This is a genomic window from Novosphingobium sp. BAM6, from assembly GCF_057784955.1.
Genome location: NZ_JBYNTR010000006.1, coordinates 115,344 through 173,014, shown reverse-complemented (window position 1 = coordinate 173,014; position 57,671 = coordinate 115,344). Strand labels below are relative to the sequence as shown.

46 protein-coding genes and 1 pseudogene (2 of these 47 cut by a window edge) are annotated in these 57,671 nt (G+C 64.3%); 17 read left to right on the top strand and 30 right to left on the bottom strand.

Features of this window, described 5'->3' with window-relative positions; all coding sequences use genetic code 11:
* On the top strand, positions 1 to 1,004 hold the 3' portion of the coding sequence (locus tag AC3EC3_RS15815; RefSeq protein WP_488490556.1) for a glycerophosphodiester phosphodiesterase. Its footprint begins 169 nt before the window's first position; only the last 1,004 of its 1,173 coding nucleotides appear in the window; the start codon falls outside the window, past its left edge; its stop codon occupies positions 1,002 to 1,004.
* Positions 1,005 to 1,055: 51 nt separating this feature from the next.
* On the opposite strand, the gene AC3EC3_RS15810 is transcribed toward AC3EC3_RS15815, so the two are convergent.
* Positions 1,056 to 3,218, bottom strand: a complete 2,163-nt coding sequence (locus AC3EC3_RS15810; protein ID WP_488490566.1) for a TonB-dependent receptor — start codon at positions 3,216 to 3,218, stop codon at positions 1,056 to 1,058.
* A gap of 124 nt (positions 3,219 to 3,342) precedes the next feature.
* Here AC3EC3_RS15810 and AC3EC3_RS15805 point away from each other — a divergent pair, with 124 nt between their 5' ends.
* The 3 genes from AC3EC3_RS15805 (at position 3,343) to AC3EC3_RS15795 (ending at position 7,140) form a co-directional block, all read left to right on the top strand.
* Positions 3,343 to 3,795: a hypothetical protein gene (locus AC3EC3_RS15805; RefSeq protein WP_488490555.1), complete on the top strand. Its 453-nt coding sequence runs from the start codon at positions 3,343 to 3,345 to the stop codon at positions 3,793 to 3,795.
* 93 nt (positions 3,796 to 3,888) lie between these two features.
* The gene (locus AC3EC3_RS15800; RefSeq protein WP_488490554.1) at positions 3,889 to 5,931 is read left to right on the top strand and encodes a TonB-dependent receptor; all 2,043 of its coding nucleotides are present in this window, start codon (positions 3,889 to 3,891) and stop codon (positions 5,929 to 5,931) included.
* A gap of 192 nt (positions 5,932 to 6,123) precedes the next feature.
* A complete protein-coding gene (locus AC3EC3_RS15795) occupies positions 6,124 to 7,140 on the top strand; it encodes a polysaccharide lyase family 7 protein (RefSeq protein ID WP_488490553.1) in 1,017 nt (338 codons plus the stop codon).
* A 139-nt stretch (positions 7,141 to 7,279) separates the two neighbouring features.
* Here AC3EC3_RS15795 and AC3EC3_RS15790 read toward each other — a convergent pair whose 3' ends face one another.
* The gene (locus AC3EC3_RS15790) at positions 7,280 to 8,611 is read right to left on the bottom strand and encodes an MFS transporter (RefSeq protein WP_488490552.1); all 1,332 of its coding nucleotides are present in this window, start codon (positions 8,609 to 8,611) and stop codon (positions 7,280 to 7,282) included.
* Positions 8,612 to 8,781: 170 nt separating this feature from the next.
* Between AC3EC3_RS15790 and AC3EC3_RS15785 the strand changes: the two genes are divergently transcribed.
* On the top strand, positions 8,782 to 9,231 hold the full coding sequence (locus AC3EC3_RS15785; RefSeq protein WP_488490551.1) for a GNAT family N-acetyltransferase: 450 nt from the start codon (positions 8,782 to 8,784) through the stop codon (positions 9,229 to 9,231).
* Positions 9,232 to 9,248: 17 nt separating this feature from the next.
* On the opposite strand, the gene AC3EC3_RS15780 is transcribed toward AC3EC3_RS15785, so the two are convergent.
* The 6 genes from AC3EC3_RS15780 to AC3EC3_RS15755 all read right to left on the bottom strand — a co-directional run bounded on the left by AC3EC3_RS15780 (position 9,249) and on the right by AC3EC3_RS15755 (position 17,429).
* Positions 9,249 to 10,655, bottom strand: coding sequence for a UdgX family uracil-DNA binding protein (locus tag AC3EC3_RS15780; protein ID WP_488490550.1), 1,407 nt, complete (start codon positions 10,653 to 10,655; stop codon positions 9,249 to 9,251).
* Entirely contained in the window at positions 10,652 to 11,890 is a 1,239-nt protein-coding gene (locus tag AC3EC3_RS15775; RefSeq protein WP_488490549.1) for a putative DNA modification/repair radical SAM protein, read from the bottom strand. The genes AC3EC3_RS15780 and AC3EC3_RS15775 overlap by 4 nt, the downstream gene beginning before the upstream one ends.
* A 132-nt stretch (positions 11,891 to 12,022) precedes the next feature.
* Positions 12,023 to 12,940, bottom strand: a complete 918-nt coding sequence (locus tag AC3EC3_RS15770; protein ID WP_488490548.1) for a LysR family transcriptional regulator — start codon at positions 12,938 to 12,940, stop codon at positions 12,023 to 12,025.
* 148 nt (positions 12,941 to 13,088) lie between these two features.
* Positions 13,089 to 14,036, bottom strand: coding sequence for an alpha/beta hydrolase (locus AC3EC3_RS15765; protein WP_488490547.1), 948 nt, complete (start codon positions 14,034 to 14,036; stop codon positions 13,089 to 13,091).
* Positions 14,023 to 16,113 carry a TonB-dependent receptor domain-containing protein gene (locus AC3EC3_RS15760; RefSeq protein ID WP_488490546.1) on the bottom strand — a complete coding sequence of 697 codons (2,091 nt, stop codon included), beginning with the start codon at positions 16,111 to 16,113 and terminating at the stop codon, positions 14,023 to 14,025. The genes AC3EC3_RS15765 and AC3EC3_RS15760 overlap by 14 nt, the downstream gene beginning before the upstream one ends.
* 248 nt (positions 16,114 to 16,361) lie before the next feature.
* Positions 16,362 to 17,429 carry an acyltransferase family protein gene (locus AC3EC3_RS15755; protein ID WP_488490545.1) on the bottom strand — a complete coding sequence of 356 codons (1,068 nt, stop codon included), beginning with the start codon at positions 17,427 to 17,429 and terminating at the stop codon, positions 16,362 to 16,364.
* A gap of 140 nt (positions 17,430 to 17,569) precedes the next feature.
* Between AC3EC3_RS15755 and AC3EC3_RS15750 the strand changes: the two genes are divergently transcribed.
* The gene (locus tag AC3EC3_RS15750) at positions 17,570 to 18,391 is read left to right on the top strand and encodes a phytanoyl-CoA dioxygenase family protein (RefSeq protein ID WP_488490544.1); all 822 of its coding nucleotides are present in this window, start codon (positions 17,570 to 17,572) and stop codon (positions 18,389 to 18,391) included.
* The gene (locus tag AC3EC3_RS15745) at positions 18,391 to 19,407 is read left to right on the top strand and encodes a polysaccharide pyruvyl transferase family protein (RefSeq protein WP_488490543.1); all 1,017 of its coding nucleotides are present in this window, start codon (positions 18,391 to 18,393) and stop codon (positions 19,405 to 19,407) included. The genes AC3EC3_RS15750 and AC3EC3_RS15745 overlap by 1 nt, the downstream gene beginning before the upstream one ends.
* A 58-nt stretch (positions 19,408 to 19,465) precedes the next feature.
* Here the strand turns inward: AC3EC3_RS15745 and AC3EC3_RS15740 are convergent, their stop codons facing one another.
* Together AC3EC3_RS15740 and AC3EC3_RS15735 are read right to left on the bottom strand one after the other, a co-directional pair.
* Complete coding sequence (locus AC3EC3_RS15740) at positions 19,466 to 21,043, bottom strand: lipopolysaccharide biosynthesis protein (RefSeq protein ID WP_488490542.1); 1,578 nt, start codon at positions 21,041 to 21,043, stop codon at positions 19,466 to 19,468.
* Positions 21,043 to 22,020, bottom strand: a complete 978-nt coding sequence (locus tag AC3EC3_RS15735) for a glycosyltransferase family 2 protein (protein ID WP_488490541.1) — start codon at positions 22,018 to 22,020, stop codon at positions 21,043 to 21,045. Before AC3EC3_RS15735 ends, AC3EC3_RS15740 begins: the two co-directional genes overlap by 1 nt.
* 53 nt (positions 22,021 to 22,073) lie before the next feature.
* On the opposite strand from AC3EC3_RS15735, the gene AC3EC3_RS15730 reads away from it, so the two are divergent.
* The gene (locus AC3EC3_RS15730) at positions 22,074 to 23,054 is read left to right on the top strand and encodes a glycosyltransferase family 2 protein (protein WP_488490540.1); all 981 of its coding nucleotides are present in this window, start codon (positions 22,074 to 22,076) and stop codon (positions 23,052 to 23,054) included.
* A gap of 362 nt (positions 23,055 to 23,416) precedes the next feature.
* On the opposite strand, the gene AC3EC3_RS15725 is transcribed toward AC3EC3_RS15730, so the two are convergent.
* Positions 23,417 to 24,694, bottom strand: coding sequence for a hypothetical protein (locus AC3EC3_RS15725; protein ID WP_488490539.1), 1,278 nt, complete (start codon positions 24,692 to 24,694; stop codon positions 23,417 to 23,419).
* A gap of 185 nt (positions 24,695 to 24,879) precedes the next feature.
* On the opposite strand from AC3EC3_RS15725, the gene AC3EC3_RS15720 reads away from it, so the two are divergent.
* Positions 24,880 to 25,827 (top strand): glycoside hydrolase family 26 protein, encoded by a 948-nt coding sequence (locus AC3EC3_RS15720; RefSeq protein WP_488490538.1) that lies wholly within the window; start codon positions 24,880 to 24,882, stop codon positions 25,825 to 25,827.
* A 25-nt stretch (positions 25,828 to 25,852) separates the two neighbouring features.
* On the opposite strand, the gene AC3EC3_RS15715 is transcribed toward AC3EC3_RS15720, so the two are convergent.
* Genes AC3EC3_RS15715 through AC3EC3_RS15685 form a run of 7 tightly spaced genes read right to left on the bottom strand, consistent with a single transcriptional unit; the run spans position 25,853 to position 33,963 of the window.
* Complete coding sequence (locus AC3EC3_RS15715) at positions 25,853 to 28,048, bottom strand: GumC family protein (protein ID WP_488490537.1); 2,196 nt, start codon at positions 28,046 to 28,048, stop codon at positions 25,853 to 25,855.
* 5 nt (positions 28,049 to 28,053) lie between these two features.
* Positions 28,054 to 29,358 carry an outer membrane beta-barrel protein gene (locus AC3EC3_RS15710; protein ID WP_488490536.1) on the bottom strand — a complete coding sequence of 435 codons (1,305 nt, stop codon included), beginning with the start codon at positions 29,356 to 29,358 and terminating at the stop codon, positions 28,054 to 28,056.
* A gap of 7 nt (positions 29,359 to 29,365) precedes the next feature.
* A complete protein-coding gene (locus AC3EC3_RS15705) occupies positions 29,366 to 29,929 on the bottom strand; it encodes a polysaccharide biosynthesis/export family protein (RefSeq protein WP_488490535.1) in 564 nt (187 codons plus the stop codon).
* On the bottom strand, positions 29,926 to 30,960 hold the full coding sequence (locus tag AC3EC3_RS15700; protein WP_488490534.1) for a glycosyltransferase family 2 protein: 1,035 nt from the start codon (positions 30,958 to 30,960) through the stop codon (positions 29,926 to 29,928). The genes AC3EC3_RS15705 and AC3EC3_RS15700 overlap by 4 nt, the downstream gene beginning before the upstream one ends.
* Positions 30,957 to 32,030, bottom strand: coding sequence for a glycosyltransferase family 4 protein (locus AC3EC3_RS15695; protein ID WP_488490533.1), 1,074 nt, complete (start codon positions 32,028 to 32,030; stop codon positions 30,957 to 30,959). Before AC3EC3_RS15695 ends, AC3EC3_RS15700 begins: the two co-directional genes overlap by 4 nt.
* A gap of 53 nt (positions 32,031 to 32,083) precedes the next feature.
* Complete coding sequence (locus AC3EC3_RS15690; RefSeq protein ID WP_488490532.1) at positions 32,084 to 33,244, bottom strand: glycosyltransferase family 4 protein; 1,161 nt, start codon at positions 33,242 to 33,244, stop codon at positions 32,084 to 32,086.
* Positions 33,245 to 33,252: 8 nt separating this feature from the next.
* Positions 33,253 to 33,963, bottom strand: a complete 711-nt coding sequence (locus AC3EC3_RS15685) for a sugar transferase (RefSeq protein ID WP_488490531.1) — start codon at positions 33,961 to 33,963, stop codon at positions 33,253 to 33,255.
* A 449-nt stretch (positions 33,964 to 34,412) separates the two neighbouring features.
* Between AC3EC3_RS15685 and galE the strand changes: the two genes are divergently transcribed.
* On the top strand, positions 34,413 to 35,435 hold the full coding sequence (galE, locus tag AC3EC3_RS15680; RefSeq protein WP_488490530.1) for a UDP-glucose 4-epimerase GalE: 1,023 nt from the start codon (positions 34,413 to 34,415) through the stop codon (positions 35,433 to 35,435).
* 390 nt (positions 35,436 to 35,825) lie between these two features.
* Here galE and AC3EC3_RS15675 read toward each other — a convergent pair whose 3' ends face one another.
* Positions 35,826 to 36,917 (bottom strand): Gfo/Idh/MocA family protein, encoded by a 1,092-nt coding sequence (locus tag AC3EC3_RS15675; RefSeq protein WP_488490529.1) that lies wholly within the window; start codon positions 36,915 to 36,917, stop codon positions 35,826 to 35,828.
* A gap of 30 nt (positions 36,918 to 36,947) precedes the next feature.
* Here AC3EC3_RS15675 and AC3EC3_RS15670 point away from each other — a divergent pair, with 30 nt between their 5' ends.
* The 5 genes from AC3EC3_RS15670 to AC3EC3_RS15650 all read left to right on the top strand — a co-directional run bounded on the left by AC3EC3_RS15670 (position 36,948) and on the right by AC3EC3_RS15650 (position 44,283).
* Entirely contained in the window at positions 36,948 to 37,883 is a 936-nt protein-coding gene (locus tag AC3EC3_RS15670) for an aldo/keto reductase (RefSeq protein ID WP_488490528.1), read from the top strand.
* Positions 37,880 to 38,971 carry an LLM class flavin-dependent oxidoreductase gene (locus AC3EC3_RS15665; RefSeq protein WP_488490527.1) on the top strand — a complete coding sequence of 364 codons (1,092 nt, stop codon included), beginning with the start codon at positions 37,880 to 37,882 and terminating at the stop codon, positions 38,969 to 38,971. The genes AC3EC3_RS15670 and AC3EC3_RS15665 overlap by 4 nt, the downstream gene beginning before the upstream one ends.
* A gap of 121 nt (positions 38,972 to 39,092) precedes the next feature.
* Positions 39,093 to 40,364 carry an MFS transporter gene (locus tag AC3EC3_RS15660; protein ID WP_488490526.1) on the top strand — a complete coding sequence of 424 codons (1,272 nt, stop codon included), beginning with the start codon at positions 39,093 to 39,095 and terminating at the stop codon, positions 40,362 to 40,364.
* A gap of 117 nt (positions 40,365 to 40,481) precedes the next feature.
* Positions 40,482 to 42,806 (top strand): TonB-dependent receptor, encoded by a 2,325-nt coding sequence (locus AC3EC3_RS15655; protein WP_488490525.1) that lies wholly within the window; start codon positions 40,482 to 40,484, stop codon positions 42,804 to 42,806.
* A gap of 97 nt (positions 42,807 to 42,903) precedes the next feature.
* Positions 42,904 to 44,283: an FAD/NAD(P)-binding protein gene (locus tag AC3EC3_RS15650; RefSeq protein WP_488490524.1), complete on the top strand. Its 1,380-nt coding sequence runs from the start codon at positions 42,904 to 42,906 to the stop codon at positions 44,281 to 44,283.
* A gap of 150 nt (positions 44,284 to 44,433) precedes the next feature.
* Here the strand turns inward: AC3EC3_RS15650 and AC3EC3_RS15645 are convergent.
* The 9 genes and pseudogenes from AC3EC3_RS15645 to AC3EC3_RS15605 all read right to left on the bottom strand — a co-directional run.
* Positions 44,434 to 44,874 (bottom strand): annotated as a pseudogene (locus tag AC3EC3_RS15645) (TorF family putative porin); the annotation flags it as partial.
* A 109-nt stretch (positions 44,875 to 44,983) separates the two neighbouring features.
* Positions 44,984 to 45,331, bottom strand: coding sequence for a hypothetical protein (locus AC3EC3_RS15640; RefSeq protein ID WP_488490523.1), 348 nt, complete (start codon positions 45,329 to 45,331; stop codon positions 44,984 to 44,986).
* 139 nt (positions 45,332 to 45,470) lie between these two features.
* On the bottom strand, positions 45,471 to 46,178 hold the full coding sequence (locus AC3EC3_RS15635; protein WP_488490522.1) for a response regulator: 708 nt from the start codon (positions 46,176 to 46,178) through the stop codon (positions 45,471 to 45,473).
* The gene (locus AC3EC3_RS15630) at positions 46,175 to 48,916 is read right to left on the bottom strand and encodes a DUF4118 domain-containing protein (RefSeq protein ID WP_488490521.1); all 2,742 of its coding nucleotides are present in this window, start codon (positions 48,914 to 48,916) and stop codon (positions 46,175 to 46,177) included. The genes AC3EC3_RS15635 and AC3EC3_RS15630 overlap by 4 nt, the downstream gene beginning before the upstream one ends.
* Positions 48,913 to 49,515 (bottom strand): potassium-transporting ATPase subunit KdpC, encoded by a 603-nt coding sequence (gene kdpC, locus AC3EC3_RS15625; RefSeq protein ID WP_488490520.1) that lies wholly within the window; start codon positions 49,513 to 49,515, stop codon positions 48,913 to 48,915. Before kdpC ends, AC3EC3_RS15630 begins: the two co-directional genes overlap by 4 nt.
* Positions 49,516 to 49,527: 12 nt before the next feature.
* Complete coding sequence (gene kdpB / locus AC3EC3_RS15620; RefSeq protein ID WP_488490519.1) at positions 49,528 to 51,564, bottom strand: potassium-transporting ATPase subunit KdpB; 2,037 nt, start codon at positions 51,562 to 51,564, stop codon at positions 49,528 to 49,530.
* Positions 51,565 to 51,577: 13 nt separating this feature from the next.
* Positions 51,578 to 53,281 (bottom strand): potassium-transporting ATPase subunit KdpA, encoded by a 1,704-nt coding sequence (gene kdpA, locus AC3EC3_RS15615; RefSeq protein WP_488490565.1) that lies wholly within the window; start codon positions 53,279 to 53,281, stop codon positions 51,578 to 51,580.
* Positions 53,282 to 53,309: 28 nt separating this feature from the next.
* On the bottom strand, positions 53,310 to 53,399 hold the full coding sequence (gene kdpF, locus AC3EC3_RS15610) for a K(+)-transporting ATPase subunit F (protein WP_095386356.1): 90 nt from the start codon (positions 53,397 to 53,399) through the stop codon (positions 53,310 to 53,312).
* 368 nt (positions 53,400 to 53,767) lie between these two features.
* Positions 53,768 to 54,520: an SDR family NAD(P)-dependent oxidoreductase gene (locus AC3EC3_RS15605; protein ID WP_488490518.1), complete on the bottom strand. Its 753-nt coding sequence runs from the start codon at positions 54,518 to 54,520 to the stop codon at positions 53,768 to 53,770.
* Positions 54,521 to 54,646: 126 nt separating this feature from the next.
* Here AC3EC3_RS15605 and AC3EC3_RS15600 point away from each other — a divergent pair, with 126 nt between their 5' ends.
* Positions 54,647 to 54,802, top strand: coding sequence for a hypothetical protein (locus AC3EC3_RS15600; RefSeq protein WP_488490517.1), 156 nt, complete (start codon positions 54,647 to 54,649; stop codon positions 54,800 to 54,802).
* Between the two features lie 22 nt (positions 54,803 to 54,824).
* Here AC3EC3_RS15600 and AC3EC3_RS15595 read toward each other — a convergent pair whose 3' ends face one another.
* Together AC3EC3_RS15595 and AC3EC3_RS15590 are read right to left on the bottom strand one after the other, a co-directional pair.
* Positions 54,825 to 55,244, bottom strand: coding sequence for a recombinase family protein (locus AC3EC3_RS15595; protein ID WP_488490516.1), 420 nt, complete (start codon positions 55,242 to 55,244; stop codon positions 54,825 to 54,827).
* A 118-nt stretch (positions 55,245 to 55,362) separates the two neighbouring features.
* Positions 55,363 to 57,057: an amidohydrolase gene (locus AC3EC3_RS15590; protein ID WP_488490515.1), complete on the bottom strand. Its 1,695-nt coding sequence runs from the start codon at positions 57,055 to 57,057 to the stop codon at positions 55,363 to 55,365.
* A 164-nt stretch (positions 57,058 to 57,221) separates the two neighbouring features.
* Between AC3EC3_RS15590 and AC3EC3_RS15585 the strand changes: the two genes are divergently transcribed.
* On the top strand, positions 57,222 to 57,671 hold the 5' portion of the coding sequence (locus tag AC3EC3_RS15585) for an FMN-binding negative transcriptional regulator (RefSeq protein WP_488490514.1). 180 nt of this gene lie beyond the right edge of the window; only the first 450 of its 630 coding nucleotides appear in the window; the start codon lies at positions 57,222 to 57,224; the stop codon falls past the right edge of the window.

Sequence of the window (57,671 nt, the reverse complement as noted above, 5' to 3'; positions counted from 1 at the left end):
GCGGCTGCTCGGCGCTGCGGCCCGAGCATACGCTCGGCTCCTATGCCAAGGCGATCCAGCAGGGTGCGGATTTCGTCGAGCCCGATCTGGTCTCGACGAAGGACGGCGCGCTGATCGCCCGGCATGAGAACAACATCGCCGAGACCACCAACGTCGCCGATCATCCCGAGTTCGCCGACCGTCGCACCACCAAGGTTGTCGACGGACAGAAGATCACCGGCTGGTTCACCGAGGACTTCACGCTCGCCGAGATCAAGACGTTGCGCGCCATCGAGCGGCTTGGCGCCTTCCGTCCGGAAAGCAACAGCTACTCGGGCCAGTTCCAGTTGCTGACACTGGAAGAGATCGCCGATTTCGTGGCAGCGGAAAGCGCGGCGCGCGGCCGCACGATCGGCCTGATCCCCGAGATCAAGCACTCGACCTACTTCGCCAGGATCGGCCTGCCGCAGGAACAGCGCTTTCTCGACCGGGTGGCGGCCAGCCACTACCTGTCGACCGCACCAGTGATCGTACAGAGCTTCGAGGTGGGCAACCTCAAGTGGCTGCGTCCGCGTATCGGTGCCTACAGCAAGCTGCAGCTGCTCCAGCTGACGGTGCCGCTGGACATGCGTCCGGCAGACGTGGTGGCCGCCGGTGGCACGCTGACGTTCAACCAGATGCAGACGCCTGCGGGTCTTGCCGAGATGAAGACCTATGCCGACTGGGTTGCCCCGGTCCTGCAGGGGATCATCCCGTTCGGCGATATCACAGGCAAGATGGGGCCGCTCGGCAAGCCCACCTCGCTGGTGCGCGATGCCCATGCGGCGGGTCTGCTCGTCTCGACCTGGACGGTGCGCCCGGAGAACAAGTTCCTGCCCACCGACTTCCAGGGCCCCGGCGGCGAGGCCGCACGGCAGGACAAGGCAACCGTCGCGTTCATGCGCCGCCTGATCGCGACCGGCATCGACTCGTTCTTCACCGACGATCCGGGGCTTGGCCGTCAGGCCGTGGACGGGATGGCGTAAGGATATGGGAAACCCCAGCCGAGCGCACTGCCCGGCCGGGGTTCTCAGTATTTAGAAGTCCAGCTTTGCGGTCACGCGGATGTCGCGGCCCGACAGCGGGGCGTAGTCCTTGAGGAACGAGGCGGCGCGGCGGGCGACGACATCGAAGATGTTGTTCGCCGAGACCACGAAGCTGAGCGGACGCTCCTTGCCCCATGGCCGGATCGTCGCCGAGGCGTTGACCATCGTGTAGCTGGGCGTCGTCGTCTCGAACTCGGAGGTGCGGTCCTGCTTCCAGGCATGCTCCACCTCGCCGCGCACATCGACCATCGGGGTCTGCACGGTGAGGCCACCCAGCACGCGCAAGGGCGGAATGCGCGGCGCGGGACCGACACCGACCACTTCGGCATGAACCCAGTCCCCCAGCGCATCGCCGACGATCTTCGCCTGCCCGATGCTCGCCAGCGTCAGCGAACCCTGCGCCTCGAAACCATAATAGCGCGCATCGGCCTGATGGAAGGCATAGACGGGCAGGCCGTCCTCGATTTCGCCGGTCAGATCCTCGTAAATGAAGTTCGAGAACCAGGTGTGATAGGCCGAGGCCTCGAAGGTGTAGCCCTCGCCCTGCCCGCGCAGCGTCGCCTCGACGCTGACCGCGCGCTCCAGCTTGAAGTCGGGATCGCCGACTTCGTAGGCTTCGGTCCCGGCATGCGGGCCATTGGCGAACAGCTCTTCCGCCGCCGGGGCACGCTCGGTGCGCGAAACGTTGAGACCCACGCGCCAGTTGTCCGAAAGACCGTAGGACGCGCCGAGCGATCCCGAGAAGGCATCGAAGCTGCGCGAGCCGGAGAGGAACTGCTCGGACTGCTCCGCACTGGGGTTAGCCGACAGGAACGTATGCTCGATCCGGGCACCCGCCTCGATCTTCAGCGCGCCGTAGTCCAGCTCCTGCAAGGTGAACAGGCCGTACTGTTCGGTCGCGTTTCTGGGCAGGAAGGCTTCCTCACCCACCACGTTGAAATCGCGGGTGAACATCTGGATGCCGGTCACGCCGCGCCATGCGCCGTGTTTCGTCTGCGCCAGTTCGAGGCGACCTTCCATGCCCTTGCTGTAGAACGCGGTGCCGACCTCACCGCTCTCTTCGAGTTCGAAGTGGTGGTAATCGGCATAGCCAAGGCGCAGCGTCACCTTGTCGATCACGCTGCCGCCCGCATTGATCTCGGCGCGGGCGTCGATGCGATCCTGCACGAGGCTGAGGCGCGGCGCTTCCTGTTCGGCGCCCGGTTCGGTCGCAAAGCGGATCGGCACGCCATAAAGACTGTCGTAGTGGCCATAGGACACGCCGAACGAGCCGCTGTCACCGATATAGGCAACACCCGCGCCAGCGGTCCAGGTCTTCGCCTGCGAATTGGGCAGCTTGCCCTTTACCGCGGCATTGGCCGCGAAATCGATCGGCTCCTCGCCCTCATCCGCGTCTTCTGTGGGAAGCTGGGCCGAGGCCAGCGCTGCGCTGCGCAGCGCCGGGGTCAGCGCATGACCGCCGATGCGCATGTCATCGCTCTTGAGGTAGCTGCCGTCGGCGTGAAGCACCCAGTGCCTGTCCAGCGGCACATCGACCGAACCCGCGACCGAGCGCTCCTTCGCCGCCGAGCCGTAGCCCGCCAGCGCCGAGACGTGATAGGGCTCGTCCGGCACATCGCGCGGAATGCGGCGGTCGATCACGTTGACCACGCCGCCAATCGCGGACGAACCATAGAGCAGCGACTGTGGCCCGCGCAGCACCTCGATCCGCTCGGCCAGCAGCGGGTTCACCACCGTCGCATGATCGACCGAGGTGTTCGAGACGTCGATCGAGCCGATCCCGTCGCTCAGCACCCGCACGCGCTCGCCCTGAAGGCCGCGCAGCACCGGACGCGAGGCGCTGGGGCCGAACGAGGTGGCCGAAACGCCTGCCTCATGCGCCAGCGTCTCGCCGATGGAGGGGCGCACCGCGCGGGCCAGCGCCTCGCCCTGCAACACCGCAACGCCCGAAAGCGTATCCTGCCGCCGCATCGGCAGCACGCCCGTCACGATGATGTCGTCACCCGGACGCCGGTGATAGCTGTCCTGACCCTCTGCCTGAACTGCCGTCGCAGCCGTATCGCCCCCTGCTGCATCCTCGGCATGGCTTACCGTGGGCAGCCATGCCGCCAGCGTACATCCGGCCAGCGCCGCCGCCCTGACCGAAACTCTCATCTGTCGCACCCGACTATTCCTCCTGCTGAGTTGTAATGATACAACGTATCGTTGTCGCGAACCCCCTCTAGCGCGCCAAAACGATTGACGCAATGCTATGTGATAACGTAACAATACAGCAACGATGAGCCTCGCCCGATTCACCATGCCCTCTGCCGCAACGGCAGCGCATCGCCCTGCGGGCGGACGCGCAGTGTCGTCTCTGCGTCTGGTATGGCTGCTGGCGCTGCTGATCGTGGTGCAGAGCCTGATGGTGCAGGCCCACGCCATCGCCCATCTGCCGCCGCCGCGACTACCGGCTCCTGCCTCGGGCTCGGCGCTGGAGGGACACAAAGTCTCCCACGCCGCTCCGATCCTCACGCAGCACCACCAGAACGACAGCGACGATCCCGCACAATGCCCGCTTTGCCGCGAGGAGGCCCTGTCGGGCCATTACCTCGCGCCCGAGCCCTTCGAGTTCGCACCTCTTCAGCCGGATCACGTCGCCCCCTCCCCGCTATTGCGCCCAGTCGGTCACGCCCAGACCGCCCCTGCGCGCTCGCGCATCCGGGGGCCGCCTGCCTTTTCCCGGACCTGACCTTTCTACAGATACCGGCCCTGTGAGATTCTCGGGGCCGACCCGGCGTTGCGGCACACAGGAATACGCAGCGCCCAAGGTTCACGGAGTTATATGATGCGTACCGTTCTTCTCTCCGGCGTGGCGCTGGCCGCTGCCCTTACCCCTGCGCTGGCCCTCGCCCAGCAGACGACTGCAACGCCCGCTGCCGGCAGCACCGCCCCCACTGCGGACAGCACCGCAAAGTCTGCCGGCACGACCAATACCATCGTCGTCACCGCCTCGCCGTTCAATGCCGACATCAACGATACACCCGCGATCGCGACCAAGATCGACCGCGACACCGTGCTGATGGCAGGCGGCGCCAGCATCGCGGATTCGCTCGCCAACGTGCCGGGCATCTCGGCCACCGGCTTTGCCAGCGGCGCCAGCCGCCCGATCATCCGCGGCATGGATTCGACCCGCGTGCGTATCCTGGAGGACGGTTCGAGCAGCTCCGACGTTTCCGACATCGGCCCCGATCACGGCGTGCCGATCGACCCGCTGGCAGCGCAGGATATCGAGGTCGTGCGCGGTGCTGGCACGCTGCGTTACGGCAGCCAGGCCATCGGCGGCGTCGTCAACGTGCTCAACAACCGCGTACCGATGAAGCTGCCCGCAGAGACGATCTCGGGCGAACTCAACGGCAGCTACGGCACCAATGCCGATACCGCAGAGACCTCAGGGCTGGTCGATGCCAAGGTGGGCGACTTTGCGCTCCACGCCGATGCCTTCTATCGCCACGCAGGCGACTACGACACGCCGGACGGCACGCAGGACAACTCGTGGGATCACGCGCACGGCGGCTCGCTGGGCGGCTCCTACTTCTTCGGCGACAGCCACATCGGCGCCGCAGTGGTCCAGTACAATGCCGACTACGGCATCCCCAGCGACACCACGCATATCGTGATGAAGCAGACCAAGTACATCAGCCGCGACAGCATCGATCTCGGCTCGGGCCTGCTCCAGACGCTGACGTTCGACGGTTCCTATGCGAACTACCAGCACAAGGAAGTCGAGCCGGACGGCACCGTCGATACCACCTTCCACAACAAGGAGTTCGACGGCCACGCGGAACTGAAGCTGGGCGCCATCGGCCCGCTTTCGAACACCGCGATCGGCGGCGAGTACACCCACCGCGACTTCTCCGCCGTGGGCGAGGACGCTTCGTATCTCTATCCCACCACCACCGAGAGCGAGGCGGGCTACATCTTCACCGAGATGCCGCTGACCGACAGCCTCAAGCTGCAGGGCAGCGGCCGCATCGAGCATGTGACGGTGGACGGCACGCCTGCCGACAACGTCTATACGAAGACCGGATTCACCCCCATCAGCGGCGCGATCGGCGCGCTGTGGACGGCGAGCAACGCCGTCAAGCTGGGCCTGACCTTCTCCAGCACCGGGCGCGCGCCTGCGCAGACCGAGTTGTTCGCACGCGGCGGCCATGACGGCCCGAACACGTACGAGACCGGCGATCCCACGCTCAAGATCGAGCGCGCGAACTCGCTCGAAGCCAGCCTGCGCATCAATTCGGGAGCCTTCCACTTCGAGGGCAGCGTCTACTCCACCTGGTTCCACAACTTCATCTACGGCGACCTGACGGGCCGCATGTGCGACGATGACGGTGCGTGCTCGGTCGATGGCGACGGCGATCTCAAGGAGCTGTTCTACCGCCAGCAGGATGCGCACTTCCGCGGTGTCGAGGGGCAGGCCAGCTACGATCTGGTGTCCACCGATCAGGGCACCTTCACGCTCAAGGCCATGGGCGACTATGTGCGCGCCACGCTGGACGACGGCAGCAACGTGCCGCGCATCCCCCCGTTCCGCGTGGGCGGCGGCGTCGACTTCAAAAGCAAGAAGTTCGATATGGGCATGATGCTGAAGTACGTCGGCCGTCAGGACGACTTCGGCGATTATGATACGGCCACCGGCAGCTACTACGATCTGGGCATGCAGGTTGCCTGGCGCCCGTTCACCCAGCACCCGAACGTCGAGTTCGCGATCGTCGGCCAGAACCTGACCGACGACGTGCAGCGCGATGCCGCTGCGCTCAACAAGGACGTGGTCGAGGCCCCCGGCCGCAACGTGCGCTTCGTGACGCGTATCGCACTGCCGTAAGACACTATCATCCCCTATCGGCACCGCGACGGCTTTTTGGTCCGTCGCGGTGCCATTCTCTTCTTGCAAGGCTCCGTTCCGGGGGCATCGGCGATACCCTGCCCCCGGAACCGCCCCTATGCTGCCCCAATGTTGCATCGCAACGGGGCCATCACTGGCGTCGTTGCTGGCGTCTGAAGGGGGCTCTCTCGAATGCTGCGCGGTCGTCTTCCGCTTCGATCCTCGCTTCTCGCCGCGCTGTTCGGCCTGATCGCCACGGTCGCCTGCGCGCAGGGCCGGATGGAAAGCACCGCCGGAGAAGCGGCATCGCAGGACGAGAAACCGCCCATCGAAGAACGGTTGCCGGGCGTGCGGCATGGGCCGCCCTCAAAGATCGACCTCTCGATGTGGAAGATCACGCTGCCCGTCAACGAAGCGGGCGAGGTCAGCGGTGAGCATGACGCGGTCGAGCTTTACCCCCTGACCGGACTTTCCGTGCCGCCATGGTTCGAGGCGGCGCGCAACTCCATTACATTCGCCGTTCCCGTCGAAGGCGCGATGAGCAAGGGCACCAAATATCCCCGCTCCGAACTGCGCGAAATGGACGGCGCCGGACACGAATACGCATGGACGGTGGCGGAGGCAGGCCGCTTTTCCGCGCGCGTGCAGGTAGACGAACTGCCCGATACGTCGCTCGACGCCTCCGATACCACCTCGGACGATGCCGATGCCGATGCCGATGGCGCCGATAAAAACGAGACGGACAAGCCGGAGGATGCCCGCCCCGCCCGCGTGGTGATCGGCCAGATCCACGGCCCGAAGGACGAGCTTTGCCGCCTGTATTACTCGCAGGACGGATCGCTGTTCTTCGTCGACGACAAGGCGGGGAAGGATCGCGAGGAGACGGTGTTCAAGCTTGCGGCAAAGGATGGTTCGGAGCCGGATATTCCGCTCGGCAAGCCCTTTACCTATACCATCGATGCCAATGCCGAGCGGCTGCAGGTGCGGGTGCGATACAAGGGCATCGAATATGTCGGCACCGATCCGATCGGGCCGTTCTGGCCGGGCAAGGCGCTCTACTTCAAGGCTGGCGCCTACCTTCAGGTGACACGGCCGGGCGCGAAAGCGGGCACCATCGGCACCGGCCGCGCCCGCGTGACGTTTATGACCCTGTCACGCCCCGCCCACGATGTCGTGCATCCCTACCGGAACGATCGCGATCAGGACTGAGCTTCACTGCGCTTCGCCAGGCCTGCTGGAGGCAGGCTTGGTGGGTGAGAGCGCGCCCTCACCCAAGCGCGCCGGTTTCGCAAACGCCCTGGAGCTATTTCAATCTGGTGTGAAACCACCCGATGACCCGAAAACAGCCCTAAGCAGCTGCGCTGAAGCGCGCCTCGGTGTGACGCGAGACGCTGATCAGGCCGATCAGGCTGAGTACGGCGGCAAGGCAAATGTACATGCCGACATAGAGCACGCCGCCCCGCGAAACGAGGCTCTGCGCAATCGCGGGCGCAAAGCCGCCGCCGAGAATGCCTCCCACGTTGAACGCGATCGACGAGCCGGTGTAGCGCACCCGCGCCCCGAACAGCTGCGGCAGCAACGAGGCCAGCGGTCCGTAGACAAAGCCCATCACGAACAGTCCCAGCGACAGGAACACCGCGATCACGGTCAGCGAACCGGTCGCGAACATCGGGCCCATCAGCAGGCCGACGATCACCGATCCGGCGCTACCGCCGATCAGCACGGCGCGCGAACTCCAGCGATCGGCGGCATAACCGGCCAATACTATGCCGACCGCCATGAACAGAATCGCGAAAAGCTGCACGCCAAGGAACGCCTGCTGGCCGATCCCCAGCGTCTTGGTGCCATAGCCCAGCGCGAAAGCCGTGGTGAGGTAGTAGATCGCAAAGCACACGATCACGGCGCAAGTGCCGGCCAGCGTCTCGCGCAGGTGCGTGCGGAACAGCTCGAAGATCGGGATGCCGCGCGGACGCTCTTCGGCTTCGATCCGGGCAAGGCCCGGCGTGTCGGCCAGACGGAAGCGGATCCACAAACCAAGTCCCACCAGCACCGAACTGAGCAGGAAGGGAATGCGCCAGCCCCAGGCCACGAACTGGTCCTTGCCCAGCACGCCGCCCAGCACGAGGAACAGACCATTGGCGGCGAGGAAACCGACCGGCGCGCCAAGCTGTGGGAACATCCCGAAGCGCGCGCGCCAGCCCGGCGGCGCGCTTTCGACCGCCAGCAGCGCCGCGCCGCCCCACTCACCGCCAAGGCCCAACCCTTGCGAGAAGCGCATCAGGCACAGCAGGAACGGGGCCAGCCACCCGGCGGAGGCATACGTCGGCAGTACACCGATGAGAACGGTCGCGCCGCCCATCAGCAACAGCGAGGCAACCAGCGTGGACTTGCGCCCCACGCGGTCGCCGAAGTGCCCGAACAGCGTGGCGCCAAGCGGCCGTGCAAGGAATGCGACACCGAAGCTGGCATAGGCCGCAAGCTGCTGGGCAGACGGCGAATCCACCGGAAAGAACAGCGGCCCGAACACGAGCGCTGCCGCCGTGGCATAGACGTAGAAGTCGTAGAACTCGACCGCCGTGCCCACCAGACTGGCGGTCAGGATCTTTGCGTTGCGGCGATATTCGCCGCTGCCCCGGTTCGCCGGTTCTGCTCCCGCCGAACCTGCGCTGATTGCCGTCACTTCACCATGTCCTTATCGAAAATTACGAATCGCAGCCCTTTAGAGCAATTTGCCCGCCCCCACATCCGTCTTTAAGGTGCAGTTGCAATCTTTGCATTCAATGCTCCTGGCAGGCTCCCTGGATCGAAGCGATTGAACTCTCGCCGCTTCACCCGCTAAGCCCTGCTCCGATGACGATCAGCCTGACAATTCCCGACAACCCCGGTGATGCCGACCGCGACGCCGTGCTCGCGCCTTTGCGCTCCTATAATCTCGCACATGGCGGCGACCCCCGACTTCGCCCGGTTGCCATTTTGTTGACCGACGAACATGGCAATCATGTCGGCGGATTGTGGGGCAAGTGCTCCTACGACTGGCTCTTCGTGGAACTGCTGGCCGTGCCCGAAGCCCTGCGTGGCGGCGGTCATGGCTCGAAGCTGATCGCCGAGGCCGAGCGGATCGCTCGCGAGCACGGCTGCATCGGGCTTTGGCTCGATACGTATGAATTTCAGGCGCGCGCTTTTTACGAAAAACTGGGTTTCGACGTGTTCGGCACGCTGGAGGATCATCCCGTCGGCCAGCGCCGCTACTTTCTGCGCAAGCGCTTCACGGCGGCCCAGGACGATACCTCTGCAGCCTGACAAAAGTCACCAGCGCATCAGGCAATCTGTTCCAGCAGCCCTGCCAGCCCCGCCAGATCGTTGGCGAATTTCGCCTCCTCACGCCGACCTGCCTCGCCATCGAGACGCAACAGATAGCTGGGATGGATCGTCTGCCACAGCACGCTGCCATCCGGCAGGGTCGAAGCCTCGCCCCGTTCCCGTGCAACGCTGGGCGTTCGCCCCGTAAGGGCGCGTCCAGCGGAAGCTCCGAGCGCCAGGATCACGCGGGGGCGCACCAGCGTGCGCTCCGCATCGAGCCACCAGCGACATGTATCGATCTCCCCCGCCGTCGGGTTCTGGTGCAGGCGTCGCTTGCCGTGGGGCTGCGGCGTGAACTTGAAGTGCTTGACCGCATTGGTGACATAGGCCCGCGAGCGAACGATCCCGGCCGCCGCAAGCATCTGGTCCAGCACCTGTCCGGCTGGCCCCACGAAAACGTGGCCTGACGCTTCTTCGGTATCGCCGGGTTGCTCGCCCACGATCATCAGCGGTGCCTCGGGCGGTCCTTCGCCCATCACCGCGCTCGTCCCGTTGCAGCCGATGGCACAGCGCCGGCAGGCCGCAATACCCGTTGCCACGGCATCGAGACTGCCGGGCCGGCCCAGAGTATCGAACCGGCTGCTCCCGGCATCGATCATCGCCGCCTCACGCGCCTGCGCACCAGCGATCATCTGCCCGATCTCGCGCGCTTCGGGCATGTTTTTCCAGTACCGGCGCGGCATCTCGCGGAGCATCGTGCCGATCTTGAGCCGCGCCGGATTGAAGATCGAGCGGTAGTAGCCGAGCCACAGATCCTCGGTAGCGTCTTGCGACGGGGCATCGTTGCGGGTCGCGCCGGGCCCTTCATGAAGCGCGCGGCCATCCCAGTGCAATGACAGGCGCGGGGTCAGGATCGACCAGCGCTGGCTGGCAAAGCGCCCCGCGAAAAAGGCAAGGTTGGCACGCTCAACATAGTGCTCCGGCTCGAACCAGGCCACGTAACGGTCTTCGCCATCCGCTTCGCGAAGCGCCCTGAACCGGACGAATGCGCGCATCTTGTGGATTTCCCGGCGGACCAGCCGTGCCAGTCCGAGCGCTCTTGCGACCTGTGGATCGGCAGCATCGTCGATCACTCGTGGCTCGTCCTGCAAACGCCAGAGCAGGCGATAGAGCAGATCGAAGCGCGCAGGGTCGGCATGGAGGATTGCGCTCTGTGCCATCTCGATAAACAGGCGGCTTGCCCGCACCGAGCGAAGGGCGCGGACATCGGGCAGTCCTTCCTGCGTCTGCGCGAACAGATCCCCGTTCGTCCCCGACAAACGCCAGGCGATCCGGTCCGGCGCGATACGCGCTTCGGCCAATCTCCGGGCCGTGTCTCGCCAGGTCTCGAAATCGTCCGGCGCTGCCAGTTCGATCGCGATCATCCGAACAGTTCCATCTGCCGGGGCGGCGCGAGGCGTGCGCGCAAATCGTCGCGATCCGTCAACGTCACCGGTCGCCAGTCCAGCGTGACGACGAAGGGGCGCAGCTTGCGCCAGCCGCCCGCCAGTCGCTGCACGTCCTCCAGCCGTATCTGCCGCTGGCGTCGCAGGACGATCAGCGCATCCGTTGCCCTCGTCCCGAGCCCCGGAACGCGCAGCATATCCTCGCGCGGGGCACGGTTGAGATCGACCGGGAAGCGTTCGCGAAACCGCAGCGCCCATGCCAGCTTGGGGTCGATATCGAGGGGCAGCATCCCGCCGGGATCGGTGGCGCTGCTCACCTCTTCGGACGTAAAACCGTAGAAGCGGATCAGCCAGTCGGACTGGTACAGCCGGTGCTCGCGCAACAGGGGCGGGCGCTGGAGTGGCAATACGGCGCTGGCATCGGGGATCGGGCTGAACGGCGAATAATAGACGCGGCGCAGACCGAAGCGATCATAGAGCGAGGAAGCACGCGACACGATCTGCGCATCGCTGGCGCCGTCGGCTCCGACGATCATCTGCGTGGACTGCCCTGCCGGCGCGAAGGAGGGCGCATGGCGGAACCGACGCAGGCTGTCCTTTGCCTCGACGATGGCCTGCGAGACCCCCTTCATCGCGCCTTCGATCTGCGGTGCCTTCTTGTCAGGCGCCAGACGTGCAAGCCCGGCTTCCGTCGGCAGTTCGACATTGATCGAAACCCGGTCGGCCCAGCGCCCGGCTTCGGCGATCAGGTCCGGATCGGCCTCCGGTATGGTCTTGAGATGGATGTATCCGCGAAAGTCATGCACGGTACGAAGGGTCCGGGCGACCTCGACAATCTGTTCCATCGTGTGATTGGACGATTTGACGATACCCGAGGACAGAAACAGGCCCTCTATGTAATTCCGCCGATAGAACCGCAGCGTCAGATCCACCACTTCTGCCGGCGTGAAGCGTGCGCGCTTCACGTTCGAACTCTTGCGGTTGATGCAGTAATGGCAGTCGAACACGCAATGGTTCGTCAACAGAACCTTCAGCAGCGAAATGCAACGGCCATCGGGCGCATAGGCATGGCAGATACCCATCCCTTCCGTGGAGCCCAGTCCCTTGCCATCGCGACTGTCACGGCGAGCGGTGCCCGAAGAAGCGCAGGAGGCATCGTACTTGGCGGCGTCCGCCAGGATTGCGAGTCGGTCAAGCAGATCGTCACGGGACATATGTTCTTCATATGTTCTTATTCGTAAAACTGCAAGCGGCAGCCGTACCGGGATGCGCCTCTGCCTGTCGCATAGTCCAGCGGTGGCGTCAGGCTCCCACGCAACCCCGACAACAGTCCAGCTCGGCGGCGGTCATGCAGCGATCGGGATCGGCGGGGCGGCACATTGCGCGGCCAGAAGTTCGCGCAGCCAGCGCGAGCCTGAATCGCGCAGACTGCGCTCGTGCCACAGCACCCGGTAAGCAAGCTCTCCCATCGCGTCGGGCGCCGGTCTTGTCACAAGGTCATCGGCCATCACGCTTTCGATCAACAGACGCGAGGGAACAACCATCACCAGGTCTGCGGCACGGAGAAGCGCCGCCGCCTGACCGAAATAGGGAATACTCGCCGCAACGCGACGCAGTTCGACCATGCCCGCAAATCGCCGTTCCACCCGATCGAATGCCGCTTCGCTGACGGTCAGCGCGAGATGGGGATACGCGAAAAGCTCCTCCAGTGATACCGCGTCCGCCTGCGGGCCTGCCAGTGGATGGTCCTTTCGCGTTACGCAGACGAAATGGTCCTGGAACAACGGCAGGGCATGCAATTGGGCCGGGTCGTGGTCCAGGCCCGAAATCGCCAGATCGATCTCACCGCTCGCCAGCCCCCGATGCGCGGCATGACTGAGCGGGACGACATCGATGGCGATGCCCGGCGCTTCATGCCGCAACCTTGCGATGGCAGGGATCAGGACCGCCATAACCCCGAAGTCAGTCGAGGCGATACGGAAACGGCGCTGCGCCTGCGTGGGATCGAAAGTCGGTTCGGCAAGCAGCGTCGATGTGCTGACCATCCATTCGGACAGTCGCTCGACCAGTTCATCGCCCCGTCGGGTGCGCGCCATGCCGGTGCCCGAACGAACCAGCAGCGGATCGCCCAGCGCCTCGCGCAACCGTGACAAGGCCCGGCTGACACTGGGCTGGCTCATACCCAGCTTCAGGGCCGCCGTCCCGACATTGCGGGTCTGCAGCACAACGGCCAGCACAAGCAGCAGGTTGGGCGGTAAATGCATAACACCGTCGCATTATCGATACTGAGAGGTATTCGCGATAATATTTATGCAACAAATCATTGCTGGAACTGCCTGAATGCACGCTCCTGCCGTTTCCGCAAACCGGTCTGCCAAAGCGGAACCGGCAGGAGCATCATGACGTGGCAGTTCAATCCACGTCGCAGGATAGCGCGGCCTCATGTGCAGCGACATTCCGCAGCGTTCTTACAAGCGAAATGCGGAACATGTCGCCATGCCCGGCACCTGCACATTGCTCGAAGCCGACGTGGTTTCCCGAAGCGCGGAGGCGCTCGGCCAGATCTCGGGCCGCATTGGGCGGGACCGAGGTTCGCATCGGATTGACGCGCGGGGGGCGGCCCGGTCTTGGTCCCATCTCGTTGGTGCCGACCATGATCGAGATATCCCGGGGCGGCTCTGGGCGATGCGCGGCAAAGGCTTGCGCCGCGCGCAGGCCGGAGCCGTAGTTCCACCAGAGCGCCGGGTCTGCCGCCGCGAATGACTGGAAGCCGGAATGGCGCAAGGTCGCGGCATAGACCACGAACAGCCCGCCATAGGAATGGCCCCAGAGCGTCTGGCGATGACGGTCGACCCGCACCAGACGCGCCACCTGCGGCCTGATGCTCTTGTTGAGCAGGTGCAGGAAGTCCGCCGCGCCGCCGCCCGGCCTGTCCTGATCGTCGGTAACGTCAGGCTTGCTTGGATCGGGCGGCGTATAGTCATAGGCGCGCGCCTTCACGTCGAAGCGCGGCTGGCCGACATAGCCGATGGTGACGAGCACAGGCGGATCGCCGCCCGCATCGAGGCGCTTGAGCAGATCCTCGCTCAAGGCCTCGATCGCTGCGCCGCCGTCGAGCATATAGACGGCAGGATACCCGCGAAGGGGCGGCGGGCGCTTGGGAATGCCCACCTCGATATCGTACTGCCGCTTGCCGTCCTGCGATGGCACGGTGAAGTGCTCGAAGCGATAGACGGCAGAGCCCGCCTCCACCACCGTCGGCCCGGTTTGCGCGGTCAGGCGCGGCTGCGCCCCGGCGGCGCAGGCGGCAAGGGCCGCTGCGACGCCGAGGCCGGCGATCAGATATTTAGAAGTCCGCATTGATGCCCATCCAGATCCGGCGACCGTCGCCCTGCATGTTGTAGTCCGCCACATCGAGGCGCTTGTCGGTGATGTTGTAGAGGCCCAGCTTCAACGTCACGTCCTGCCGCAGGCGGTAGCTGCCGCCGATATCCGCCTGGAAGTACGAAGGGTACAGACGGCCCACCAGCGTCGTGCCGCTGTAGATCGGCTTGCCGTTGGTGCCCACGCGCGATCCCGCGTTCACCTCGTCACCGCGATAGGTCAGCGAGGTCCACAGCGATACGCGGCTCGACAGGTCGTAGTCTGCCCGCGCATTGGCCATGTGCTTGGGCGTCTGGGTCAGCGGGAAGCCTGCATAAGTGCCGGTCTTCTGCTTGGAATCGGTGTAGGTATACCCCGCCTTGAACGAGAGGTTCGCCAGCGGCTTCCAGCGCGCCGTGAACTCGAAGCCCTGCATCCGCGCCTTGCCGACGTTGTAATTGTAATAGAGCGCGTAATTGGTGTCCTCGCTCCAGCGCGCAACGTTCCCATCATCATCGTAGACCACCGCACTCTCGATCTTGTTGCGGAAGTTGGTGCGGAACACCGTGCCGCCGACCGACAGCGCCGGCGAGGGATGATAGAGCACGTTCAACTCGTAGTTGGTGCTCGTCTCGGGCTTGATGTTGGGATCGCTGATGATGACGCCGCAGGTGCCGGTCGGGCCATAGGTACAGCCCGATCCGCCGGTGGTATAGGCATAGCCCGGCGCGATCACACGGACTTCCGGAGCCCGGAAGCCGTTCGAAACGCCGCCCTTGACGGTCAGCGCCGGGAGCACGTCCCACACCGCATAGAGGCGCGGGGTCCAGTGGCCGCCGTAGATCTGGTGATCGTCGAAACGAAGCCCGCCGGTCAGCGCGAAGGTCTTTACCAGCTGCCACTCGTCCTCGACGAACAGCGCGCGCTGCCACACCGCGAAGTGGTGCTCCACGTTGTCGCGCAGGCCGGGGTTGATGTCGGTAAGGCGGTTCCAGATGTACTGGCCGCCGAAGGCCAGGTGATGGTCGCCCAGCGGCGTTCCCAGCAGCGGCACGTTGAACAGCGCGTTGGCGACCGTGTTGGTGATGCGCGGGTTGCGCACGGCTTCAGTAAACCCGCCGTCGCCATCGGCGGTATAGCTGCGGTAATGGCTGCTCTCGCGCATCACCGAAAGCGCGCTGGTGCCCCAGTCCCAATCGCCGTTCCAGCGGATCGAGCCTTCGTTGCGACGGGTCACGTTGTAGTTGCTGGTGCCGGTCGCGGCGAGCGTATCCCCGGCGCTGGCGATGCGCTTGACGCGGGTGGTGTTGCCCTCGATCACGATATCCTGCCCCGGCGCGGGCTTCCAGCCCAGCCGCGCAGTCAGGTTATAGTCGCGCCCGCCATAGTTACCGCCGACGATATCGTCCTGGCTGCGATGATAGATCCGGCCCCAGGTCTGCAGGCCCAGCGTATCGCCGACGATCGGCCCGGCGAGGTAATACTGCCCCTGCCACCAGTCGCCGCTCGATCCGTGCTGCTGGAGCACATAGTCCGCGCCGATCGAGCCGCCCCAGTGATCGGGTACGGTGCGGGTGATGATGTTGATGACGCCGCCGATCGCGTCGGAACCGTAGAGCGTGGACATCGGCCCGCGCACCACCTCGATCCGCTCGATCGCCGCAGCGGGCGGAGTGAAGCTCTGCTCGTAACCACCGGTGCCGTTGGTGCGCGTGTCGCGGGTGGACTGGCGAATGCCATCGACCATCAGCAGCGTGTACTCGCCCGGCATACCGCGAATGTAGATATCGCGCGTGTTCGAGTTGCCGGTGATGTTGATCCCTTCCACGTCGCGAAGGGCGTCGGTGAGATCGGCCATCGGACGCTTGGCCAACAGGTCTGCGGTGATGACCGAGATCGAGGCAGGCGCCTCGATGACGCTCTGTTCGCGGGTCGATGCGGTCACAACGATGTCGCTGGTCGTGGATTTGTCCTGCGTTTCCGAAGCGCTCTGAGCGGCGGCCGGTGTAGCCAGCGCAAGAGTAATCGCCAGCGACGATAGGCTTGCAGAAATCAGGATAGGTCGCTTGTGCATATGGGCCCCCAATGCAGTCTGTTGACGAGAGGCGGCCACCTAACAGCGCACTTTCAGTATTGCAAGCGCGTCGCAATATCATTCTTCGGTCTATCAATGCACCGAAACGCAAGTTGATCGGCATCGCCCTTTCAACGATGCGGAGCGCTGAAAGACACGAAAGAAGAATGCTTTACCGGCGGCTTGATCAGCACCTGCCCCGTAGAGATGGCTGCGCAGTGACGACTTCAGCAACGCACGGCCAGCGCCTACACCCCGCCCGGCACAGGGGCCCCGTGACGGTATTTGGGGCGACGGAAGAACAGCAGAACCGGCTTCTCGATAGCATGGTAGGCAACAAGCCCCAGCGTCACGCCCGCCGCGACATGCAGCACAAGGGCAAAGCCCGAGTGCAGATGCAGCCGATCCGCGACCTTGAGCGTCACGGAAAGTGCCAGTGTATGCCACAGGTAAATCGAATAGCTGGCATCCCCCAGCATTCGCCCCGCCGGTACATCCCCGACCAGAAGGCCACCGCGCTCCATGGCCAGCACGGCTGCGACCAGCAGCCATGCCGAGGGTCCATACACGGCCACATCGCTGGCCTGCGGCCACACTTCGGGAATGGCCACGGCAAACACGACCGCCAGCACGATCAACCCAGTCGCCACCCTGCCATCCTTCAGCCAGCCCCGGCTCCAGCCTTCCGACAGCCAAAGCCCCGCCACGAACTCCAGCATGTGCGCATTGGTCAGGAAGCGCATCATCACATCGTCTTGCGGCACCCACACATGGAGACTTGCCAGGCCGCAGAGCAACACGGTCAGGCTTGCCAGTTGCCATTTGCGCGGCAGGAAGAGCGTGGCGGCGAACAGCAAATAGAACGCCATTTCGTATTCCAGCGTCCATCCCGGCACCAGCAGGGGCCATACTTGTCCGTTGCTCGGCGAAATCGCCGGTATCAACAGATAGGACGCGGCGACATGCCACACCGTCAGGCGCATCGCCGGGAACAGCCCCAGCAACGCCCCTGCCAGCATCACGCTGGTCACGATCCAGTAACATGGCAGGATACGCTGGAGCCGGTCGCGGATGAAGGCGCCCGGCCGACTGGATTCGTCGGTGATCGCCCACATCAGAAAGCCGCTGAGCACGAAGAACAGGTCGACACCCGCTTTCCCGACCCTGAAATCCCCGCCCGAGCGCTCAACGGCGTGGTAGACAACCACTCCCAGAGCAGCGACGCCTCGCAGATACTGCAGGCCGACAAGTCGTGATTGCGCCATGGCCCGAGCATAGGTGCGTTGCAGCAAAAGGACGATGCCCTGCGCTTCCATACATCGCGGCTCAGCCCTAGTTCATCGAAAAGCAGGGTTTATCCTCATCGCCAGAGGATCACCGCGAATGCTGCACGGCACAACGTTACGCGCCGGATGGACGCTTGCCTGTTTCATGCGGTTACTATGAAGTTCTCCTTATGGATGCCCCCCGCCTTTCAGTTCGCCCTTCCGCGCAAGCCGCAGCCAGCGCTTCCATATCACTCGCCAGGGACGGTTTCGCGGTCGTCCGCGATGTTCTGACGGTTGAGGATATCCGCGAAGCCGAAACGCTGCTGGACACGCTGCTGTCGCGCTTCGACACGCTTGTCGAACGCCGCCCCGGCCAGCGGCGACTCGCTCGCGATATGATCGCGAGCGAGAGTTCGAGCGGGTCGGACCAGCCTGAAATACTCTATGCCGCTTCGCTCAGCCCGGAACTGGCGGATACGGCGCTGTTTCGCAAATGTGCTGCCTTTGCGTCCGCGATCAGCGGGAACGTCACCCGCTCCTTCGATCACATGATCGTCAAGCAGGCGTGGAACCGGTCCGAAACCCCGTGGCATCAGGATGCCGTGCTGGCGGGGCTCGGCGGACTGTCGCGCGTGTTCCAGAAGGAGCGGCTCCACTTCTGGGTGCCGCTGCAGGATGTGGACGAGCGCAACGGGTGCATGGAGTTCATTCCCGGCAGCCACAAGGTGCCGCTGCAACCCCATGAGCGGTTTCTGCGTGCCGACGGCGACTACGGCCTCGCAACGCGTCCATCCGGCGAAGCGAACCCTGTCGCCTGCCCGATACCGACGGGCGGGTTCACGATCCATACCCCGCGCACGCTGCATTACACCGGTCGCAACGCCACGAGCCAGCCTCGCAAGGCATGGATCATCCATTTCAGCCGCTTCGGCCAGTTCGAGATCGCCCTGAAGCGACTGTTCGGCCGGGCACCGGCGCCGCTAGGCGCGCCATCTTTGGGAACTTCCTGATGCGCATTGTCTATTACAAGGATGAGGTCGGCAATTTCGGCGACGACCTCAATGAACTGATCTGGCCGCGCCTGCTGCCGCAAGATGTCCGCGATGCACCGGATACGGTGATGGTCGGGATTGGCAGCCTGCTCGATCAGGCCCGTTTCCGCGATGTCGAGACTGCGGGCAAGCGTGTCTTCGTGATGGGATCGGGCGCGGCCTACGGTGCCTTGCCGCAGGGCCATGAGGACTGGACCTACCATGCCTTGCGCGGCGCCCTTACCGCCGAACTCGTCGGTCGTCCGCAAGCGGCCGTGACCGACGGCGCCATTCTTCTGGCAAAGCTGCCGGACCTTGTGCCCGAGGCGCCGAAACGCGACGAGATCCTGTTCATGCCGCACCATCGCACGTGCGTGAACAGCCGCTGGCCAGAGGCCGCGGCGCGTGCGGGCATGACATTCGTCGATCCGCAATGGGCCCCCGATCGCATCCTCGCCGCTTATGGTCGCGCCAGACTGGTCGTGACCGAGGCCATGCATGGCGCAATCGTCGCCGACACGCTGCGCATTCCATGGATACCGGTGATGATCTCGCCCGAGGTAAGCGTGTTCAAGTGGCGCGACTGGGCATCGTCGCTGAATCTCGATTACCACCCCGTCGCCTTGCCGCCGACCGCGCGGCTTGAGGCGTTCCGCTACGATCGCATAACCCGCCTAACCAAGGCCAGCGGCAGGACGGTCGCGCATACCGGCGCAGCGGCTCTCGACGATGCCGCGCTTATCGCCGATTTCCGCCAGCGCTTCCACGAGGAGCCCGAGGTAATCGACGCGGTCGCCGCACCGAATGGCGTCAAGGCACTGCTCAAGGCCGCTGCCACCCGCTTCGACGGTCGCCGTCTGGCTCAGGCGGCGCAGGAACTGCGCAAGGTCGCGACGGGTCGCACCTATCTCAGCGAAGATGCGCTGTTCCAGGATCGCCTTGGTGGCATGGAGCGCGCCGTCGAGCGCCTGATCTCGGACGTGCGCGCAGGCTGAAACGCCGACGACCGGCTGTCAGTCAACAGCCGGTCGTCCAGCAGCCAGCCCGGACATCTCATCCCCGGCGGACGGCCTTGCGCGCGATCTCGACGATCCGGCGCAACTGCGCGCGTCCGGTTGGGAACAGCGTCAGCGCGACACCGAACACCACGTAAGCGAGTACGCCCGCCAGCGCCAGCATCGGCAGGCTCGCCCAGTCTATCCGCTGCGCCAGCACTGCCAGGACACCGCCGCAGATGACCGTCGCTGCGATCAGCGGTGTCATCAAGCGTACGGCATCCCGGCGATTGACCGGGCCGCAGCGTGTGACCGCCCACCACATGACCGGGATCTGCACCAGTCCGCTCGATATTGCCGCAGACATCGCCACACCCTTGGGGCCCCAGAAGATGCCGATCAGATAGCCGATCACGATCACCACGGAACCCAGCCCACCCCATTTCAGCTGCTCGGCAGCACGGCCCTGGCTGATAAACAGCCACGATGCCGCCTGCCGCAGTTGCAGCGTCAGTGCCGCAACCCCGAGCCAGGCAAAGATCGGCGCGGAAGCCGCCCAGCGCGCCCCCAGCAGGACCTTGATGATCGGCCCGGCAAACACGATCGCACAAAGGATGCCCGGCGTCGTGAGACTGAGAATCCCGCCCAGCAGGGCAAGGTAGGCGCCGCGATATTCGCGCTCGTCCTCGTTCAGACGCGAGAGCAGCGGCACGGCGACGCGCGCGGCAGGTGCGGTCATCTGCCAGAGCGGCTGGAACATCAGCTTGTAGGCACGGTCGTATATACCGAGCGGCCCGGCGCCAAAACGCGCGCCGATCAGGATATTGTCGAGATTGGTGATCAGGTAGCCCAGCAGGTTGTAGCCGGTCACGGTCCCGCCAAAGCGCAGCAGATGCATCGCCTCGCGCGCGATACCGGGACGCGAGGGCCACCAGCGCGAAAAACCCCAGGCCATCGCCAGCGTCGCGACGCCGTTGACGATCTGCATCACCACCAGCGACCAGTAGCCCAGGCCGAGCAGTGCGCCTGTCAGCCCCGCAACGACACCTGCAGTCAGCGCCCCCACCTCGATCATCGCGATCGCGCCAAAGCGCATCCGGCGATTGAGAATGGCCAGATGCTGGGCTGCGAGGCTGGACAGCAGCAACGCCACCGCCATCGTCGCCATGATCGGCTGCACCGCAGGCGTATGATAGAATAACGCAGCCAGTGGCGAGAGAACAACCGTCAGCACAGCAAGACCGGTGCCGATCAGCACATTGAGCCAGAACAGGCTGGACAGTTCGGTCTGGTTGATGGTGGGGCGCTGCACCGTTGCCGCAGAAAGTCCGAGGTCGGTCAGCAACAGCGCCGCCGTCACCAACGGACCGACCATGGCCAGCAGACCAAAGTCGGTCGGCAGCAGCAGCCGGGCGAGCGCCACCTGCGATCCGAACTGGAGCACGAACTTGGTGCCCTGACCGGCCAGCGTCCACGCCGCGCCCATCGCCGAGCGGCGCTTGAGTTGCCCCGCATCGGCTTCCGGCGTGAAACCGCCGCCAAGTTCGTCCGGCGGCGCCACTCCTGTCGCGCCTGTTCCGCCCGCTGCCGGGCCGTTTGTCATTGCGCCGTCCGTCATTGCAGAAGCCTCTGCCATTACGAGACTGCCCCCTTGTAACCGCCGCGCAAGGCCTTACGCAGAATGATCGGCAGTTGCCGCGCGCTTTCCTGTGCCACCAGCGATACGCTGTCGGCACTGGCGAAAAGATAGCCGAGCGCAGCTCCGGGCCTTCGCGCTTTCAACTCGTCGGTAAAGCCGCGATAGTAGTAACAGCGCTCGACATTGCGCAGATGCCGCCGCAGCAGCGAGGCGAACTGCGCATCGCCCGACGCGCGCGCATCGGCAAGCAAACGCCGCTGGCGCTGGCGCAACCGGTCTAGATCGCCGGTGGTCTGAACACTGGTCAGCGAATTGGTCCGGACGAGATAGCGATACATCGGCTCTGGATGCAGCCACCAGACAGCACCGGCGCGCAACATCTCCACATAGAGCGCAAAGTCCTCGGCAAACCGGACCTGCTCGTCGTAGCGCAACCCGTGCTGGAGCAGAAAGTCACGCCGCATCAGCGGCTTGAGAAAGCCGTAATTGGTGCGCGGAGCCTCGGGCGAGGAAATGTTGCGGGCGATGAACTCGGGCAGGTCGATCGCGCGCGGGGCTGGCAGGAAGCCGGGCGGAAGCATCGTCGCCTCTTCGCCGCTGACCTCGTCCGCCAGCACGAGATTGTCCGCAACCATGTCCGCATGCTGCGCGTCGCCCAGTGCGACCAGCGTGGCAAGTCGCGCCGGCAGGAATGTATCGTCCGCGTCCAGCAAGGCGATCCATCGCCCGCCGGCGGCAGCGATACCGGCATTGCGCGCCACCGACGGGCCACCGTTGCGCGGAAGGGCGATCAGCCGAACGCGGGTGTCGCCTGCGGCGATTCGCTCGACGATGGCGACGGTGTCGTCGGTAGAACGATCATCCACCACGATGACTTCCATCGTACAGCCGTTTTGCTGCGTTGCGGAAGCGATGGTAGCCTCGATATACTGTGCGGCGTTATAGGCCGGAACGATGACGCTGACCTCGATCATGCGGCTCCTCGGTCATAATCGGAAAACCGGACCGCAGCCACGAAGGGAGCCGCATGCCCAAGCCCGAAATTACCGTTATTGTACCCGCTTACAATGCCGCCGGGCTCATCCTGCCTTGCCTGCAGTCCATCGTGGCCCAGACCCGAAAGGACTGGCAGGCGATCGTGATCGACGACGGCTCGACCGACGCCACCGCTGCCGAAGCGGCATCGCTTAGCGACCCCCGCATTACGCTGGTGCAGCAAGCCAACGCAGGGGTCTCCAGCGCCCGCAACAAGGGGCTGGAAATGGCGTCCGGCCAATATGTGATGTTCCTCGACGGTGATGACCTGCTGCATCCCGCAGCTCTGGAAAGACTGCTGACCGGACTGGAGAAGCGCCCGCAGGCGGTGGCCGCCTTCGGCACTTTCCGCAAGATCCTGCCCAGCGGCGCGCCTTATCCGGGCGAGAAGCCGCTTGCCCGCCACAGCTATCCGGACGGCGACGTGCTGGAGCCGATGCTGCGAGGCAACTTTCTCGCCAACGGCGGTCACGTGCTGATCCGCACAGATGTCGCGCGCCGCATCGGCGGTTTCGATGGCAGCATCCGCCTCAGCGAGGACTGGGAGTTCTGGTGCCGCCTTGCAGCAGAGGGCGAATTCACCTTCATCGGCCGCGAGCCCGAAGTGTTCTCCCTGCGAGTGCGTCCCGGCAGTTCGTCCGGAGGACTGTCCGTCGACTGGGCCAATCACGAGCCCTGCCTTGCTGCCATTACCGGCAACGAGACGATCCGCGCGCGCTTCGATCCCGCCACGTGGCAACGCATAACGCGTGCCATGCGCGCGGCGAGCCTGTGGGAATGCGGCCGCGTCAATTTCACCATGCGCCGCTTCGCCCCCGCGAACCGGATGATGCTGGCTGCCTTGCGCCTTGAACCCACACCCAAGCGACTGGTGATGTTTGCCGCAGCGATGGTCCAGCGCAGCACCGGCCGCGCGCTGTTGTCGCGCCTGCGCTTTCGCGACAGCGATCTGGTGGCAGACGCAGTAGCCTGACCGGCTGCACCCTTATCAATCGATTAACCAGTAACGCGTATGGCCCGCCTCACCCCATCTGGACCAAAGAGACGATCTGTGGCATTTTTGTGGTGGGAGATCATGCCTGAAACGCTGACGGAATACTGGTGACATGAATAGAGAACCTCCGGACCTGAACGACGGACCGTCGATTTCAGGCAATCCGTCGACTGGGCATGTCGAGCCTCAGCCGTCATCGTCCCGCGCCCAGGGCATGCATCCGCTTGGCACAGCCCCGCCGCCTTCCACGGTTACGCCTCAACCCATCGAAGGGCGACGGATCAACCTGTTCGCGTGGGGTGCGGTGTGCGTGATCGGTGCCGCGATGTGGGCGCTGCTCTTCAAACTTCTGTAAGCGGCGGATCGCCCGGACGGGCGGACCAGATACACAGCAGGAAGAGCAGTACCAGCATCGGCGTGAACAGCAGATATCCGCCGCCGACAATGAATGTCACTACCGCCAGAACCGACAGGATCGCCAGTTCGCGACGCCACAGCGTGCCCGCCAGCATCGTCATGAACAGGGTAATTCCGACAAGCCCATAGTCGATCATCAGCTTGGCGATCGAGTTGCCGGTCCCCTCCATGTGATAGATATAGCGCTCGGTGGCGCCCGGCCCCCAGCCGATCAGGAACCGGGCCTCCTGCCCGAGGTCCGCCAGAGGCAGGAACGGCCCGATGAACCGGGCATAGCCGCTGGAGCCGGAATAGCTCAGTTCGTCGGTTCGGCTGAGCAGCGAGCCTACCGCGTCAGGAAAGGCAATCGCCGCCAGCACCAGCCCGATCGCCGCAGCGATGATCAGCCCGGCGACCCTGCCGAAATTACGGGCCGACATGCAGGCATAGAAGGGGATCGCCAGCAGCAGCGTCAGCGCGCCCGTCCCCGAGAACGTCAGCAGGTAGGCGAGAAGATAGAGCGGCAGCCACTTCGCCCGGCCCAGCACGAAATAGTCCAGCACCACCGCAATCGCCAGCGTCTGCGAGAAGATGCTCGGCTCCAGCAGGAAGAAGCCGTTGGAGCGCAGAATGGTGGAGCCGTAGTGCAGGATCGGATTGAAGTTGAACTGCGATTCCACCAGCACCGGCTTGAGCGGCGGGATCGCCAGCATGAAGGAAAAGATGCGCAGGCCCGCAAACTGCAGCACCCATTGCACGATCCCCGCCACCGACAGGAAACGGACGTAAGCCAGGAACAGCGGCAAGACCGTTTCCCGATCGAAACGCGCACTGGGACCGATGACGGTGAAGCCGTATGTCACCAGAATGGCGACGAGGGACGGCAAACTGACGCCGAAACGCGCGTCCGGCACGGTAATCGCGATCAGCGTGGTGATCAGTGTCCATGCCGTGAACAGCAGGAACAGCGCCGTGCCGCGTGCGCGCAGTTCGGCCTGCCCGGTCGCCAGCGCCCAGCCCAGAAGCCCGGCGAACAGTGGCAGACTGACGAACAGGGCGGCACTGCCCGCAATGACACCGAAACGCTGCAGGATAAGGCAGGCGATCAGCGCGCCATGCACGAACAGCCGGCTTCGCCGCGCGTCGTCCGGCAGAATTGACGTGACCGGGGATACGGCCAAAGACCCTGTCGGATACGCCGGAATGGCCACAGCTTCGCTCATTTGCTCACTCCGCCGCGCGTACCGCGCGCAGCATGGCGCAACGGATTGCAAGCGACCGGAAAATTTCTATCCCCGATAGACGAAAGGCGCCGGTCGTGCGCCGAGCGGGAGAGGAACCTTGCGCGCGACGGCTTTCCGGTCACGTCGCGATGCCTCGATCCTGCTCGACCGGAACGGAGAGCCTGATGCGCCGTATCGCTTTGACATTCGCTTGTGCCGCCGCCTGTACCGCCATTGCCCTGACCGCCAGCGCACCTGCGTTCGCCAACCCGCTGATGTTCGTCTACAAGGGCGCCGGATGTGACGGCAAAGGCCGCCTGCCCCGCTATCAGGGCGTGATGGGTCGTCATCTGGACGGTGTGAACGACTTTCTCTCGGCCGAAAGCTGGCAGCAGATGCGTTCCGGTGCCCAGTGGGCGGTGGGCTGCTGGCAGAACAGCGGCTATCGGCTTTCGCTTGGCGTGCCGCTGATCGTCAAGGGCGGATCGCTGAGCGCTGCCGCCGCCGGTGAATATGACGACGAGTTCCGCAACATCGGCACTCTGCTGGTCGCGAAAGGACAGGCTGATGCCGTGATCCGGCTGGGCTGGGAATTCAACGGCAACTGGTATCCCTGGTCCGCCAACAAGGATCCCGTCAGCTTCGTCGGTGCGTTCCGTCATGTCGTCGGGGTCTTGCGCGCCACGCCCGGCCAGAAGTTCCGCATCGTATGGAACCCGGCCTCGGGCGTGGGCGATGTCGCTGCTGACAAGCTGTGGCCGGGCGATGCCTATGTCGATATGATCGGCTTGGACGTCTACAATCAGAGCTGGCGCCCGCAGGACATCGTGCCCTCGATCCGCTGGCAGGGACATCTCACCGCAAACTATGGGCTGAACTGGGCGACCAAGTTCGCCGCTGCCCATCGCAAGCCCCTGGTCGTGCCCGAATGGGCCACGGGCACCCGCCCCGACGGCCATGGCTGGGGCGATGATCCCCTCTTCATTCACAATATGGCCGCCTGGATGCGCGCCCACAATGTCGCCTACGAAGGCTACTGGGACTTCACCGCCTCCGACTATGACGGCACCATGTCTGCAGGCAAGTTCCCCAAGACGCTGGCCGCCTACAAGGCCGAATTCGGCGGCAAGTGACGCCGCCTGCGGAGTATCCCGCAGATCAGGCATAGTAATCGCCGTAGCTCATGTGATCGCGATCGACATCGCCGTGCCCGAAGGCTGACAGGCTCGGCATGTCGACGCGAGTGGCCACCACGCCCAGCGGCTCGATATCGAGCAGACGCATCCGCTTCAGAGCCGCCTCCACGCTCTGACGCGGTGTGCTGTTCCAGCGCAGCGTCAACAGCACATCGTCGACCTGACGCAGCAGCAGCCGGGTGTCGGAAACGGCAAGCACCGGTGCGCAGTCGAACACCACGAGGTCGTACTGCTCGGCCTGTGCCGCCGCGATCAGTGCAGAGATATGGGCAGGCGTGAAAAGATCCTGGCGCTGCGCTTCGCCGTCGGCGTGAACGCCCAGCACCATCATCCCCGTAGCCTCGTCCCGGATCACGGCATCCGCCAGCCCGATTTCACCGCGAAGCACCTGTGCCGTGCCAACGGTGGGCGTGAAGCCGAGCGCGCCCGCAACCGCCGGCTTTCGCATATCGGCATCCACCAGCAGGGTCCGGCTGCCACCCAGCGCAGCGGTGCGCGCCAGGGATGTCGCGAAGGTGGTCTTGCCTTCAGCCGGACGTGCCGAGGTGATGCCGACAGTGGTCATACTGCGTCCGTCCTTGTGGATCAGCAGATGGCGCACCGAGCGCAGTTGCTCGGCATAGAGCGAATTGGGTCGCTCGATCGGGAAATTGACCGGCGCAATCAGCTTGTCCGCACCCTGCGCGATCGAACCGGTCTCGGGCATATTGGCGATATGCGGCAGACCGAACTCACGCTCGATATCGGCCGAGGAGACCAGCTTGCGATCGAACGCCTCGGCGATCCACACCGCCGCACTCGCCATGATAGCGCCGAGTGCAAGGCCGATCAGCAGGATCAGCGGCTTGTTCGGCGAACTGGGGCGCAGCGGCAGAACCGCAGGCGAGAAGATGCGGGCGTCCTCGTCCGCGACCAGTGCCTGGCTGCTGATCGAGTTCTTGCGCTGGAGCAGCGTATTGTAGGTATCGCGCAGGCCATCGGCCTTGCGCTGTAACTGGCCCAGTTCGACAGAGGCCTTGGTATCGCCCTCCAGCGTCGCCGTGGCGCGTGCGACCGTGCCATTGGCTTCCGCAGCATTGGCGTCGGCGATGCGGGCATTGGCGCGCAGGTTCTGCATCTGGCGGCTCGTCTCGGCCGAAATCGCCTTGTCGAGCGCGTCGAGCTGCTCCTTCGTGCGGATCATGTCCGGGTGATCGGGCTGATAGCGGCTGGCCATGTCGTTGTACGTGGCGGCGAGCTGCGCACGCTGGTCGCGAAGCTGCTGGATGACGGGCGACTGGAGCACGGCGCCGACACCACCTGCCCCGCCCCGCGCGGACTGTCCGCTGGCGGTCGCGAGTTTGGCGCGAGCGTCAGCCGCCGTGGCAGACGCAGCGGCTGCCTGCTGCTTGTAGAGCGACAGCTCCTGCTGGGTGAACGTGGTGTTCTGTCCCGCGCCTTGACCGCCCGTACCACTGCTGTCGAACAGGTTGTGCTGGGCACGGTAGTCCGCAACGGTGGCATCGGCCTGCTCAAGCTGGACGCGCAAGTTGTCCAGTTCGTTACCCAGACCGCGATCGACCTGTTCCACCGCTTCGCGCCGCGAGTCCCGCTTTACTGCCAGATACTGATGGCCGACCTGATCGGCGATCGCCTTGGACAGTGCCGGATCGGGCGAGGTGTACGAGATGACGACGACGTTCGACTGCCCCGGACGCACGATCTTGAGATTGCCGACGACCATCGCCGTGGCGGCAGCCTCGCGCGAAGAAGGCGTCAACTTCGATAGCGGGCCTGCAAAGGCTGGATTATCCACCAGATCCAGTGCCCGCACCGTTCCTTGCGCTACGGCAGTCGAACGCATGATCTCGATTTCGGTATCGGCTGCGTTGTCCGAGGTCGACAGGCCCGGCAGGACTTCCTTGTCCTTCTCCGACACGTTCAACTCGCGCGAGTTGACGACCATGTTGGCACTGGCGGTATAGAGCTTGGGGCGAGTGAAGCCATAAGCGGCGACCAGCAGCACCACGACCACGAAATAGATCAGCGCAAGCCAGCGCCGGCGGCGCAGCGCCGCCATGGCACGGCGCACGCCATCCATCGGGTCGCGCAGCAGCGCGCCTCGCATCGGCTTGGCGTCCTGCGGGACAGTGGCGCGGTGTCGGGTGGCGTCGTTCATGGCGTTCACCTTCTCAATGTCAGGCTGATGGTCACGCGATCGTCCTGATACGCGCGATAACGGTCGGCACCGTCGGAGGTCTGGTCGAGCCGCGCATAGCCGAGTTGCAGCGTGGCATAACGATTGATGCGATACAGGGCGTTGGCCTGCGCGATGAAGCGGCCGTCGCGCCGGTCGAGGTTGCTGTAGTCGTTCACCTGGTATCCCGCCGAGAGCGAGAAGATCAGCTGACGCAGCCACTCGTGATCGACGCGCAGGGTCGCCTGACTGGACAGATAGCCGCCCGAGGTCGGGATGCCGGAATCGAGCACCGCGCGATTGGCCTTGAGCGTGATCGTGGTCAGCTGCGTCGGGAAGTATTGCAGGCTGACGTTGAAGTCTGCGCCCTTGATGTTCTTGTAATAGGGCAGACGGAAGTTCTGGTAGATGTACCCTGCGCTGATGCTGCCGCGCACGAGGGCCGTCGGCTCGAACGTCACACCGGCGAGCGCCTCGTAGCCCTGTGAATCGCGCGAGGGCGTCTCCTCGGTCGAGACCGGAAAACGACGCGTATTGTAGTCCAGGCTTGCGAACCAGGCGAGCGAAGGCGTCTGCGCGTAGGATACGCGCATGCCGACCCTGTAACTGGTGTTGTCGCTGGTCCGCTGATCGACCACCTCGCCATCCGCAAGCGTCCCGTTGTTCCAGCCAAAGTGCGCAAATTTGCCCGTGGCCGAAACGCGCAACTGATCGAAATCGTGGCTGATGCCGATCGCGGCGGACTGCTCGGCATAGGACAACGGCTTCACCGTCTGGGTATAGAGGTCTTCCGCCAGTCGCGACTGATGGTCGCTTTCGGCCCGTACTGCCGCGCGCACCTGCGTCGCGTGATCGAGCTGGAACAGGCCAGAAGCCGTTACCGAGTAATCGTCGGTGTTTTCGGTCGAATGATCGAGATAACGGTCGAACGTGCCCGCAGCCTTCAGCGAGAAATTGTTCAGCAGGTTCTGGTTGTGCAGTTCCAGCGAGGGCGTGAGTTCCAGAATTGCGTCACCTTCGGCGCCCTGTTCGGTGCCGTAGATGTTATCGTCATACGCCGTCGAAATACCGACCGAGGGCGCAAGGCGCAGCGATCCGACCGGAATATCTGCCGGTTCGTATCCAGGCTGCACCCGCTCGAACACGGCGGTATAGCGCTTGTCGATCTGCGGTGTTTCATCCGGGAGCAACGGGGTCTGGTCGGCCCGCGCAAGCGCAGGCCAGCAGACCGCGCCGCCGATCAGCCCGCAATGGGCAAGGACCGTCAGCCGGTTCAGGAAGTTGCGTGACACCGGCGACCTAGAAATTCCGTTCCCGCACCCGGATCGTGTCGCCCGGCTGGACGGGCAGATCGGCGGTCAAGGGCTCCCGTTCCTCGGCGGCCTCACCGGGATGGCGGATCATCACGACCTTCTCGTTCGCGCGATATGTGAACCCGCCTGCCGTCGCGATCGCGCCCAGCGCGGTCATACCCGACTGATAGGGGAACTGGCCCGCCTTCATGACCTCGCCCAGCACGTAGACCGGGCGTGGTGCAACCAGATCGACGGCAAGATGCACGCTCTTGTAGTAGTGCGTGGTCAGTGCCTGCGTGAGCTGCGTGGCAACGTCGTTCACGGTCATGCCCTGAACGTGGAATGCGCCGACCATCGGGAACGAGATGTCGCCGTTGGTGTTGACGATATATTCGGCGCTGAGATTGGGCTCACCATAGACGTTGATCCGCAGGTGATCGTCAGGCGCCAGCTTGTAGACGTAAGGCGCCGCCGCCTGTGCGCCGGGCGGTGTTCTGGCTATGTCGGCTGCGCATCCACCCAACAGCGCAAACGCGCTGAAAGCGAGGATCCCTCTGGCAAGCTTCATTCCGGCTCCTCGTAGTTTCGCGTAGATCGGGCCACGGAAACGGTCCGCGATGCGGCAGGTTGCATCGCGAATACTCGTTCTGTGAAAATTCGACGTAAAAATCCGGCGCCCCACGCCAGATGCATGGTTGCCGCAGCAGGGGCGGCAAGCAGCGTGGAGAAGGAGCGCGTCTGCAGGGCCATTGTTATCGCCACGCCAAGCAACAACAGCGCGTAGGCCAGCGCCACACTGAGCAGCGGCGCCCAGATCAGCGCGCCTGCCACACTGGCGCAGATCGCCAGCAGAACGACGGGCGGCAACATCTGGCGCAGTTTCAGCTTTTCACCGTGCTTGAGCACGGTTCGCGCCCGGCCGGAGCCATAGCGAAAATACTGACGCGCAAGCGCTCGCACGGTCTTTCTGGGATAATAGATGACGGGAATCGTCGTATCGAGCCAGATACGCCCGCCGCGCTGGCGGATCCGGGCATCAAGTTCGGCATCCTCGTTTGCCTCGAAACTCGTATCGTAGCCGCCAACCTGCTCGAAGATCGCGCGACGGAACGCGGCATGGTGACCGTGATCGACGAAGCGCGATGCCCCGCCCATGCGATGCGCCGATCCGCCCGTTCCGATACGACTGTTCTGCGCCGCCGCCGTCGCGCGCTGGAACGGCGTTACACCGCGCGTGGTCAGCCGCACCACCACCGTATCGGCCTCGTGCCGCTCCAGCGAAGCGAGCAAACGCGTCACATAATCCTGCGGGTAATCCGCATGGGCATCGACGCGGACAATCACATCCCATCGAGGGTTTGCCAGAGCTACCGCACGGTTGACCCCGGCGGACTGGATACGGTCCGGGTTGTCGACGAGCTGCACGCGCGGTTCTTCACGCGCGATACGTTCGACGATATCGCGGGTTCCATCGGTACTGCCGCCATCCGCCACGAGAATGCCGCCGATAGCGCCGATCGGCTCTGTCAGAAATTGCGCGAGCAGGCCCTCGATATGATCGCGCTCGTTCAGGGTCGGGATGACGACAACGGCGATCATAGGGGCATCCTGTCAGGGTCGAGCGCTTCGACGAACCGGGAAGCAGACACATCGAGCGCGCTTTCCTGCAGGCGCTGCGCGCTTTGCATCCGGAACGCCATGTTGCTGGCCAGCACCCGGTCCATGGCCGGAGCCAGATCATCTGCCGCGAAATCGATGCGGCAGGCATCCGGCAGATAATCGCGAAAAACATCGATATCCGATGCCAGGATCGGCACGCCGTAAGTCATCGCCTCCAGCATCACCAGCGGGACACCTTCCCAACGTGAGGGCATCAGCATCAGATCGGCGGCAGCAAGCACCGAATGCGGGTTGTCGGTCCAGGTCAGACCCCGAATATCGACGCGCCCTGCAAGCTCCACCGCCAGTTCCCGGCATGCCTCGTCGGCCTCGCCCGACCCGACGAACAGGAATGTCCAGTTGCCCAGCATCGTGGCCTGTCTGCGCAAGGCATCGAACAGGGTGTCCAGCCCTTTCTGTCGCGTCTCCAGTCGTCCCAGGAACAGGGCGACACGGGCATCCTTGGCAAGCCCCAGCGCCTCGCGCGCCGCATGCCGCGAAGGCCGAGCCGGCGGCGTGACCACGTTGTCGGCCACCACGACCGGTGCTCGTCCACCTGCCGCACGGACCTGCTCGGCCACCGCCCTGCCCGGTACGATAAAGCGATCGGGCCGGCGATAGAGCGAGCGGCGCACCCAGTCTCCGGGAAAACCGCTACGCCCCATTTCACGCATCCGGTGCGCCATGGGCACATAGCTCACCACAAAGCTTTCCGGCGGCGCGGCGAACAAGGGCACGGCGCAGTTTTCTATCCGCCCCTGCAGCAACAGCGTGGTCGTCGGCTGCACCTCGTCATAGACCTGACGAACCGCTGCGGCATAATCGGCCCGGAAACGAGCCAGATACGGCTCCGCGCGCTGCTTGGCGAAACGCCAGCCCTGAACCCGGAACCGGCTGGACGCGAAGGGCGCCATTCGGGCCGCCAGTTTGCCGTTGGCGGCGGGATGCCGCATCGTGATGCGCTCGTATCCGCCTTGCGCGACGATAGCGGGGAGAAAGCGCAGGAACATCTCCTCATGCCCCCCGAAATCGGGACTGTCCTGCAAAATCAGCAAACTGCGTGTCATATCGATACCGCGTGGCGTCGCTCGGCGATCGCCTCCTCGTAGACATGGCGGGTCATCGCGCCGATTTCCTCCCATCCGGGCATGGAGGCACCGGCGCGCGGCGTTGGCTTGCATCCGATGGAGCGCACGATAGCCCCCGCCAGCGCCCCCAGATCGTCCGGCTCCACCAGCTCGCCGCTGGTCTCGCCGATCATCGAGCGGAATGCGCCAAGGTCACTGGCGATCAACCAGCGGTTGAGATCTGCCACCATGTGCAGCACCCCGCTGGCATCAATCGTTCGATAGGGAAACACGAAGGCATCGGCGCTGCGCAGCAAGGCGGCCATATCCTCTTCGGAAAGCCGTCCGGCCCTCAACGAAAAGGCATTGCCCAGCTTCAGTTCGCGGGCGCGCTGCAGGATCGGCTCGATCGGCATCTGCGCTTCGCCGGCGACGATTATCTCGAGCCGTGCCCGCACCGCCGGATCGATCATCCCCAGCGCTTCCACCAGGCGATCTGTCCCCTTGTAGGGCTGCAGACGACCGAACAGCACCACGCGCCAGCGCCCATCGTCAGGGCGAACCTCCATACCACGCGCACTCAGGGACAGCGGTCCATGGGGCACCACATGGATACGATGCGGCGCGATCCCGCGCGCCAGCAAGGCTTCCCTGCCCTTTTCGGTATGGACGATCAGGCGGTCAGCCTCTTTCAGGACGGCGGCATAGCCATTGCCCTGAACGCCGACCGACTTGCCATTGAACGGCTGAATGTCATGCACCGTCATCACGACCGGTCGCTCGCGCCGGATACGACGCATCACCCTGACATCCAGCAGGGGCAGCACCGCCCACTGGACATGCACCAGATCGAAGCGATCGGCTTCGCGCGCGAACCGGCGCAAGCCCGAGACATGCTCCAGCCCCTTGACCAGCTTCCAGGCAGAGCCGCCCCGGCGCGCGGGACCATCCGTCAACGGGTAGAAGAACGAAAGCTTGTCGGCAGCCGCCAGCAGATCTTCCTCCAACGGCCGAAGACGGCGGGTGGCCCACACCGGACGCACGCCATTCTCGATCAGCCCGCGCGAAAGCGCGGCGTCGTAGGGAGCGGTGAACAGGGACGGATCGAGTTGCAGTACATCGATCACCTTGCGGCGATCATCGGCGGGGCTTGGCATCGCGATACTCAGAACGTGCCTCGGCTAACCAGAACGGCAGGAATGGTACGCACCATGATCGAGATATCGCCGCCCACCGTGCGCGTCCGGCAATAGAGCGTGTCCATCGCGACACGACGCCGATACCCGATGTCATTGCGGCCGCTCACTTGCCACAGTCCGGTAATACCCGGCCGCACAGCGCAATAGAACTGCATGTAGCGACCATAACGCGCAGCCTCGGCCGGCACGATGGGACGCGGACCGACAAGGCTCATATGACCCCAGATCACGTTCAGCAGCTGGGGCAGCTCATCGAGGCTCGACTTGCGCAGGAACTGACCGAGCGGCGTGATCCGCGGATCGTTGCGCAACTTCTGATCGACTTCCCACTCCCGGCGCGCGGCGGCATCCGTTTCCAGAAGCTTTCGCAACCGCACATCGGAATCACGGACCATGGTGCGCAGCTTGAGGCATGGAAAAAGCGCGCCACCACGACCAATCCGATAGTGAACAAAAATCGGCCATCCACGATCCTGAAGACTGATGGCAATGCACATCAGAATCAAAACTGGAACGACAAACATAAATGCCACAAAAGCAATAATTACGTCCATCAATCTAGACAAATTATTATCAAAAGTTTGAAGCGAAATCATTTCCGTTCCAGGCTTTATATTTGATTGACCTGAATTTTGACGAATGAATGCGTTGGAATAGCGATCGTCGAATTTTTCCATGGAGGTTCCCTTCCATGTCAGGTGAATGTGCGACGTCGTGCAATGTTTCAAAATTACGCACACTTGCCTAGATACAAAGGGCTCGCCCGGCCTTGCGATGAAGGCATTTCGCCGCAAGTGCGAAAAGAATGCTCAAGAGAGTAACATGAACAGATTGTAAATATTCCATCAATGCCGATGTTCTGGATCGCGCTTTTGCGTACCTTGCAGCAGTCCTGCATATAATATGTATCGATATCAGGCACACTTCGTCGGATTCCCTGGCGCAACAGACCGGCACTCTTTTCTGGAAATGCTCTCCCGCCGCCTTGCCGCACTGCCAGTCGCACCGATCGGTCCAGTCAACGCGGAGTTCTTGCCGCACTGCAATAAATGGCAGCACATAACGGCACTCATCGGCACCTCCTTGCCAAGGTGCCAACATTCCCGCTTGTCATTCGAGAGTTGCCGTGACCAACGCAAAACTCCCCGTTCTCGTTACCGGCGGCGCCGGATATATCGGTAGCCATGCCGTGCTGGCGTTGCTCGATGCCGGCTGGCCGGTCAGCGTGATCGACGATCTCTCCACCGGCTTTCGCTTCGCCGTTCCCGATGATGTCCCTTTCTATGAAGGCGATATCGAGGATACCGATCTTCTGATGCGGATATTTGCCGAGCAGGGAATCGGCGCGATCATGCATTTCGCCGGATCGATCATCGTCCCGGAATCGGTCGAGAACCCGCTGAAGTATTATCACAACAATACGGCGAAAAGCCGCGCGCTGATCGATGCGGCGATCGCCGCTGGCGTGCCGCACTTTATCTTCAGTTCCACCGCAGCGACATACGGCATCCCCCACACATCGCCCATTCGCGAGGACAGTCCGAAAGTGCCGATCAACCCTTACGGCATGTCGAAACTGATGACCGAGACGATGCTGGCAGACGTGGCAAGAGCCCACCCGTTCAACGCCGGTGTCCTGCGATATTTCAATGTGGCAGGCGCCGATCCGGCAGCGCGCACCGGACAATCGACCGCAGGCGCCACGCACCTTATCAAGGTCGCGGTCGAGGCGGCACTGGGCAAGCGCAGCCACGTCTCGGTATTCGGGACCGACTTCGACACCCCCGACGGCACAGGTGTCCGCGATTACATTCACGTCTCCGACCTTGCCACCGCACACGTCCTGACGCTGGAAGCGCTGATCGCCGATCCCACCCGATCGCGCACCATGAACTGCGGCTACGGTCGCGGCTTTTCGGTTCTGGAGGTACTCGATGCGGTCGATCAGGTCACCGGCAAGACCGTGGAGCGCCGCCTCGAAGGTCGCCGTGCCGGCGATCCGGATTCGCTGATTTCGGATACGGGCCTGATACGCAGCACGCTTTCCTGGACGCCCCGGCACGACGATCTGGCGACGATTGTCACCCATGCCCTGGCGTGGGAACGCAGGCTTTCCGATCTTCGCGACCGACCAGCCGCGGCTGCATGATGCCGCGGCGGCCGACGCCATCGTCTCTGAAACGACGGATGCGGCGGAACGCTCGACGCAAGAGACAAGAACCCGTGACGCAAGGCTACTCTAAGGAACCTGCCGCAAGAGGATCACGTTGACCCCATGACTCTCAAAAAACCGAGCAAGGACAAGCCGCGAATGACACCCAGCGCAAAGCCCGATCAGAAGCGAACGCGGGATCAGGCCATTTCCCCGGATGCCTTGCGCACGATCATGGCATCCTGGGAAACACACCGCGCCGAAATCAAGCGAGCCTGTCAGCGGGTACTCAATCTGCGCGGCTAGAGCATTTTCCCATCAGGCAGAATCGCCTGATGGGAAAATGCGGCAAACCAGAAACTTGGAGCGCGGCAAACGCCGCCCGGCTCAGCCTTCCAGCACTTCACCGATCTCCACGACGCGCTTCTCGCGTGCGCTCCGTTCCGCCGCAGCACCGATGGCGACAGCCATCAGACCGTCTCGTGCCGTCACCTGCACCTCGCCCTCACCGCGCACCGCGCGCGCGAAGGCTTCGTGCTGATAGAACGTCGCTCCATGGTGTGAGCCCGCATCCATCGCTGCCTGATCGACCGCGACGTGCCGGCGCTCCACCGCCTTGGGCCCCGGCCAGGGAACGCGCGGCGACCAGACCAGATCGCCCGGCGGGATCAGCACGTCGAGCCGTCCCTTGTCACCGGTCGCGCTGATCTCTTCCTGATGCTCGGCGCCTTCCGCGAACATGCACAGATCGAGCAGCGCGCGGCTGCCATCGGCGAAGTCTACCGTGGTAAAGCTGTTGTCGATGATGTCGGGCTGGCGACCGTCATAGCGCTCGTCGATATGGTTCACGTCCATCGCGCCCGAGCAATAGACGCGCACCGGCTCCGAGCGGGTGATGAGGCGCATCAGGTCGAAGAAGTGGCAGCATTTCTCCACCATCGTCCCGCCGGTGTTGACCGAGAAGCGGTTCCAGTCGCGCACTTTGACGAGGAACGGGAAACGGTGCTCGCGGATCGAGAGCATGTGCAGGCGTCCGACCTTGCCGCCATGAACTTCCTCGATGAAGGCCTTGGCGGGCGGCATGAAGCGATATTCCATGCCGGTCCAGAACGCCGCCTTGCGCGCCTCGGCCCGCTCGACCACCCAGCGGGCGTCCTCCATCGTCGTGCAGAGCGGCTTTTCGCACAGGATCGCCACGTCGCTGTCGAGCAGCGGCTCCAACACCTTGCGATGGGTGAAATTGGGCGAGACGACGACCACGGCATCGAGCCCGGCGTTGGCGATCATGCTCGCGCTGTCGGCATATTCGGTGACGCCTTCGCCCGCCGCGCCCAGGGCATCCCGCGCCCAGCCAAGCGACACCGGCTCCGGATCGGCAATGGCAACTATCTGCGCACCTTCGAGAATCTTGAGGTTGTGGATGTGCTCCACGCCCATCATGCCCGTACCGACGATCCCGTAACGCAGTGTCTCTACCATTTCACAACTCCCTGTGCCATGTGGTCGCCCATGACGACGCCCGACACGACATCCGATATGCGTTTGCGCCTATCGACCGATCCCGTATCGCTCGGCAAGAGCGGAATTTCCGTTTTCCCGATTGCCTGGGGCATGTGGCGGCTCGCCCGCGCTGACGGCAATGACGATATCGGCGCCATCATCGCCCGAATCGAAGCGGCGCTGGAGGCGGGGATCACCCTGTTCGACACCGCCGACATCTACGGCTGCGACGCCGCACTGGGCTTCGGCGGTGCGGAACTGCTGCTGGGCAAGGCGCTCGCGGCCCGGCCTGACCTTCGCGAGAAGATGGTCATCGCGACCAAGGGCGGCATCGTGCTGGGCGTTCCCTATAATTCCAGCCCTGCCTACCTGAACAGCGCGCTCGACATTTCGCTTGAACGCCTCGGCCTGCCGTCGATCGAACTTTACCAGATCCATCGCCGCGATTTCCTGACCCACCCGCGCGATGTTGCCGAGACCCTGGCTGCGATGGTCGCGAGCGGCAAGGTCAAGGCCATCGGCGTGTCCAACTACAGCCCCGCCGAATTCGACGCGCTGCAGGCGTTCCTGCCCTTCCCCATCGTCTCGACCCAGCCCGAGTTCTCCGCCGCGCGCATCGCGCCACTCTATGACGGCACGCTGGATCAGGCGATGGCGCGCGAGGCTGCGGTACTGGCATGGTCGCCGCTGGGCGGTGGCCGTCTGGTCTCCGGTTCGGACGATCCGGTCGCCAAACTTCTTGCTGCACAGGGCGCGAAGTTCGGCACCGATGCGGCCGCCGCCGCGCTGTCGTGGATCATGGCGCACCCCTCGCGCGCGATTCCCATCGTCGGTTCGCAGACGCCCGAGCGCATTCTTGCCTCGCGCGATGCGCTGAAGGTCGAGTGGGCCGCCAGCGAATGGTACGCCGTGCTCGCCGCCTCGCGCGGGGAACCGCTGCCGTGAGCGCGCTGCCCCCGTGTGAGGTCAGTTGGTTCTCGGCGCTGTGTGACGACGATTACGAGTTCCTCGGCCAGCCCGACCCGATGCTGCGCTCCAGCTGGGAGCACTGCCGCAACATCGTGACGAGTGCCGAGGAAGGCGGTTTCGACAACGTGCTGCTGCCTTCGGGCTATGCTCTCGGTATCGACACCACTGCCTTTGCCGCCGCCATCGCCACGCAGGTGCGTCGCATCAAGCTGCTGATGGCCGTGCGCATCGGCGAGTTGTGGCCCGCCCAGCTTGCCCGCCAGATCGCAACGATCGACCAGATCCTCGGCGCAGGCACCGCAGGCCGACGCCTGAACATCAACGTGATCTCCAGCGAGATGCCCGGAGAGACACTCGATGGCGGTGCGCGGTACGAACGCACGACCGAAGCCATCGAGATCCTGCGCACGCTGCTTTCGGGCCAGCCGCTGGACCATCAGGGACGGTTCTGGAATCTGAAGCTCGACCCGCCGCGCATGATCGCGCCCGGATCGACCTGTCCGCCACTCTACTTCGGCGGTCTCTCCGAACCCGCACGCGAAGTCGCCGCCAAGGGCTGCGACGTGTTCCTGATGTGGCCGGACCGGATGGAGGCGGTGAAGGAGACCATCGCCGACATGCGCGCCCGCGCTGCGAAATATGGTCGCACCCTGCGCTTCGGCTACCGCGTCCATGTGATCGTGCGCGAGACCGAATCCGAGGCCCGAACCGCCGCGAACCGCCTGCTCTCGCGCCTCGATGCCGCCGAAGGCGCCGCGATCCGCGCAAAGTCGCTCGATTCACAGTCCGTGGGCGTGAAAGCGCAGGCCGCCTTGCGCGAAACCGCCAGCGACGATGGCTATGCCGAGGACAATCTGTGGACCGGGATCGGCCGTGCCCGTTCGGGTTGCGGCGCCGCAATCGTCGGCGATCCCGATCAGGTGCTCGCCAAGCTGCAAGCCTATCGCGAAGCGGGGATCGAGGCGTTCATCCTCTCGGGCTATCCCCATGCAGCCGAAGCGGACCTGTTCGCCCGCCACGTCCTGCCGCATATCGACCACGGTCCGCTGGGCGGTTTCGCCTGATTTCGTCGTCCTCCCGGCCCGGACATCACGTTCCTGCCGGGAGGACGACAAATTGATGCCACCAAATCAGTAGAAAAACTTTGTTGGTCGCAGTGATACCCTACGCCTACGCTAGGGTTTCATGACGACCGCGATCCCCATTTCCTTGACCGACGCAGAGGCGCAAAGCCCGCGAACGGCCAGCCTGCTCTCTCCGGCCCATCGCCGGTTCCTGTTCGCGCTGGCGCTGACGGCGGGCATTCTCAATCTGGTGGATCGCCAGATCATCGCCGTTCTCAAGCCGACCATCGCCGCCGACCTGCACTGGAGCGACGACGATTACGGCACGCTCGCGGCGTGGTTTCAGGGTGCTGCCGCCTTCGGATTCCTGGGCGCTGGCTGGCTGGTCGACCGCCTCGGTCTGCGCCGCGCCAATGCGCTGGGCGTTACCGTCTGGTCGCTCGCAGCGATGGCGCATGGCTGGGCCAGCGGCTTTCGCGAGTTCATCGCCTGCCGCATCGCGCTTGGCGCAAGCGAGGCGATGGGAACGCCTGCGGGCATCAAGACCGTCGCGCTGATCTTTCCACCCGAAAAGCGTACGACCGGCTTTGGCCTTTTCAATGCCATCAACAGCCTTGGCGCGATCCTGACGCCGCTGGGTATCCCGCTGGCCGCTGCCCTGTGGGGCTGGCGCTCCACCTTCGTCATCGCAGGCGGCATCGGCCTTGTCTGGGCGCTGGTCTGGATGCTGGGCACGCGCGGCGTATCCTTCGGCGATACGCGCAAGGCTACCGGTAATACCCAACCCATTTCCGGCATCCTGCGCGAACGCCGGACCTGGACCGTCGCTCTCGCAAAGGTGCTGTCCGATGCCACCTGGTGGCTGATGCTGTTCTGGATGCCGGACTATTTCAACCGCGCTTTCGGCCTTTCCGGCGTGGCACTCGGCGTGCCGCTGGCCATTGCCTATCTCGGCTCCGCCACCGGATCGCTGGTTTCGGGCTACGTCTCCAGCCACCTGCTCGCCAAGGGCTGGAGCGTGAACCGCACGCGCAAGACAGTGATGCTGATCTCTGCCCTCTGTGTCCTGCCCGTGCCGCTGGCGCTGCACGCCTCCAGCTATACCGTCGCAGTCGGGCTGATGGCCCTGACGCTGGCGGGCCATCAGGGTTTCTCGACCAGCCTGTTCGCCCTGATCGCCGACGTGACGCCTGCCACCAAGGTCGGCCGTGTGACCGGCTTCGGCTCGTTCTGCGGCAATCTTGGCGGAATGGCGATCAGCAAGATCGCAGGGCTCGTGCTTGCCGCAGGGCTTGGATACGCGCCGCTTTTCGGCTTTGCTGCGGTGTCCTACCTGCTGGCACTGGGCTGGATCCAGCTGATGATGCCGCGCATCCACCTCGCCGAAGACTGAGCCCGTACAACACGAACCGTGCTCCGGGCAAGCCGGACCGCAAGCCGCAATAGATTTTCTATCTTTGTCTACTTAATCACTTAGGTATTGTCGGCGCACATCAGGGAGATGCTTTCAATGACCGATAACACCCGCCCGCTTGCCCGCACGCTGTTGCTGCTGGGCGCTGCGATTGCGCCGCTGGCACTGGCGACACCCGCTCTGGCGGACGATACCGCAGCGCAGGGCGAGCAGCCGAACGCCGGCGTGAATGACAATGGCGAGATCATCGTCACCTCGCGCTATCGCAACGAGACGCTGCAGAACGTCCCCATCGCCATCAGCGCGGTGAGCGGCCAGACGCTGAACGACCGCCAGATCAACAACGTGCAGGATCTCAGCGCGATCGTGCCCTCGGTCTCGTTCCGCGATGGCGCCTCGAACAAGGACCGCACGATCTTCATTCGCGGCGTCGGCACGATCAGCACGTCGCCGGGTGTCGAATCCTCGGTATCGACCGTGGTGGACGGTGTCGTCCTCACCCGCCCCGGACAGGCGACGCTCGATGTCGGCGAAGTGGAGCGCATCGAGGTGCTACGCGGGCCGCAGGGCACGCTGTTCGGCAAGAACGCCTCGGCAGGTGTCGTCAACATCGTCACCGCCGGTCCGAGTGAGCAGTTCCATGCCTATGCCGAGGGCACGGCGACGACCGACCAGGAATATCGCCTGAAGGCAGGCGTCACCGGCGGCATCGCGCCGGGCATTACCGCACGCATCGACGGCCTCTATGCCAACTATCGCGGCAACGTTCGCAACCTGACGAACGGCGATCACGTCAACGGTTACGAGCGTTACGGTGCGCGCGGCAAGATCGAGGCCAAGCCCACCGATAACCTGACGCTGACGTTGGCGGGCGACTATCTGCACTCGCACGACACCACCTCGAACGGTGTCTACCAGAGCGTCAGCCAGATCGCCTACCCGACCGGCACCGTCACCACCTCCGCCGGTCTCGCCAGCGTGCTGGCCGCCGAAGGTATCACACCGGGCACGGACAACCGCGACGCGGCGACCGACTTCAACACCAACGTCACCGACAAGAACTATGGCGGATCGCTGACAGCGGTGCTGAACCTGGGTCAGTACACCGTGACCTCGATCACCGCCTATCGCGAGTGGAAGAACCGCCAGCATCAGGACTACGACGGCCTTGCCACGCTGACCGCCGCCTTTCCCGAAGGCGAGGATCTGGGCACCGTCAACATGCACCAGTTCTCGCAGGAACTGCGTCTCGCCTCCCCCAAGGGCGGCCTGATCGACTACGTGGTCGGCGCCTATTACCTCCACGCCAAGACCGACGAGGTCTATACGCGCGATCTGACCCGCCTGATTTCAGGCGCGGAGAGCGACGTCGAGGGCGTGGCGCATTACGGCGTGACCAACAACAATTATGCGCTGTTCGGTGAGGCGAACATCAACTTCACCTCGCGCTTCCGGGCGATCGCGGGTTATCGCAGCACCTGGGACGATCTCAGCTATTACCACGTGCGCACGTCGACCAACGACCCGGACAATACCGGTTCGAGCGCCTATGACGTCTCGGGCATCCGCGCCTATCACCAGTCGTCCGGTTCGACGACCAGCCACGGCAACTCGTGGCGCGTGGGCCTGCAATACGATGTCGCGCCCACGCTCCAGACCTATTTCACCTGGTCGCGCGGCTACAAGGGACCGGCCTACAACGCCTATTTCAATATGCGCTCGCTGAACGCGACGACACCGCTGGATGAAGAGGCGCTCAAGCCCGAAACCTCGAACTCGTTCGAGGGCGGCATCAAGGGCTCGGCACTCGATCACAAGATCACCTTCGCGCTGGCGGTCTACCACACGCGCTTCAAGAACTATCAGGCCAACTACAACGATGTGGTCGGCGGCGCACAGGTCACGCGCCTGATCAATGCAGGCACCGTGCAGACCAAGGGCGTCGAGCTGGATTTCGGCCTGCATCCGATCCCCGGCCTGTCGCTGAACACCTCGCTCGCCTATACCGATGCCAAGGTGATCCACTTCAACTGCCCGGTCGGCGCGCCCAGCAGCTGCGATATCGACGGCGAACCGCTGCCCTATGCGCCCAAGTGGAAGCTCTACGAAAGCGCCTCGTATCGCTTTGCGCTGAGCGACAGCCTCGATCTGGAACTGCAGAGCGACGTCTCGCTCCAGAGCCAGACGCAGTTCCAGCTGACCGAGACGCCGGGCACGATCCAGCCGTCCTATGCCATCTGGAACGGCAGTGCTGCGCTCCTCGGCGCAAATGATGGCTGGCAGTTGCGGTTCTTCGTCAAGAACATCCTGAACCAGCACTATTCGAGCTATCTGGCCAACGGCACCTATGCCGGGATCGTGCGCTACGTCCCGCGCGACGACCAGCGTTATGCAGGGGTCATGCTGCGCAAGGACTTCTGATCCTTGTGCAACAGGTGGAGTACGAGGCGAGACCGGACCCCTTGCCTCGCACTCCACCACTTGCCTGCCTCGATATTTTGCACGTAAGTTCAAGGCTATGACCGAGAACATGCAGAGCGACACCCCATCGGACCACACGCTGCCGGTCGCCGTGATCGGCGGAGGGTTCACCGGGACGCTGGTCGCCGTGAACCTGCTGCGCAACGGCGTCGATGTCGTGCTGATCGAACGCAGCGAGCCGCAACTGGGGCGCGGCCTTGCCTTCGGAACCCCTCGTGCCGAGCACCTGCTCAATGTCCGCGCCGCCAACATGGGCGCGTTTCCCGACGATCCCCGCCATTTCCTCAAGTGGATGAACCCCGCGGACGAGGATGAGGCCAACCGCTTCGTCCCGCGTCGGCTCTATGGCGCCTATCTGCGCGACCTGCTCGACGAGGCGGCGACCAGACACTCGCCCCGCCTGCGGATCGTGCGCGGCGAGGCTTGCGACGTGCGCTTCACCGACTGTGACGTCGCCGTCACCATGGCCGATGGATCGACCGAGAAAGCCCGCAGCCTCGTGCTCGCGCTCGGCAATTTCCCGCCGGTCGCGCACCCGGCACTCGGTGCCCTGCCACCCGCTCTCTACACGAGCGATCCGTGGCAGGCGGGTGCGTTGAAAGGTATAGATAGGCTCGATCACGTCCTGCTGGTTGGCACGGGCCTTACCGCTGCGGACATGGTGTTGTCGCTGGACAATGCCGGATTCAAGGGACGGATCACGCTGCTCTCGCGCAGAGGTCTGCGCCCGCATGCCCATGCCGAACTTGGGCCCGCCGTGTCGCCCGTCCCCGAACCGCAGGCGCGTGGCTCAGCGCTTCTGCACGCGGTCCGGGCACGCGCAAAGGAAGTAGATTGGCGCGCCGCCGTGGACGAATTGCGCCCTTTCACGCAGAACCTCTGGCGGCGCCACGACGTGGCTGCGCAGCGGCGCTTCCTGCGGCATCTACGCCCCTACTGGGACATTCATCGCCATCGGCTCGCCCCGCAAGTCGCGCGCCGGCTGCACGAGCTGGAGAACGAAGGACGACTGGTCTATGTCGCAGGCAAGCTTGCGGGCTCTGCTGAAGCCGATGGCCGCGCGCATATCTCGTACCGCCCGCGTGGCGAGACGGACCTGCGCGAAATCACCGTCGATCGCGTACTGAACTGCGCAGGGCCCGACAGCGACGTGACGCAGTGCACGGTTCCCATCTTGCGCACTCTCCTGACGCAAGGGCTGCTGCGGCCGGACACGCATCGCCTCGGCATCGACATCGACCAGCTCGGCCGTGTCCGAGATGCAGGCGGCAGGGTCAATCCCAGGCTGTTCGCTGCCGGGCCTCCCACCAAGGGGGAGGCCTGGGAGATCATCGCCGTCCCGGACATCCGCCGTCAGGCCTGGGATATCGCCCGTTACCTTGCAGATGCCCACTGGGTCGGCGGCGAGGGGCTATAAGCCGACAGGACAAAGAAAGGCGCGGCCAGCTCTGGGCTGAGCACGCCTTTTCCCTCGTTTGCGGCGCTCGTTGCGGCAAGGCGGCGTGATGCCGGCCTCATCGCGCCGCTGCCATTCCCGAGCGCCACGCAAGGCAGATCCTCAGAAAGCCGCAGTCAGCGAGGCAGGGCCCGCATTACCCGAAAGCTTGACGTAAGGCTCTGCGAAATCGGAATTGTCGGCGCCGCCCGGATAGACATACCAGGTCAGCCCGACATCGAGCGCCGTGTGATCGCTCAGTTTCGTCCTGTAGCCGCCGATCAGATCGAGTTCCATGTTCGCTCCGCCGAACGTGCCCCAGCCCGACAGGTTGGAGGCCCAGGTGCCGACATAGACCCCGCTCCTATGGCTGATCGTCAGGCCGCCCTGGATCGCCATGTCCTTGTCCGACTGTGAAACGCCGCGAAAGCGATAGTCAGAGGTGAGCGCGACCGATCCCGATGCCGTGATATCGGGCGTGCTCTGCTCCTGCGGCTGGCTGTCCTGAGCGTAAGCAGCACTCAAAGGCGCAATACCAGCAATCAGGACAGCAAGCGTAGAGATGGTCTTCATGTCTTCCTCACAAGAAATATACCCGGTTATTCCGAACTATTCGAGGAGGCGGAATTAGATCCCATCGGCATTTGATAGCGAGATTTGAAAACATGATATGAAATATAAATTACATATATTTCCGGATGGTAAGCTCATGGCGCGGAAGCGGAGGCACATTGTTTTCCGACAGGCGCGGATCCATCACGGTTGGCTCCGGAAATTCAACCGACCATCGTCCGGGAACATGGACTTGCTTCCAGAGCGCGGGGCCGACGAAAAGCAGGCCGTTGCCGATAACCAGAAACAGGATCAGCAACGCGCACAGGCTCAGTTCCCCCATGGTGGCCTGAGCCGGGGCATGGGCATGCACATGCCGATAGAGGATCGTTCCGGTGACACAGGCCAGGACAAGCACAATCAGGCCTCCGGCGCGAACGCCAACCTGAGCCAAGCGGGTCTGATACCAATGCGCCATAATGCCTCCCTTCTGGAAGGCACTCCACTTACGCACACGCGCATAACGTTTCGAGACGGGAACCCGTCCACCCGCATTGAGATCGCATAGGATTCAGCGATTTTGCACGAGACGTTCCGCCCAGCCCATGTCGACGACGTCAGCTGCCGGACATCTCCGCCGGAATGCGCAAGCGATACCCGATCCCGACTTCGTTGGTGATGATCTGCGGGCGCTGCGGATCGATCTCCAGCTTCTGACGCAAGGTACGCACCAGCACGCGCAGATACTCGACATGCCGTTCGTGCTCGGAAGGCCAGACATGCGCCATGATCTGGGTATGCGTGATGACGCGCCCCGGATGCTGGGCCAGCTGTTCCACGACCGCGTATTCCTTGGGCGTGAGATGTACCTCCTCGCCTGCCCTGGTGATCCGCCGTTCGATCAGGTCGATCGATATGTCCCCCACCGACACGGCAGCCGCGACCCCGCCGCGCGTCACCCGGTTGCGCAGCGCCACACGCACACGCGCAAGCAGTTCATCGGTATCGAAAGGTTTCGTCAGATAGTCGTCCGCGCCAAGATCGAGCGCGGCCACCTTCTCGTCGGTCGCCTCTCGTGCCGAGACGATGATGAGCGTGGCGTCGCTCTCCTTCTTGATCAACGGCACCAGTTCCAGTCCATCGCGATCGGGCAGCCCAAGGTCCAGAAGCACCACGTCGGGCCGCTCCTGTCGCAACTGGTCAAGGGTATCGCGTGCATTCCCGGCTTCCACCACGGCATAGTCCCCGCGTGTCAGCGCTGCCTGTATCAGGCGGCGGATATGAACCTCGTCATCGACGACAAGCACCTTGTGGCGCAATTTCATGCCATGTCCTCATTGTCCGGGTGCCGGATGATCAACGCCTCGGGGATACGAATGGTAAAACAGGCGCCGCGTGTATCTTCGGCGGCACCTGCCTTGTTGGATGCCTCCACCGCAAGCCCCATCGCTTCGGCGAAGCCCTTCACGATAGCGAGCCCGAGCCCGGTGCCGTGTCGCGCGCGGTCGGACCCTTCGAGCCGCGTGAAGGTCTCGAACACGCGCTTTTCCTGTCCGGGGGAAATGCCGGGCCCCTGATCGATCACCGACAGAAGCAAGGCGTCATACGCGCGGGTACAACGCACCAGAATGGGCGTGCCCGGATCGCCATAGCGCCCGGCATTGTCGAGCAGGTTGATGAGGCAGTGGTGGAGCAGCACGGGATCGAGACGCACCAACGGAATGTCCGGGGCGATTTCCAGATCGATCCGCCGGTCCTGCAACGCGGCCCGGGTATCCTGTACGGCGCCTGCCACCGCATCGAACAGATCCGTCGCTTCGGGGCGCATCGGCAGCGCGCCCGCCTCCACCCGCGCCATATCGAGCAGGTTGGCGACGAACCGGTTGAGACGCTGCGCCTCGGCATCGATCGTTTCGACAAGCTCCTCGGAAGGGTGCCTGCGCATCTCCTTCGCAGCGGACAGGATCGTGGTGAGCGGCGTCCGCAGATCGTGACTGACCGAAGAGAGCAGCGCCGAGCGCAACCGGTCGCGCTCCCCGATCGCCTGCACCTTGAGGTTCTCCTCTTCCAGCGCCATCCGGTCGAACGCGATGGAAGCCTGATCGATCAGGCTCATCAGCAGCGGCACTTCATCCGAACGCAGCGGATCACCGGCATTCTCGCGCGAGATGCCAAGGACGCCCAGCACCCCGCGCCCCGAACCCGAAGGCGCGCCCAAAGATGCGCCCAGCGGATGGAACAGCCAGTCGGAAGCTGTCAGCGTCGTCGAGCCCCGGCCTGCGGGCTGTTCGTTGTCGATGGTCCACTGGGCTGCGGCCAGTTCGATCTGGTCGAGGCGGTCCTCGGGCGGCCAGGCGGCGGTGAGTTGCGGACCGTTCGGCGAGGGTTGCAGCAGCACGGCGCGCACGTTCAGCAGACGCGCGACCTCGCTGCAGATCGCCTGCATCAGCTCGTCGCGTGTCGTGGCAGTGGTCAACTGGCGCGAAAATCCGGCCAGCGCCGCATTCTGGCGCGCGCTGGACCCGGCAAGATCGGCCTGCGCCCTCACCCTTGCCGCGAACTGGCTGGTGACGACCGCCACGCCCAGCAGCACAAGGATCGAGATCACGTTCTCGGGGTTGGAAACGGTCAGCGTGCCGGTCGGCGGCAGGAAGAAGAAGTTGTAGGCAAGGCTGGAGGCGACACCGGCGAACAACCCCGCCCGCAACGAGAACGAGGCCGCTGCGAACATCACCGGGACCAGATAGAGCAAGGCGATATTGCCGAGGTTGATGGCCTCCAGCAGCGCCCGGCCCAGCACCGTCATCGCCACCACCATCAGCAATGACCACAGGTAGTGCTGCGGAGCACCCCAGTTGCTTCGCCGCCTTTCCCGTTTCGGCTTGCTGCCCGAAGCGGAAGGGTTCTGGTCGTCCGAAGGCAGGACGTGGACCGCCACTTGCCCCACGGTACGCACCAGCCTGTCCACCACCGAGCCATGCCGGGCCTCGAACCACCAGGAGCGCGCCGACTTGCCGATCACGATCTGCGTCGCACGGGCATCGCGCGCATAGCCGCTCAGGCCTTCGACGACGCCGACCGCCGGGATACTGGCGGTCGAGGCGCCTAAACGCGAAGCCAGCGCCAGCGTTTCTGCCAGTTGGTGACGTTCGGCATCGGTCAACGTCTGATCGCGCTGGGTCTCGATATGCACCGCCGTCCACGGAGCCCGCAGCGCATCGGCCATGCGTTTGGCTGCCCGCACGAGACCCGCCGCATGCGGCTGTTCGCTGATCGCAACGACGATCCGCTCGCCTATGGCGAAATTACCCGCCAGCGCGTTGGCCCGCACATGCTCCAGCATCTGCGCATCGACGGCCTGTGCGGCGCGGCGCAGCGCCAGTTCGCGAAGCGCGGTGAGGTTGGTCTTGGAAAAGAAATGCCCCAGCGCCCGCGTCGCCTCGTGGGGGACATAGACCTTGCCGTCCTTCAGACGCTCGATCAGTTCGTCGGGCGGAATGTCGACGACTTCGATCTCGGCCTGTTCGAGGATCGAATCCGGCACCGTCTCGCGCACGCGAACACGGGTGAACGAGGCGACAACGTCGTTCAGGCTCTCGACGTGCTGGATATTGAGCGTGGAATAGACGTCGATCCCCGCATCGAGCAGTTCCTCGACATCCTGATAGCGCTTGGGGTGGCGGCTTCCCCCCTCCTTGCTGTGGCCCGCATTGGTGTGCGCCAGCTCGTCCACCAGCACCAGTTGGGGATGGCGTGCCAGAATGGCGTCGATATCCATTTCGCCAAGGCTGTGCCCGGCGTGATCGACGGTGCGGCGCGGGATGATCTCGTGTCCGTGGACCAGTGCCTCGGTCTCGCGGCGGCCATGGGTTTCGACTACGCCGACCACTACATCGACGCCGCTCTCCCGGCGCTGGCGACCTTCGGTGAGCATTTCCCACGTCTTGCCCACGCCCGGCGCGGCGCCGAGGAAGATCTTCAGACGGCCTTTGCCCTCCTGCGCGGCGGCGCGCAGGAGGGCTTCGGGCGATGGGCGATCAGGATCGGTCGGACAGTCGTTCACGGGGCTGGTGTAGCGTGAAGTGCATCCAGCCGTCGATTGAGTTCGAACACGTTCACCCGCCGCTCGCCGATGAAGCCGAGGAACGGCTCCTCGATGCTCCGGGTGATGAGCAGCTGCACGGCCTGCGGGCTGAGCCCGCGCGCCCGCGCCACGCGGTCGGCCTGATAATACGCCGCCTCGGGCGTGATGTCGGGGTCGAGGCCCGAGCCTGACGTCGTCACCAGATCGGCGGGGATCGTCTTTCCGGGCTGCGCGGCTTCCATCCTGGCAACATCGCCCTGAACGCGATCATGCAGAACCTTGGAGGCGGGGCCGAGGTTCGAGCCAGACGAGGCGAGGCCGTCGTAGCCCCCCTTGGCTGAAGCGCCCGCCGCTGAAGGCCGGGTGTTGAAGTAGCGCGCCGAGGTGAAGGCCTGACCGATCACGGTCGAGCCGACCACTTTGTCTCCGTCCTTCACCAGACTGCCGTTGGCCTGCCTCGGAAACAGCGTCTGGCCGATGCCGGTCATTGCCAGCGGATAGGCGATGCCCAGCAGCACGGCGAACAGGCCGGTCATGACGAGCGCGGGGCGCAGCGATGTGGTTATGTCGTTGGTCATGTTGCCGCCTCCTCAGGCGAGACCCAGGCCGCCGACGGCCAGGTCAATGAGCTTGATGCCGATGAACGGCGCGATCAGGCCGCCAAGGCCGTAGACCGCAAGGTTACGGGCCAGCAGCGGCCCTGCCCCCATCGGCTTGTAGGTCACGCCCTTCAGGGCCAGCGGCACCAGACAGGGAATGATCAGCGCGTTGAAGATGATCGCCGAAAGGATCGCGCTCTGCGGGCTGGTGAGGTGCATGACGTTCAGCACGGTCAGGCCCGGATAGAGCGCCACGAACATCGCCGGGATGATCGCGAAGTACTTGGCCACGTCGTTGGCGACCGAGAACGTCGTCAGCGCGCCGCGCGTCATCAGCAACTGCTTGCCCAGACCCACGACCTCGATCAGCTTGGTCGGATCGCTGTCGAGATCGACCATGTTGCCCGCCTCGCGCGCGGCCTGCGTGCCGGTGTTCATGGCCACGCCGACGTCGGCCTGTGCAAGCGCCGGAGCATCGTTGGTGCCATCGCCGCACATCGCGACGAGGCGGCCGCCCTGCTGTTCCTTGCGGATCAGTGCCAGCTTGTCCTCGGGCGTGGCTTCGGCGAGGAAGTCGTCGACGCCCGATTCCGCCGCGATGGACGCGGCGGTCAGCGGGTTGTCGCCGGTGATCATCACCGTGCGGATGCCCATGGCGCGCAAGTTCCCGAAGCGCTCGCGGATACCCGCCTTGACGATATCCTTGAGGAAGATCGCGCCCAGCAGGCGTCCATCGACCGCGACGGCGAGCGGCGTACCGCCCATGCGGCCGATCTCGTCGGTGATGCGGCGCAGTTCGGTGGCCGAAGCGGTCGTGCCTGCGCCCGGATTGGCCTTGAGGATCGCCTGCACGGCACCCTTCTGGATCACCCGACCGCCCGTATTGACGCCCGAGATACGGGTCTGCGCGGTGAACGGGATGATCTCGGCGCCTTCGGGAAGAACGCTGGCCGTTTGCCCGAACTTCTCACGGGCGAGGACCACGATGGAGCGACCTTCGGGCGTTTCGTCGGCAAGGCTGGCGATCAGCGCGGCTTCGGCCAGTTCGTGCGGCATGACGCCCGATACCGGACGGAACTCGGTCGCCTGGCGATCCCCCACGGTGATCGTGCCGGTCTTGTCCAGCAGCAGCACGTCGACGTCGCCCGCCGCTTCCACCGCGCGGCCGGACTTAGCCAGTACGTTGAAGCGCACGAGGCGGTCCATCCCGGCAATGCCGATGGCCGAGAGCAGCGCGGCGATGGTCGTGGGGATCAGCGTGATCAGCAGCGCCGCAAGAATGGCTACCGGCACCGAACCGCCCGCATAGCTGGCAAAGCCCGGAATGGTCGCGACCGCAATCAGGAAGATGATCGTCAGGCCGACCAGCAACAAGGTGAGCGCGATCTCGTTGGGGGTCTTCTGGCGCTCGGCCCCTTCGACCAGCGCGATCATCCGGTCGAGGAAGCCCTGCCCCGGATTGACCGTAACCGCCACGCGGATTTCGTCCGAGATCACGCGGGTGCCTGCCGTCACCGCCGAGCGATCACCGCCCGCCTCGCGGATGACAGGCGCGCTCTCGCCGGTGATGGCGGCCTCGTTGACCGAGGCGACACCGGCGACGACTTCGCCATCCGACGGGATCAGGTCGCCCGTCAGCACCAGCACCACGTCGCCCTTCTTCAGAGCACTGGCGGGCACTTCCTCGAACCTGCCGCTATCGCCCTTGAGGCGCTTGGCGGTCAGTTCGGCCTTGGTGGCGCGCAAGCTGGCGGCCTGCGCCTTGCCGCGACCTTCGGCAATGGCCTCAGCAAAGGTGCCGAACAGCACCGTCAACCACAGCCATACGACCAGTTGCAGCTTGAAGCCGACGGTCAGGCCATCGTGGCCGACCACCAGCAGCACCGTCAGCAACAGCGCGACGACGGCCGTCGTGAACATCACCGGGTTACGGATCAGTTCGCGGGGATCGAGTTTGCGGAAGGCATCGCCGATCGCCGGAACGATCAGGTCTGCGGTGAACAGCGATTTGTTTTGAGTCCGGGACATATCGGTCAAGTCCTCAGAAGAGCTGGCCATGGATCATCGCGAGATGATCGGCGATGGGGCCAAGGGCGAGGCTGGGCAGGAAGGTCAGGCCGCCGACGATCAGCACGATGCCGATCAGGAGGCCCGTCCACAGCAGACCCGTGGTGGGGAAGCTGCCTGCGGTCTCGGGGGTGTATTTCTTGGCGGCAAGGCTGCCCGCGATCGCCAGCATGGGCACGACAACGAAGAAGCGGCCAAGCCACATGGCAACGCCCAGCATGCCGTTATAGAACGGTGTTCCCGCGCTGAGCCCGGCAAAGGCCGAGCCGTTGTTGCCCACTGCGCTGGTGAAGGCATAGAGAATCTCTGAAAAGCCGTGCGGCCCCTTGTTGAGCGGCCCCGCAAGCCCGGCAGGCAAGACTGACGCCAGCGCCGTCATCCCCAGGATCACCAGCGGCAGCACCGCGATCGCCAGAACGGCCAGCTTGACCTCGCGGCTCTCGATCTTCTTGCCGACGTACTCGGGCGTGCGGCCCACCATCAGGCCCGCCACGAAGACGGCCAGGATCGCGAACAGCAGGAAACCGTAGATGCCTGCGCCCACGCCGCCGACGACCACTTCGCCCAGCTGGATGTTGAACAGCGGGATCATGCCGCCCAGCGCCGTGAAGCTGTCATGCATGGCGTTGACCGCGCCGCACGAGGCCGCTGTGGTAACGACGGAGAACAGCGCGCTGGCCACAATGCCGAAGCGCACTTCCTTGCCTTCCATGTTGCCGCCTGCGACGCCAAGGTGATGGAGGACCGGATTGCCCGCCGCTTCCTGCGAATAGACGACCAGAACACCGACCAGGAAGATCGTCATCATCGCCGCCAGGATCGCCCAGCCCTGACGCGGGTTGCCCACGGCCTTGCCGAAGCACCAGGTCAGACCCGTGCCGATCCAGAAGATCGACAGCATCTGGACAAGGTTGGTCATCGCGCTCGGGTTCTCGAAGGGATGCGCGGAGTTGGCGTTGAAGAAGCCGCCACCGTTGGTGCCCAGCATCTTGATCGCCTCCTGCGAAGCGACCGGGCCCAGCGCCAGCGTCTGTTTGACGCCTTCCAGCGTCGAGACGTCGACCGAGGCGGCCAGAGTCTGGGGAACGCCGCTGGCGATCAGGTAGATCGTGTAAGCCACGCAGATCGGCAGCAGCAGATAGAGCGTGATGCGCGTGATATCGGCCCAGAAGTTGCCGATGCCCGTGGCACTCCTGCGCGCAAAGCCGCGGAACAGCGCAAAGGCCAGCGCGATACCAGTCGCCGCGGACAGGAAATTGTGCAGCGTGAGGGCGAGCATCTGCGAGAGATTGCTCATCGCCGCCTCGCCCGAATACCACTGCCAGTTGGTGTTGGTGGTGAAGCTGACGGCGGTGTTGAACGCCCCGTCCGCGCCGATCCCGGCATAGCCAAGGCCGTTGAGCGGCAGCGAGGCCTGCGCGCGCAGCAGGACGTAGGTCAGCAGCAGTGCGACTGCGCTGAACACCAGCATATGGATCGCATAGCGCTTCCACGACTGGTCCTCGTCCGGGTCGATCCCGGCCAGCTTGTAGAACCCGCGCTCCACCGGCCCCAGCACCACATGCAGCGGCGTGCGGCGGCCTTCGTACAGCGTATGGAGCCACAGCCCCATCGGCTTGGTGATCGCCAGCAGCACGCCGACGAAGACTGCAATCAGCAGCCATCCCTGTAAGGTCATGGTCTGAAGGGTCATGAGATGCCCCCCCTCAGAACCGTTCGGGCCGTGCGAGCACGGCGACGAGATAGACGAGAAGGCCTAGCGCGGTCAGTCCCGCCAGCCACAGATCGATGGTCATGGTCGCTGCCCCCTCATGCCTTGTTGCACAGCGCGACGTAGCCAAGGCTCGCCACCAGCAACACGAGGGTCAGGCCGATCCAGAGGATGTCCTGCATGGGTAATGCTCCTGAACCGCTGCACCGCAAACAGACGCGGCGCACGGCGGGTTCAGCAGAGCCATTAGGATCAGGTATCGTTGAAATGCGAGACAGGCAAAACCCGGCCCGCATAGTATTTGCATATGATCGGGCATATTATCCCGATCAAAGTACCGCGCGGCGTGGACAGAACCGGGGGCCGAGCCGGAGTCCGGCACCGAAGGGCGATACCAAGCCTGTCACAAAGAACATGCGCCCGGTATCGCCGCACACTATGGATGGTGCGCTGTCAGAACTGCACGCCGCGCGTCAGTCCGCCATCGACCAGCAGATCGGTTCCGGTCGTGAAGCTGGCCGCAGAACTCGCCAAGAACGCAACGGCGTTGGCCACTTCGTGCGGCGTTGCCATCCGGCCGAGCGGGTTCTGGGCCATGCACTGCGCGAAAACCTCGGGCGTTTCGCGCTCGATCTTGCCCCATACGCCGTCGCTGAAATAGACATTCCCCGGCGAGACGGTGTTGACGCGGATGCCATCGGACGCGTGGCGAACCGAAAGCGTCTTGCCATAGTGGATGAGCGCTGCCTTGAGCACGCCGTAAGGCTCGGCGAACATGTCCACCTCGCGCCCCGATACGCTCGAAATCAGCACCACTGAAGCTGCATCGGATGCCTTGAGAAACGGCAGCGCCGCCGTGACCATCGACACGCTGCCGAGCAGATCGGTCTCGAACGCGCGGCGCCAGGTATCAAGATCGCCGCCGCCTGCCAGAGCGCTGACATTGGGCACGACGACATCGATACCGCCCATCGCCTCACCTGCAGCGACAACCCAGGCACGCATGGCCTCGACATCGGTCACGTCCACCACCGCGCCGCTGGCACGCCCCGCCAGCGCCTGCTCCGCAGCGGCGATGCCCGCCGCATCGCGCGCGCAGAAGGATACCGCCGCGCCCTCCGCCAGAAACGTCTCGACGATAGCACGGCCAATCCCGCGCGAACCGCCGCTGACGATCACTTTCTTGTCCTTGAGTCCGAGATCCATGATGAGAGCCTTTATTCACTGGTTTGAAAGGGAAGGAAAAATTTGCTCGCCATGCCGGCTTGGCAAATACGCGCCTCGCACAGGGCAGCAGACATTCCAACGCACCTTGCGTACGACCGCAGCTTCATGGCCATCGTCGCTGCTGTGGACGGTCTGGGTGTATGTCTCGAAACGGTCCAGCTGGCCGAGCGCGAACTGGCAAGCGGGCGGCTGGTCTGCCCGTTTGCGGGTCGCACCGCAGCGCTGCACGAGGCGATCGAGGAAACACGGGAGCCGGCCTGATCCAGCGGAGCTTGCAGTTACATTACGCCTCGGAATGACTCCGCCTGTCTGCCGCGTATCGCTCGGCCTCGGCCCGCTCTTGCAGAGCATCGCGCTCGAACCGGCGAAAGGCGGACACGGCCTGGAAGAACGCGCCGCCGTCCCCTGCGGGGGAGGCGATGCCTTCCCCAAGCGCATGGAGCCCCAGCGAACGCTGCGCCAGATCGTCCAGCTCGATCATCAGCGTTCCCAGCGAGCGGGCGAGGCGATCCAGACGCCAGACAACGATCTCGTCACCGGGCTGCGCATAATCGAGCATCTCGCGGTACGCCGGCTTCAGAACCGCCGAGCCGGAGACCCCGCGATCCTGCCATATCCGCACGGCACCTGCGTCCTGCAGCGCCGCAAGTTGCGTGTCGTGATGCGTTTCGCTCTCGCTGACGCGCACGTACCCGAGTTTCATCGTCGCCCCATTTCCTGTCCATTGCATCGGCGATGCGCCCTTGTGCCTTTAACGATACGCGCGACAAACGCGAGCGCGTATCGCCCGGCCGGGGGGACGGGGGAAACCGGCAGGCCGATCAGGCCGTATAACGCTCCTTGCCATCGACCAGCGTGCGCAGGATCTCGATCTTCGGAATGGCGTTCGGCTCGATCTCGAACGGATCGGCGCCCAGCACGGTAAGATCGGCGATGAAACCGGGTGCGATGCGGCCGTGATCGCGCTCCTGAAAACCGGCGAAGGCATTGTTGCGGGTATAGCAGGTCAGCGCCTGTTCCACCGATACCTTCTGGTCCGCCAGCCACCCTTGCGGGTTCTTCCCGTCGATCGTCTCGCGCGCGACAGCCGCATAAATCCCCTGACGCGCATCGAGCGGGGCCACCGGCCAATCAGAACCGAAAGTCACGGTCGCCCCCGTCTCCAGCAGTGAGCCGAAAGCATAGGTACGCTCAAGCCGTTCCTCACCGATCCGATCGACGGCCCAGCGACCATCGTCGATCGCGTGATAAGGCTGGACCGAAGCGATGACCTTCTGCGCGGCGAAACGCGGCAGCGCCGCAGCGGTCAGGTGCTGGGCGTGTTCGATACGCCCGCGCCGGTCACGCGGGCCGTTGCGTGCTTCGGTCTCGGCAAAGACGTCCAGTGCAAGGTCGTTGGCGGCATCGCCGATGGCATGGATCGCCACCTGCAGACCGGCTTTGTCCGCGCCGAAAACCTGCGCCCGAAGTTCGTCAGGCTGCGTCACCCAGTTGCCGTAGACGCCCGGTGCATCGGTGTAGGGCTGGTGGAAGCGCGCCGTGCGCGAGCCCAGCGAGCCGTCGGCCAGCGCCTTGACCGCACCCCAGCGCACCCATTCATCGCCCTTGCCTTCCTTGGCGATGATCGCGGCAAGTTTTTCCCAGTCGCGCGCCGGGACCATGCACAGGAAGCGCAGGTCCGTCGGCCCCTTGGCACGCACGCGCCGCGCCGTATCGAACGTCACCCAATCGAACGGCTCGGGCGTGTGGACCTGCGTGAAACCGTGAGCCAGAGCCCAGCTGATCCCTTCGCGCATCGTCGCATCGCGTTCGGCATCGGTCGGCTGCGGGATCACCCGCTCCACCAGTTGCTTGGCATTGTCCTTGAGAATGCCGTTCGGTTCGCCGGAGGCATCGCGCCCGATCTCGCCGCCGGGAACATCGGGGGTATTGCGGGTGATCCCGGCAAGCCGCAGCGCCGCCGAATTGCACAGATACATGTGCAGGTCGGTACGTGGGACGGCGACCGGGGTATCTCCCGTCGCGGCATCGATCCAGCTCTTGTCCGGCAGGCCGCCACCCAGGCGCTGCTCGTCCCAGCTGCCGCCCAGGATCCACTTGCCCGGCTTATCGTGCGCCACTTTGCCGAGCCGCGAAACGAAATCCGCACGATCTTTCGACGACAGCAGATCGGGCTGCGACAGCGTGGTCGAGGCGATCATGAAATGGGTGTGGTTGTCGATGAAACCGGGGCTGACGAAAGCCCCCTGCAGATCGACCACGCGCGTTCCCTTGCCGATCGCGGCCCGCACCGCCTCCTGCCCGAGCGCTACGATGCGGTTGCCGGCAAGGCCGATCGCATCGGTCCTCGGCTGGAGGGGGTTGGCCGTCCAGACCCTGGCATTGATATAGGCAACGTCCAGAACGCGCTCGGCCGCCAGTGCACGACCGGCCGCACCCCATGCAGCATTGGACATGGCCGCCGCCGTTCCCGCCAGCAGCCCCGTCCCTGCGAGCATCCTGCGCCTGTCGATCATGTCCATATCCTTCGTTCGGCCTCAATTGAATGCGCGGGACAATGGCCCCCTCATCGGCCCCTTGAAAGTACCAGTTTCATCATGCCAGGGGGGCCAGACTGGACCTGTCCTCATTTTCAACTTGGTACTTGCAGCCGAAGCCGACAGCCCCGAGTACCGGGCCAATGGGGCACGCTTTCGATCTGTTCGACCACACCGACGTCCGCGATCTGATCGCGCAATATCCGCTTGCGTGGATCACCAGTGCTGACGGCGAGGCCAGCGTTCTGCCTTTGCTGGGCGAATACGACGATGCCGGGCAACTGGTCAGCCTGCTTGGCCACGTCGCGCGTCGTAACCCCCTGCACGCGGCCCTGGTCCAAAATCCTTCAGCAAGAATCTTGATCAACGGCCCCTCCGGTTACGTCTCGCCCTCGCACGCCGAGCGACGCAACTGGGCACCGACCTGGAACTTCGCGCATCTGGTTTTGCAGGCCGAAATCAGCTTCCTGCCTGATGAAACGCACAACGCGCTGTCTGCACTGGTCACTGCGATGGAAGGCGATGGCTGGTCCAGCGCCGAACTCGGCCCCCGTTACGACGGCATGGCCCAGCAGGTAATCGCCTTTCGCGCG

What these genes read in the sequence shown, in the direction of transcription:
- AC3EC3_RS15785 (WP_488490551.1), top strand. Translation starts at nt 8,782, where the DNA reads ATGACGATCAGCCTGACAATTCCCGACAACCCCGGTGATGCCGACCGC.
- AC3EC3_RS15660 (WP_488490526.1), top strand. Translation starts at nt 39,093, where the DNA reads ATGACGACCGCGATCCCCATTTCCTTGACCGACGCAGAGGCGCAAAGC.
- AC3EC3_RS15755 (WP_488490545.1), bottom strand. Translation starts at nt 17,429, where the DNA reads ATGGAAGCGCAGGGCATCGTCCTTTTGCTGCAACGCACCTATGCTCGG.
- AC3EC3_RS15800 (WP_488490554.1), top strand. Translation starts at nt 3,889, where the DNA reads ATGATGCGTACCGTTCTTCTCTCCGGCGTGGCGCTGGCCGCTGCCCTT.
- AC3EC3_RS15675 (WP_488490529.1), bottom strand. Translation starts at nt 36,917, where the DNA reads ATGGTAGAGACACTGCGTTACGGGATCGTCGGTACGGGCATGATGGGC.
- AC3EC3_RS15700 (WP_488490534.1), bottom strand. Translation starts at nt 30,960, where the DNA reads ATGATCGCCGTTGTCGTCATCCCGACCCTGAACGAGCGCGATCATATC.
- AC3EC3_RS15810 (WP_488490566.1), bottom strand. Translation starts at nt 3,218, where the DNA reads ATGAGAGTTTCGGTCAGGGCGGCGGCGCTGGCCGGATGTACGCTGGCG.
- AC3EC3_RS15685 (WP_488490531.1), bottom strand. Translation starts at nt 33,963, where the DNA reads ATGGAAAAATTCGACGATCGCTATTCCAACGCATTCATTCGTCAAAAT.
- AC3EC3_RS15595 (WP_488490516.1), bottom strand. Translation starts at nt 55,244, where the DNA reads ATGAAACTCGGGTACGTGCGCGTCAGCGAGAGCGAAACGCATCACGAC.
- AC3EC3_RS15690 (WP_488490532.1), bottom strand. Translation starts at nt 33,244, where the DNA reads ATGCCAAGCCCCGCCGATGATCGCCGCAAGGTGATCGATGTACTGCAA.
- AC3EC3_RS15695 (WP_488490533.1), bottom strand. Translation starts at nt 32,030, where the DNA reads ATGTTCCTGCGCTTTCTCCCCGCTATCGTCGCGCAAGGCGGATACGAG.
- AC3EC3_RS15715 (WP_488490537.1), bottom strand. Translation starts at nt 28,048, where the DNA reads ATGAACGACGCCACCCGACACCGCGCCACTGTCCCGCAGGACGCCAAG.
- AC3EC3_RS15600 (WP_488490517.1), top strand. Translation starts at nt 54,647, where the DNA reads ATGGCCATCGTCGCTGCTGTGGACGGTCTGGGTGTATGTCTCGAAACG.
- AC3EC3_RS15590 (WP_488490515.1), bottom strand. Translation starts at nt 57,057, where the DNA reads ATGATCGACAGGCGCAGGATGCTCGCAGGGACGGGGCTGCTGGCGGGA.
- AC3EC3_RS15650 (WP_488490524.1), top strand. Translation starts at nt 42,904, where the DNA reads ATGACCGAGAACATGCAGAGCGACACCCCATCGGACCACACGCTGCCG.
- kdpC (WP_488490520.1), bottom strand. Translation starts at nt 49,515, where the DNA reads ATGACCAACGACATAACCACATCGCTGCGCCCCGCGCTCGTCATGACC.
- AC3EC3_RS15760 (WP_488490546.1), bottom strand. Translation starts at nt 16,113, where the DNA reads ATGCACAAGCGACCTATCCTGATTTCTGCAAGCCTATCGTCGCTGGCG.
- AC3EC3_RS15770 (WP_488490548.1), bottom strand. Translation starts at nt 12,940, where the DNA reads ATGCATTTACCGCCCAACCTGCTGCTTGTGCTGGCCGTTGTGCTGCAG.
- AC3EC3_RS15725 (WP_488490539.1), bottom strand. Translation starts at nt 24,694, where the DNA reads ATGAGCGAAGCTGTGGCCATTCCGGCGTATCCGACAGGGTCTTTGGCC.
- kdpB (WP_488490519.1), bottom strand. Translation starts at nt 51,564, where the DNA reads ATGTCCCGGACTCAAAACAAATCGCTGTTCACCGCAGACCTGATCGTT.
- AC3EC3_RS15735 (WP_488490541.1), bottom strand. Translation starts at nt 22,020, where the DNA reads ATGATCGAGGTCAGCGTCATCGTTCCGGCCTATAACGCCGCACAGTAT.
- AC3EC3_RS15795 (WP_488490553.1), top strand. Translation starts at nt 6,124, where the DNA reads ATGCTGCGCGGTCGTCTTCCGCTTCGATCCTCGCTTCTCGCCGCGCTG.
- kdpA (WP_488490565.1), bottom strand. Translation starts at nt 53,281, where the DNA reads ATGACCTTACAGGGATGGCTGCTGATTGCAGTCTTCGTCGGCGTGCTG.
- AC3EC3_RS15605 (WP_488490518.1), bottom strand. Translation starts at nt 54,520, where the DNA reads ATGGATCTCGGACTCAAGGACAAGAAAGTGATCGTCAGCGGCGGTTCG.
- AC3EC3_RS15740 (WP_488490542.1), bottom strand. Translation starts at nt 21,043, where the DNA reads ATGGCAGAGGCTTCTGCAATGACGGACGGCGCAATGACAAACGGCCCG.
- AC3EC3_RS15655 (WP_488490525.1), top strand. Translation starts at nt 40,482, where the DNA reads ATGACCGATAACACCCGCCCGCTTGCCCGCACGCTGTTGCTGCTGGGC.
- AC3EC3_RS15780 (WP_488490550.1), bottom strand. Translation starts at nt 10,655, where the DNA reads ATGATCGCGATCGAACTGGCAGCGCCGGACGATTTCGAGACCTGGCGA.
- AC3EC3_RS15765 (WP_488490547.1), bottom strand. Translation starts at nt 14,036, where the DNA reads ATGCGGACTTCTAAATATCTGATCGCCGGCCTCGGCGTCGCAGCGGCC.
- AC3EC3_RS15745 (WP_488490543.1), top strand. Translation starts at nt 18,391, where the DNA reads ATGCGCATTGTCTATTACAAGGATGAGGTCGGCAATTTCGGCGACGAC.
- AC3EC3_RS15640 (WP_488490523.1), bottom strand. Translation starts at nt 45,331, where the DNA reads ATGGCGCATTGGTATCAGACCCGCTTGGCTCAGGTTGGCGTTCGCGCC.
- AC3EC3_RS15730 (WP_488490540.1), top strand. Translation starts at nt 22,074, where the DNA reads ATGCCCAAGCCCGAAATTACCGTTATTGTACCCGCTTACAATGCCGCC.
- AC3EC3_RS15750 (WP_488490544.1), top strand. Translation starts at nt 17,570, where the DNA reads ATGGATGCCCCCCGCCTTTCAGTTCGCCCTTCCGCGCAAGCCGCAGCC.
- kdpF (WP_095386356.1), bottom strand. Translation starts at nt 53,399, where the DNA reads ATGACCATCGATCTGTGGCTGGCGGGACTGACCGCGCTAGGCCTTCTC.
- AC3EC3_RS15635 (WP_488490522.1), bottom strand. Translation starts at nt 46,178, where the DNA reads ATGAAATTGCGCCACAAGGTGCTTGTCGTCGATGACGAGGTTCATATC.
- AC3EC3_RS15670 (WP_488490528.1), top strand. Translation starts at nt 36,948, where the DNA reads ATGACGACGCCCGACACGACATCCGATATGCGTTTGCGCCTATCGACC.
- AC3EC3_RS15705 (WP_488490535.1), bottom strand. Translation starts at nt 29,929, where the DNA reads ATGAAGCTTGCCAGAGGGATCCTCGCTTTCAGCGCGTTTGCGCTGTTG.
- AC3EC3_RS15805 (WP_488490555.1), top strand. Translation starts at nt 3,343, where the DNA reads ATGAGCCTCGCCCGATTCACCATGCCCTCTGCCGCAACGGCAGCGCAT.
- AC3EC3_RS15720 (WP_488490538.1), top strand. Translation starts at nt 24,880, where the DNA reads ATGCGCCGTATCGCTTTGACATTCGCTTGTGCCGCCGCCTGTACCGCC.
- AC3EC3_RS15775 (WP_488490549.1), bottom strand. Translation starts at nt 11,890, where the DNA reads ATGTCCCGTGACGATCTGCTTGACCGACTCGCAATCCTGGCGGACGCC.